At 60.4% G+C, this 57,671-nt stretch carries 51 protein-coding genes and 3 pseudogenes (1 of these 54 running past the window's edge); 32 read left to right on the forward strand and 22 right to left on the reverse strand.

All coding sequences use genetic code 11. From position 1 onward, the window contains the following. Positions 1 to 241, reverse strand: a 241-nt coding sequence (locus NKJ06_RS12680; protein ID WP_352809940.1) for a hypothetical protein, incomplete at its 3' end; no start/stop codon positions are given. A 1,058-nt stretch (positions 242 to 1,299) separates the two neighbouring features. Here NKJ06_RS12680 and NKJ06_RS12685 point away from each other — a divergent pair. Further along, entirely contained in the window at positions 1,300 to 1,929 is a 630-nt protein-coding gene (locus tag NKJ06_RS12685) for a LuxR C-terminal-related transcriptional regulator (protein WP_352630212.1), read from the forward strand. A gap of 145 nt (positions 1,930 to 2,074) precedes the next feature. On the opposite strand, the gene NKJ06_RS12690 is transcribed toward NKJ06_RS12685, so the two are convergent. Beyond that, positions 2,075 to 3,163, reverse strand: a complete 1,089-nt coding sequence (locus NKJ06_RS12690; protein WP_352630214.1) for a hypothetical protein — start codon at positions 3,161 to 3,163, stop codon at positions 2,075 to 2,077. A gap of 543 nt (positions 3,164 to 3,706) precedes the next feature. Here NKJ06_RS12690 and NKJ06_RS12695 point away from each other — a divergent pair. Further along, the gene (locus NKJ06_RS12695) at positions 3,707 to 4,297 is read left to right on the forward strand and encodes a sugar transferase (protein ID WP_352630216.1); all 591 of its coding nucleotides are present in this window, start codon (positions 3,707 to 3,709) and stop codon (positions 4,295 to 4,297) included. A gap of 188 nt (positions 4,298 to 4,485) precedes the next feature. Here the strand turns inward: NKJ06_RS12695 and NKJ06_RS12700 are convergent, their stop codons facing one another. Beyond that, positions 4,486 to 4,734 carry a hypothetical protein gene (locus NKJ06_RS12700; RefSeq protein ID WP_352630218.1) on the reverse strand — a complete coding sequence of 83 codons (249 nt, stop codon included), beginning with the start codon at positions 4,732 to 4,734 and terminating at the stop codon, positions 4,486 to 4,488. Positions 4,735 to 5,658: 924 nt separating this feature from the next. Between NKJ06_RS12700 and NKJ06_RS12705 the strand changes: the two genes are divergently transcribed. The 3 genes from NKJ06_RS12705 to NKJ06_RS12715 all read left to right on the forward strand — a co-directional run bounded on the left by NKJ06_RS12705 (position 5,659) and on the right by NKJ06_RS12715 (position 7,664). Next, positions 5,659 to 6,810 (forward strand): PqqD family peptide modification chaperone, encoded by a 1,152-nt coding sequence (locus NKJ06_RS12705; RefSeq protein ID WP_352630220.1) that lies wholly within the window; start codon positions 5,659 to 5,661, stop codon positions 6,808 to 6,810. A gap of 83 nt (positions 6,811 to 6,893) precedes the next feature. Next, a complete protein-coding gene (locus NKJ06_RS12710; protein WP_352630222.1) occupies positions 6,894 to 7,184 on the forward strand; it encodes a hypothetical protein in 291 nt (96 codons plus the stop codon). A gap of 9 nt (positions 7,185 to 7,193) precedes the next feature. After that, positions 7,194 to 7,664, forward strand: a complete 471-nt coding sequence (locus NKJ06_RS12715; protein WP_352630433.1) for an FkbM family methyltransferase — start codon at positions 7,194 to 7,196, stop codon at positions 7,662 to 7,664. A gap of 103 nt (positions 7,665 to 7,767) precedes the next feature. Here the strand turns inward: NKJ06_RS12715 and NKJ06_RS12720 are convergent, their stop codons facing one another. Continuing rightward, positions 7,768 to 8,559 (reverse strand): IS5 family transposase, encoded by a 792-nt coding sequence (locus NKJ06_RS12720; protein WP_352630224.1) that lies wholly within the window; start codon positions 8,557 to 8,559, stop codon positions 7,768 to 7,770. Positions 8,560 to 9,003: 444 nt separating this feature from the next. Here NKJ06_RS12720 and NKJ06_RS12725 point away from each other — a divergent pair, with 444 nt between their 5' ends. Together NKJ06_RS12725 and NKJ06_RS12730 are read left to right on the forward strand one after the other, a co-directional pair. Beyond that, a complete protein-coding gene (locus tag NKJ06_RS12725; RefSeq protein ID WP_352630450.1) occupies positions 9,004 to 9,246 on the forward strand; it encodes a hypothetical protein in 243 nt (80 codons plus the stop codon). Between the two features lie 659 nt (positions 9,247 to 9,905). After that, complete coding sequence (locus NKJ06_RS12730) at positions 9,906 to 10,373, forward strand: YihY/virulence factor BrkB family protein (protein ID WP_352630226.1); 468 nt, start codon at positions 9,906 to 9,908, stop codon at positions 10,371 to 10,373. A 468-nt stretch (positions 10,374 to 10,841) separates the two neighbouring features. Here the strand turns inward: NKJ06_RS12730 and NKJ06_RS12735 are convergent, their stop codons facing one another. The 14 genes from NKJ06_RS12735 to NKJ06_RS12800 all read right to left on the reverse strand — a co-directional run bounded on the left by NKJ06_RS12735 (position 10,842) and on the right by NKJ06_RS12800 (position 27,822). After that, positions 10,842 to 11,858 carry a nucleotidyltransferase family protein gene (locus tag NKJ06_RS12735; RefSeq protein ID WP_352630228.1) on the reverse strand — a complete coding sequence of 339 codons (1,017 nt, stop codon included), beginning with the start codon at positions 11,856 to 11,858 and terminating at the stop codon, positions 10,842 to 10,844. Positions 11,859 to 11,881: 23 nt separating this feature from the next. Then, the gene (locus tag NKJ06_RS12740; protein ID WP_352630230.1) at positions 11,882 to 13,198 is read right to left on the reverse strand and encodes a polysaccharide biosynthesis/export family protein; all 1,317 of its coding nucleotides are present in this window, start codon (positions 13,196 to 13,198) and stop codon (positions 11,882 to 11,884) included. A gap of 268 nt (positions 13,199 to 13,466) precedes the next feature. Next, a complete protein-coding gene (locus NKJ06_RS12745) occupies positions 13,467 to 13,928 on the reverse strand; it encodes a hypothetical protein (RefSeq protein ID WP_352630232.1) in 462 nt (153 codons plus the stop codon). An 86-nt stretch (positions 13,929 to 14,014) separates the two neighbouring features. After that, positions 14,015 to 14,944: a ParB N-terminal domain-containing protein gene (locus tag NKJ06_RS12750; RefSeq protein ID WP_352630235.1), complete on the reverse strand. Its 930-nt coding sequence runs from the start codon at positions 14,942 to 14,944 to the stop codon at positions 14,015 to 14,017. Positions 14,945 to 14,965: 21 nt separating this feature from the next. After that, positions 14,966 to 16,693 carry a hypothetical protein gene (locus NKJ06_RS12755; protein ID WP_352630237.1) on the reverse strand — a complete coding sequence of 576 codons (1,728 nt, stop codon included), beginning with the start codon at positions 16,691 to 16,693 and terminating at the stop codon, positions 14,966 to 14,968. Next, positions 16,677 to 18,077: an O-antigen ligase family protein gene (locus NKJ06_RS12760; RefSeq protein WP_352630239.1), complete on the reverse strand. Its 1,401-nt coding sequence runs from the start codon at positions 18,075 to 18,077 to the stop codon at positions 16,677 to 16,679. The genes NKJ06_RS12755 and NKJ06_RS12760 overlap by 17 nt, the downstream gene beginning before the upstream one ends. Beyond that, a complete protein-coding gene (locus tag NKJ06_RS12765; protein WP_352630240.1) occupies positions 18,074 to 19,291 on the reverse strand; it encodes a glycosyltransferase in 1,218 nt (405 codons plus the stop codon). The genes NKJ06_RS12760 and NKJ06_RS12765 overlap by 4 nt, the downstream gene beginning before the upstream one ends. A 43-nt stretch (positions 19,292 to 19,334) precedes the next feature. After that, positions 19,335 to 20,639 carry a lipopolysaccharide biosynthesis protein gene (locus tag NKJ06_RS12770; RefSeq protein ID WP_352630241.1) on the reverse strand — a complete coding sequence of 435 codons (1,305 nt, stop codon included), beginning with the start codon at positions 20,637 to 20,639 and terminating at the stop codon, positions 19,335 to 19,337. 160 nt (positions 20,640 to 20,799) lie between these two features. Next, positions 20,800 to 21,282, reverse strand: a complete 483-nt coding sequence (locus NKJ06_RS12775; protein WP_352630244.1) for an FAD synthase family protein — start codon at positions 21,280 to 21,282, stop codon at positions 20,800 to 20,802. Positions 21,283 to 21,382: 100 nt separating this feature from the next. Beyond that, entirely contained in the window at positions 21,383 to 22,534 is a 1,152-nt protein-coding gene (locus tag NKJ06_RS12780) for a CDP-glycerol glycerophosphotransferase family protein (protein ID WP_352630245.1), read from the reverse strand. 50 nt (positions 22,535 to 22,584) lie between these two features. After that, positions 22,585 to 23,559: a sulfotransferase family protein gene (locus tag NKJ06_RS12785; RefSeq protein ID WP_352630247.1), complete on the reverse strand. Its 975-nt coding sequence runs from the start codon at positions 23,557 to 23,559 to the stop codon at positions 22,585 to 22,587. A gap of 10 nt (positions 23,560 to 23,569) precedes the next feature. Then, positions 23,570 to 24,742, reverse strand: coding sequence for a glycosyltransferase (locus NKJ06_RS12790; protein WP_352630249.1), 1,173 nt, complete (start codon positions 24,740 to 24,742; stop codon positions 23,570 to 23,572). A gap of 203 nt (positions 24,743 to 24,945) precedes the next feature. Continuing rightward, the gene (gene nusG / locus NKJ06_RS12795; RefSeq protein WP_352630251.1) at positions 24,946 to 25,503 is read right to left on the reverse strand and encodes a transcription termination/antitermination protein NusG; all 558 of its coding nucleotides are present in this window, start codon (positions 25,501 to 25,503) and stop codon (positions 24,946 to 24,948) included. 51 nt (positions 25,504 to 25,554) lie between these two features. Beyond that, positions 25,555 to 27,822: a polysaccharide biosynthesis tyrosine autokinase gene (locus tag NKJ06_RS12800; RefSeq protein ID WP_352630254.1), complete on the reverse strand. Its 2,268-nt coding sequence runs from the start codon at positions 27,820 to 27,822 to the stop codon at positions 25,555 to 25,557. Between the two features lie 812 nt (positions 27,823 to 28,634). Here NKJ06_RS12800 and NKJ06_RS12805 point away from each other — a divergent pair. Beyond that, entirely contained in the window at positions 28,635 to 29,342 is a 708-nt protein-coding gene (locus NKJ06_RS12805; RefSeq protein ID WP_352630256.1) for a Crp/Fnr family transcriptional regulator, read from the forward strand. 639 nt (positions 29,343 to 29,981) lie between these two features. After that, on the forward strand, positions 29,982 to 30,419 hold the full coding sequence (locus NKJ06_RS12810) for a hypothetical protein (protein WP_352630258.1): 438 nt from the start codon (positions 29,982 to 29,984) through the stop codon (positions 30,417 to 30,419). A 564-nt stretch (positions 30,420 to 30,983) separates the two neighbouring features. Here the strand turns inward: NKJ06_RS12810 and NKJ06_RS12815 are convergent. After that, positions 30,984 to 31,283, reverse strand: a pseudogene (locus NKJ06_RS12815) (calcium-binding protein); the annotation flags it as partial. Between the two features lie 431 nt (positions 31,284 to 31,714). On the opposite strand from NKJ06_RS12815, the gene NKJ06_RS12820 reads away from it, so the two are divergent. Both NKJ06_RS12820 and NKJ06_RS12825 read left to right on the forward strand, forming a co-directional pair. Beyond that, positions 31,715 to 31,867: a hypothetical protein gene (locus NKJ06_RS12820; protein WP_352630260.1), complete on the forward strand. Its 153-nt coding sequence runs from the start codon at positions 31,715 to 31,717 to the stop codon at positions 31,865 to 31,867. 54 nt (positions 31,868 to 31,921) lie between these two features. Further along, positions 31,922 to 32,142, forward strand: a pseudogene (locus NKJ06_RS12825) (LysR family transcriptional regulator); the annotation flags it as partial. A gap of 78 nt (positions 32,143 to 32,220) precedes the next feature. Here NKJ06_RS12825 and NKJ06_RS12830 read toward each other — a convergent pair. From NKJ06_RS12830 to NKJ06_RS12840, 3 genes and pseudogenes are all read right to left on the reverse strand, one after another. Continuing rightward, a pseudogene (locus NKJ06_RS12830) lies at positions 32,221 to 33,210 on the reverse strand (mannonate dehydratase); the annotation flags it as partial. A 4-nt stretch (positions 33,211 to 33,214) separates the two neighbouring features. After that, complete coding sequence (locus NKJ06_RS12835; protein WP_352809941.1) at positions 33,215 to 34,000, reverse strand: SDR family NAD(P)-dependent oxidoreductase; 786 nt, start codon at positions 33,998 to 34,000, stop codon at positions 33,215 to 33,217. After that, a complete protein-coding gene (locus NKJ06_RS12840) occupies positions 33,993 to 34,751 on the reverse strand; it encodes a FadR/GntR family transcriptional regulator (protein ID WP_352809942.1) in 759 nt (252 codons plus the stop codon). The genes NKJ06_RS12835 and NKJ06_RS12840 overlap by 8 nt, the downstream gene beginning before the upstream one ends. Positions 34,752 to 34,930: 179 nt before the next feature. Here NKJ06_RS12840 and uxuA point away from each other — a divergent pair, with 179 nt between their 5' ends. The 21 genes from uxuA to NKJ06_RS12945 all read left to right on the forward strand — a co-directional run. Next, complete coding sequence (gene uxuA, locus NKJ06_RS12845; protein ID WP_352809943.1) at positions 34,931 to 36,115, forward strand: mannonate dehydratase; 1,185 nt, start codon at positions 34,931 to 34,933, stop codon at positions 36,113 to 36,115. A 117-nt stretch (positions 36,116 to 36,232) separates the two neighbouring features. Next, the gene (locus NKJ06_RS12850; RefSeq protein ID WP_352809944.1) at positions 36,233 to 37,375 is read left to right on the forward strand and encodes an ABC transporter substrate-binding protein; all 1,143 of its coding nucleotides are present in this window, start codon (positions 36,233 to 36,235) and stop codon (positions 37,373 to 37,375) included. After that, complete coding sequence (locus NKJ06_RS12855) at positions 37,375 to 38,226, forward strand: IclR family transcriptional regulator (protein ID WP_352809945.1); 852 nt, start codon at positions 37,375 to 37,377, stop codon at positions 38,224 to 38,226. Before NKJ06_RS12850 ends, NKJ06_RS12855 begins: the two co-directional genes overlap by 1 nt. 27 nt (positions 38,227 to 38,253) lie before the next feature. Beyond that, entirely contained in the window at positions 38,254 to 39,282 is a 1,029-nt protein-coding gene (locus NKJ06_RS12860; protein WP_352809946.1) for a sugar ABC transporter substrate-binding protein, read from the forward strand. 70 nt (positions 39,283 to 39,352) lie between these two features. Further along, positions 39,353 to 40,336 (forward strand): ABC transporter permease, encoded by a 984-nt coding sequence (locus tag NKJ06_RS12865; RefSeq protein WP_031259451.1) that lies wholly within the window; start codon positions 39,353 to 39,355, stop codon positions 40,334 to 40,336. Then, positions 40,326 to 41,858, forward strand: a complete 1,533-nt coding sequence (locus tag NKJ06_RS12870) for a sugar ABC transporter ATP-binding protein (protein ID WP_352809947.1) — start codon at positions 40,326 to 40,328, stop codon at positions 41,856 to 41,858. The genes NKJ06_RS12865 and NKJ06_RS12870 overlap by 11 nt, the downstream gene beginning before the upstream one ends. A gap of 56 nt (positions 41,859 to 41,914) precedes the next feature. Next, positions 41,915 to 42,910 (forward strand): ABC transporter permease, encoded by a 996-nt coding sequence (locus NKJ06_RS12875; protein WP_352809948.1) that lies wholly within the window; start codon positions 41,915 to 41,917, stop codon positions 42,908 to 42,910. Position 42,911: 1 nt separating this feature from the next. Next, positions 42,912 to 43,697 carry an SDR family NAD(P)-dependent oxidoreductase gene (locus NKJ06_RS12880; RefSeq protein ID WP_352809949.1) on the forward strand — a complete coding sequence of 262 codons (786 nt, stop codon included), beginning with the start codon at positions 42,912 to 42,914 and terminating at the stop codon, positions 43,695 to 43,697. Between the two features lie 21 nt (positions 43,698 to 43,718). Further along, complete coding sequence (locus NKJ06_RS12885; protein WP_352809950.1) at positions 43,719 to 44,924, forward strand: CaiB/BaiF CoA transferase family protein; 1,206 nt, start codon at positions 43,719 to 43,721, stop codon at positions 44,922 to 44,924. A 2-nt stretch (positions 44,925 to 44,926) separates the two neighbouring features. After that, entirely contained in the window at positions 44,927 to 45,715 is a 789-nt protein-coding gene (locus NKJ06_RS12890) for an enoyl-CoA hydratase/isomerase family protein (protein ID WP_352809951.1), read from the forward strand. Further along, positions 45,712 to 46,728: a hypothetical protein gene (locus NKJ06_RS12895; RefSeq protein WP_352809952.1), complete on the forward strand. Its 1,017-nt coding sequence runs from the start codon at positions 45,712 to 45,714 to the stop codon at positions 46,726 to 46,728. Before NKJ06_RS12890 ends, NKJ06_RS12895 begins: the two co-directional genes overlap by 4 nt. Further along, positions 46,725 to 48,512: a CoA-transferase gene (locus tag NKJ06_RS12900; RefSeq protein ID WP_352809953.1), complete on the forward strand. Its 1,788-nt coding sequence runs from the start codon at positions 46,725 to 46,727 to the stop codon at positions 48,510 to 48,512. The genes NKJ06_RS12895 and NKJ06_RS12900 overlap by 4 nt, the downstream gene beginning before the upstream one ends. Before the next feature lie 6 nt (positions 48,513 to 48,518). Further along, positions 48,519 to 49,355, forward strand: coding sequence for an SMP-30/gluconolactonase/LRE family protein (locus tag NKJ06_RS12905; protein WP_352630287.1), 837 nt, complete (start codon positions 48,519 to 48,521; stop codon positions 49,353 to 49,355). 106 nt (positions 49,356 to 49,461) lie between these two features. Next, entirely contained in the window at positions 49,462 to 49,698 is a 237-nt protein-coding gene (locus NKJ06_RS12910; protein WP_352630289.1) for a hypothetical protein, read from the forward strand. 236 nt (positions 49,699 to 49,934) lie between these two features. Beyond that, complete coding sequence (locus NKJ06_RS12915) at positions 49,935 to 51,470, forward strand: FGGY-family carbohydrate kinase (protein ID WP_352809954.1); 1,536 nt, start codon at positions 49,935 to 49,937, stop codon at positions 51,468 to 51,470. Then, positions 51,467 to 52,243, forward strand: a complete 777-nt coding sequence (locus NKJ06_RS12920; RefSeq protein WP_352630293.1) for a DeoR/GlpR family DNA-binding transcription regulator — start codon at positions 51,467 to 51,469, stop codon at positions 52,241 to 52,243. The genes NKJ06_RS12915 and NKJ06_RS12920 overlap by 4 nt, the downstream gene beginning before the upstream one ends. Continuing rightward, complete coding sequence (locus tag NKJ06_RS12925; RefSeq protein ID WP_502905612.1) at positions 52,240 to 53,952, forward strand: glycerol-3-phosphate dehydrogenase/oxidase; 1,713 nt, start codon at positions 52,240 to 52,242, stop codon at positions 53,950 to 53,952. The genes NKJ06_RS12920 and NKJ06_RS12925 overlap by 4 nt, the downstream gene beginning before the upstream one ends. 425 nt (positions 53,953 to 54,377) lie before the next feature. After that, positions 54,378 to 55,388: a sugar-binding transcriptional regulator gene (locus tag NKJ06_RS12930; RefSeq protein ID WP_352630295.1), complete on the forward strand. Its 1,011-nt coding sequence runs from the start codon at positions 54,378 to 54,380 to the stop codon at positions 55,386 to 55,388. A gap of 33 nt (positions 55,389 to 55,421) precedes the next feature. Continuing rightward, positions 55,422 to 56,078, forward strand: coding sequence for a DUF2291 family protein (locus NKJ06_RS12935; RefSeq protein ID WP_352630297.1), 657 nt, complete (start codon positions 55,422 to 55,424; stop codon positions 56,076 to 56,078). Further along, entirely contained in the window at positions 56,075 to 57,616 is a 1,542-nt protein-coding gene (locus NKJ06_RS12940) for a sugar ABC transporter ATP-binding protein (protein WP_352630299.1), read from the forward strand. Before NKJ06_RS12935 ends, NKJ06_RS12940 begins: the two co-directional genes overlap by 4 nt. Before the next feature lie 26 nt (positions 57,617 to 57,642). Beyond that, positions 57,643 to 57,671, forward strand: partial view of an ABC transporter permease gene (locus NKJ06_RS12945; RefSeq protein ID WP_352809955.1) — the 5' end (the start) only. It continues 1,102 nt past the right edge of the window; 29 of the gene's 1,131 nt are visible here — the first part of the coding sequence; the start codon lies at positions 57,643 to 57,645; its stop codon lies beyond the right edge, outside the window.

Genomic DNA, 57,671 nt, shown 5'->3' on the forward strand with positions numbered 1-57,671 from the left:
TGTCGGAAAGCAGGCGCCCGATCAGCGTCGACTTGCCGTCATCGACGGAACCGCAGGTCAGGAAGCGCAGCAGCGACTTCTTCTCTTGCGCCGCCAGATAGTCGCGAACGCTCCTCGCGGCGGAAAAGGACAGGTCAAGGATTGGCGTCCGGCGATCCTCATCCACGGCAGTCGGACGCGATGCAATCCGAAGGCGGGCCTGCGCTGCGCCGAGCGATCCGATCTGGTTCCTGATGGACATGGCCGTCTCCAACCCTATCACCGGCTGTCTTCTCACGATCTGCGCTTCTGCAAGAGTCAGGTAAGAAGACTGCTGGATCGTTATACGCCTGGGCCCGCGTCTGTGAAATGGTCCAATCAGGTCAGGTTCGCCTGACGCTGCAACAGGATCATCATGAATCAAGGACAAAGTCGTTGCCGCGAGCTCCGACTTGGAGCTCGTCCGCCGCTGGGCAAATGTGACCCGTAACGGGTCAGTACGTCTGGCACCGCAATTGCGTTGACTGATGTGTGGGCTGGGGCGAGGGCTCGTCGCCTCGCAAATGGGGTGGCGGGCCTTTAGTCAACGAGGAGTTCTGATGGAGCGGCCCGGCACCCGTTGTTGGGATGGGGCTAGGACGCCGGGCCTAACCGACGGGCAGTTTGTGAGAAACGGCGCCGGGGCTGGGGACTATATGCGCTCACGCCGAGCACGCGCAAAGCATACGAACGGAGTACGAGAGCCACAATTCGGGGGTCAACCGATAGCCGATAAGCCGGTGAGCTCGTTGGTGGTCGAGGCAGAACTGGTCAACCTGCGATCTCAGTTCGGGCGATCTTGAGTTCGCCTTAATAGTGTCGCGTGACGAGATACAATCACAGATTGCAATACTTTCAGGTATATTAGCTATCTGAGATATAATTGCCAAATTGTTAACCAGGATTAATGCGTCTTTTCCACAGCATCGTAGTATGCCCTCCAGGTTGGGTTACCTCCATAGGGTGGGGAAGCCATACGTCGGTGCGTTGGGACGGCGTATGCCCTACTCCTTGAATCCAATCTTCAGTCAACATCTAGTCAGCCTGACGGACGATGAGCGTATCAGTTCACGCCTTTGACATGCTTTGCGAGGGAGCCAAACCAAAGAGGAGAAAAGCAAGTCAGCGCGATGGAGAGGAGTAGGTAAAGCGATGGCACACCCCCAAATTTCCGATTTTTGGAATGACGCAACAAGACCGTTACACAATGGACATCTGCCGGACGCGAATGGTCTTGGCAGGTCCGATCTCGATGAAGGACGTCCAAGCGAAGGCTTGGTCATGATTGTCGACAAGCGGGCGCTTGAGCGTGAATGCCTTGCGCGCGGCCTTATCGAACACAATCCCACTTTGCGCGTTAGCGCGGTAGGATCGCTTGACGAAATCCAGCACATTGCCGGGGACGAGGAGCCATCCGCGATCCTCGTAATTCTTGGCGCCAGGAAGGTCACGGACCAGAGTGTTCGGGCGGAGCTTGCGCACGTCATTTCCGAGTATGGCACCGTGCCCGTAATCGTCGTGGTGGATTCCGACGAGCCGGGGGAAATTCTCGCGGCTCTCGAATGCGGCGCCCGAGGCTACATTCCCACAAGCGTGAAGGTGAAGGTCGCTGCCGAGGCCATTGGTCTCGCTCGTGCCGGAGGGATCTTTGTACCCGCCAGCTGCGTGCTGGCGCTTCGAGAGGTCATCCACTCGACCGCAAACGGTGCCCGTCCGCTCACCGGCATGTTCACCACACGCGAGGCTGCGGTTGTGGAGGCGCTCAGGACAGGCAAGGCGAACAAGATAATCGCCTACGAACTCAACCTCTGCGAGAGCACCGTCAAGGTCCACATCCGAAATATCATGAAAAAGCTCAAGGCTACGAACCGCACCGAGGTAGCGTACAAGCTTAGACAGATGTTGCTTTGAGGGCCGCCTCGATCGGTCTTTGCCTGGCCGGTTCTGGCCATGCAACTGCCGGATACGTTAAGGGCGGGCCCCACAGGTTCGTCGTTCTGAACTAAGGTTTCGAAGGTCGATGGTCCCGTCCGAGCGTTTTCGCGAAACGGGCTCGCTAGGCGTGTGTCCAGGCACGTTCCTGGCCAACCGTCGCGGACGCTGCCGTTACGAGAAATCCAACGCTGTCCTCTCCAAGCTCCGCGCCCCGATATGCGGCTTCGGCGGCCTTCAGCCCACCTGTCAGTCTGCGGACCATTGGAGCCGGTCCGAGTACGTCAAGTGGAAGGCCCAGCTGACCACTGGTGGGCCGTTTCGGTGGCCAGATCCTGAGGCCGAAATAGCTGGCGGCCGAGCGATCGACCCCGCCGCTGAATTGCACCAGCAGCGCCTGGTGAGAGTTCCGGGCAATACGGCCCAGGCAGTTGATGTCCATCGGTGGTTTGTCAGTTGGCCTCATCGCGACCACGATCACATCCCATGCATCGTCGGTCAGGAGCATGGGGTGCGAAAAAACACTTACTCTCGCCCCACCCTCGCGTAGCGTATGCTCAAGGGACGATGCACAGGGCGTGTCGCAGACGATGGCGAGCCTCGCGGCACGTTGAACGACACCAGCATCGCCGAGCAAGACGCAGCATAACCGCGCGAATTCCGGCAGCAGGTCTATGGCTGGGTGGCTGAGATTGGGGGCCGCAACTTTGATGCCGGCCTCATCACAGGCGTCGAAGTCCACAAAGCCCGGCCGAAGCTCCCATGGTTCAGCCATTAGCGAAACCACCGCATGGGAGGGTAAGAGTTCGATGAGCGATCTCGAAATCGGCCCGACCTCGAGACAGTTCGTGACGAGGTCGACGTCCTGCCATTTGCGGCTGTCGATGCGGTTCGTCACTTCAACGCGTTTGGAGACCTTGGCGTGTTTGGCAAATGCCAACGTCGCCTCTGCAGCTGCCGCCAGGCTCGGATGTCTGGACGATATGCGGGTGAGCGCAACGACACGGTCGGCATTGGCGAGCGCCGCCGCTGTGGCTGTCACCACTTGATATCCTGTCGTGGCGCCAACGACCACGGTGAGGCCGGAGAGATCGAGATCAAGCAAGGCTATTTGCTTGCGCACGATAGCAAGCATTTCGGCAAGGTCGATCTCGGGAACACGAGCAAACGACGTTCCGGCAAAATCATGTGGTAAAGGCATCAAGCTGGGCACTATGTTGCGCGCTCCACTATCAAATAGGCCTGCGATGTCGTTTAAGCGGACCAACCGCCCTGCCGGATCTTGTCTCGGCGCGATGCATGTGCATTTCCCACATTGTTTTGACGGATGCCTTTGCGGCCTCGCGCATTTAGCAAACGTGGTTCCTGTATCGCCACGAGCGTGACTGCCTGGATTGGTTGCCACTCTGATCTCTTGGTGGCTGAGCCAAGTCCAATGCAGGCTCTGGCAATACATCCGAACCTGCCTGAACTGCTACCGCAGCAAACGGATGCTAGGTGATACGCCGTTTGGTCAGAAGGCTTACAGACGCTACGCCAGCGACGCGCGGATCAGGCTAAGGGGTAAAGAGCGCCGAGTACGCCGCTACCTCCTTTGCTTCTCTTGCGAAGAATGACAAGCCGCTGTGAAGTTGGGCACACCAACAGCGTTTCTTGGTGAAATCCCGTGACAATCAGCGCATTTGACATAAAGCGCCGCAGAGCCGGCATCCACATCGGCCAAAACCTCCGTCCGCTTGGAGGCCGGCCCAAAAGAATGATGGACATGATTGTCGCATTGATAGCGCTTGTCCTTGCTGCTCCGGTCATGTTGGTGGTTGCCCTTTTGATATTGGTGACTGACGGGGGACCGGTGGTGTTCTCCCATACCCGGGTCGGGTTCAACGGCAAGCGCTTCGCCTGCTACAAATTCAGGACCATGATCGCGAACTCGGAGCGGATCCTGGCCGACTATCTCGCCAGCAATCCCGAAGCCGCCAAGGAGTGGAAGCAGAATTGGAAATTCAAGAAGGACCCGCGCATCACATTCCTGGGGCATATTCTCAGGAAATCGAGCCTGGATGAGCTGCCTCAACTCATCAACGTGCTGCGCGGCGAGATGAGTTGCGTCGGCCCTCGTCCGGTCATTCCCGACGAACTTCAACGTTACGGCTCCTGTGCGATCGATTATCTAAAAACCCGACCGGGGCTAACCGGCCTGTGGCAGGTGACCGGCAGAGACGCAATGGATTATCCCAGTCGTGTCTCTATCGACAGCCGCTATGTGCGGGAATGGTCCCTATGGGCCGATGTCGCTATTCTCGTCCGGACTGTCGTCGCGGTGATGAAATTCGACCAAGCGTCTTGAGTAAAGCGCGTCGCAGCGAAACGGATTCAGGCGACGCGCTTTAAGTCCTTGTTTTGATGCATGTCGTTCTCCAAAACCGCTGCGCACTTTTGGGCGACATGCATTGGCGAGAGAAAGGCAGCGAACCCTATCGGTGTGGCTGCGTCGAACACGTCCGGCGCCGGCGACAACACGGCAGCCGCGGTCCGTCATGGCTCATGGGTGAGGCCGCGACGCCACACGACGCCAAGGAGAACGCCGAGCAGGTAGGCGCACTGCAGCGTGACAACGAAAAGCAGGATCGAAAGCAGACGGTCCCAGTCAAGCAAGCTGCCGATGCCGCCTGCAACGGCGCTGATCAGGACAATCACCGCGGTCGTGACGATGAGTGCCGGTGCTCGAACACGAAATCCGAGCAAAATGCCGGTCCCGCCGACGGCGATTAAGCCCCAAAGCACGGCGTTCTCCTATGGTGTGGAAGACTCAGTGCCACGCCCAAGTCTCGCACATCTCAGAATCCGTACCAATACCCAATCCGGCAGCACTGCCTGACCTGCTCCTGATCAGGCGGCAGGAATCGCCGCGCCGCCGCCGCTTGCACAAAAGGCGTAGGACATCTTCTCCCAATGGACGCTTTTTCGCTCATTTCCTTGTCTATCCGCGCAGCCTACGCTGCATGAAATAGGTGCGCGGAACATTCACCCGCGGTGCGGCAGCGCGCCTTTAATCCCGCGTTGGTGCGCAGTTGCTGCGTAGCGCTTTCAGCGTGACGCCCATCTGAGCCCTGGTCAGCGTCGTTGCCTGTGCCGAAACTGCAAAACGCCTTCATCGGGCCGAAGCGGCCTTGGCGACTGCCGTTCTGGCGACATCCGGTTGCATCATCGTTCTGTCGCTGCTGTCGATGCTCTACGCACGATGTGCGCGGTTTTCACGCAGGTGTTGGGCTTCGCCATAATTCCAGCGGTCGCAGAGGGATCACAGGATCGGTTTTTGCGCTGGCTTCGGCGAACATCCGTGGGTTCCGTCGCCTTGAAAGAACCTAGCGGCTTGCGATTGAAAGCCAGACAACATGTTGCTGTGGCTACCCGATGAGCCAATCCTGTCCGCATTGTCGCTGCCGCCGTCCGGTTTCAGGGTGCTGACGGGGGCTGACGCGCGCGAACACTGGAACAAGGCGCATCTCCAGTGGGTCGCGGCACATCAGAACGTGGCCCGGTTTCTCCGACGAAGCGCTGCGAGAAGTCGCATCTGTCGGCGAGCTGATTGGACAAAATGGAAGTCCTGCCGAGAGGGCATTGCCGCATCACCCGTTGAACACACCTGCTTTGCAACAACAGCTTGGACCGTCATCGCGTTTCGGCAGGCGGGGAGGGGGCTATCCGATGAATCAGCACGAGCCGGTTAAAAGAACGGCGGCGCTCAGCCTCGCCGCTCACAGTCGTGCGACGTTTGTGACCCAGGGGCGGCTGGTACGCCTCAGAGGGCAAAATATTCTGTTCAGTCCATCTCGGCAGGCCATTTTCGCCGTCAACGATACTGCTGCCGAGATCTGGCGCTCCCTGGAAGGAGGCATGCCGCTGGACGCCATCTCGGGCGAGATGGCGCGCGCTGGCGTTGATAGGCCCGAGGCAAACAGGCACGTCGAGGCTGCGCTAAGGGATTGGCAACGGCTGAGCCTGATACGGCCCCAGGCGCCGTTGTCCGCATCAGCTCATGAGACTGTGAGTCAGGTGGTCGCCATTGCGGGCCTTAACATGCGCATCGTCTACTCCGCAGCCTGCGCTTTTCCCGCGATCGCCGCATTCCGGCATCTCGAGGTCCGAAGCGAGACTGCTGACGTTCTACTCCAGCCGGTCGAGCATGAAGGGCAGGTCCACTTGTTCCGGGATGGCGACTGGGTTCTCTCCTGCTCGCCCGACGAATTGGCCGTCATGCTGAAAGGGCAATTGCTGATCGAGGTTCTCGATCGCGGCGCCTACGAGCTTGCTCTGCACGCGGCTGCGCTTCTCAGAAATGAACGCATCGTGCTTCTTTGCGGCAACCCGGGCGCAGGCAAGACAACGCTGACCGTGGCGTTGATGCATGCTGGATTCGGTTTCGCTTCCGACGATGTCACGCTGCTGGACTCCCGGGCGCACGGCGTGGGTTTGCCGTTTGCCCCCGCTGTCAAGGCGGGAGCATGGCCGCTTCTGGCCGAACACTACCCCGACCTCGATGCTATTCCGGTCTGTCGCCGGCCGGACGGCCGGCGTGTTAGGTTTGCCGTGCCCAAGGAGTTCCTGCCGCGCCCGCCCGTGCCAATCGGCTGCGTGATCCAGCTCCGTCGAAGCCGCGACGCGAAGGCTTGCCTGGAGCCGATCGAGCCAGCCAGCGCATTGCGCGTCCTGCTCAATGGCGCGTCCGCACGCGGCCAAGAGCTGAATGCCACCGCCTTCGACACATTGACCCGAGTCATCGGATCTGCGGGCACCTATTGCCTGACCTATTCGAAGCTCGATGATGCGGTAGAGCTGATCACGAAAGCATGCCGATGATGCGCAGGGGGCAACGCACCGGATGCAAAGATTAACGTGACAACTTGATATACTCCCAACCATCCATAGCGGAGGAGCCATCTATGAAAATTGGCAATCGTTCCCTAGTAGCGATCGGATCGGCCCTGCTGCAGGCGCGACACTATACAGCCGCCGTTAACATGATAAGAACTTACGACCGCCCGGCAGAACTAGCCTTCCGCTACGTTTTAGCATCGGGGAAATATCCGGCTTCCATTGCACTGAAGACGCCCCTTGGACCGTTGACCCTGACTGCATACACACATCACGACATATTGACAGTTAACGAAATTTTTTGCCGGATAGACTATCCGGCAACTGGTAGAGATACCATCATCGTAGATTTCGGGTAAAATATCGGCATATCAGCGGCTTGGTTCTTGACCCGCTCGCCCGATTCTTTCGTCTACGTCTATGAGCCACTTGGTTTCAACATCGAAAGACTGCGCCAGAATTTGGCTCGGTTTGAAGGCCGTTACAAGCTGCACCCTATCGCAGTCGGGACAACAAACGGCACTGTGGAATTCGGCTGGGAGGAAACAGGCCGATACGGCGGGGTCGGCATGAAAACCGGAAATTACATCTCCGTGCCGTGCGTTGACTCCAATACGGTTCTTGGGGAGGCGATTGCAAAACATGGCGGCATCGACATCCTGAAGATTGATATCGAAACCATGGAACGGGAGCTCACCGAGCGTATTCCATTCGAGTTCGCTAAGCACATCCAGCGCATTTACGTGGAAAAAAGTTTCGATCCGAATCCGCTCGGAAGGACCCACGATTACAGGCAGTATGGAAGCGTAGCGCAGTTCACCCTCCGGGGCGGGAATTGATCCTGCCGGAACCTGCTTATGCTGCCGAGCATCTTCCCCTTTCGTCAGCAAAGAACCTAGGTTTACATTCGGCGCTCGGCTGTCTGAGAGTCCGCGCCGAAACTCACCGGTGTCGCGCGATTCGCCGCACAAGGATCATGACGGCCGCTGCATAGAGGAAGGCTGTTGCCGATTCGATGCTGGCCTCGGCGTCCTTCCATAGCCGCCTGTTGCGGCTGATCCAGGCAAAGAAGCGCTCCACAACCCAGCGTCTCGGTTGCACGGTGAAGCCGACCTGATCGGGTTTTCTTTCAACGATCTCGACAGCGATCGAGGTGGCCTCGGCCACACGCGGTCCCTGATATCCGGAATCGGCGAACACCTTTCGGATAAAGGGGAATGGTCGCCGCGAGAGGTCCAGGACCGGCGCCGTCGCGATCTGGATGCTGGTGGGATGCGGATAAAGGACAAGAGCCCGACCGTCGGTGTCGACCAGCGCATGGCGCTTGCGGCCTTTGATCTTCTTGCCGGCATCATAGCCGCGCGGCCCGCGACTCTCGCAGGTCTTTACGGTCTGGCTGTCAATGATGGAGGCCGTGGGTGAGGCCTCTCGGCCGCAACGTTCGCGATCCAGCATCAGGAGCTTGTGGTTGATCTTCTCGAAGAGGCAGGTGTCGCGGAACACGCAAAACCAGCGAAACACCGTGCTTTTCGGTGGAAAATCCGATGGCAGAAGACGCCATCCGATCCCGCCGCGCATGACGTAGAAGATCGCGTTCACGATCTCGCGCAATGGCCATTTGCGCGGTCGCCCCGTCGGGCGCACCGTGGGCATGAGTGGTGCGATGTCCATCATGTCGGTTTCGTAACGCAGGCTTTCGCGGTTATGCTGGCGGCGAGTAGCTGGCGTCCACATCAGGTCTCTCCAATCAGGCTTCGACAACCCGTTGGAATCACGACCGCGCCAGCTGCTCAACCCTTCGGCGAGATCACTATTGAAGGACATGTTTTTGTATGGATGTAGATCCACACGAATCCACTAACCCATTGAACTAGATTTATATAAATCATGGCAAAGACGGCTATCGCTCGCCTTGCTTGGCTTGGGCGGGATACGGAAAAACGTGATACAAATTTCCGAAGCGCCCACCACCATGATCGCTGATGATCGGCGGCCGAATCGTACCTCCCCCGCAAGCATCGCCCGTTTAAAAACCAAGGGCTCTGGGGCTCTGGCGGGCAGAGCCACCGCTCCAAAACTTTCGAGAAGGGCTCTAAGCCTTTTGGTGAACTAGTACGCCCGTACTGGGAAGAATAGGGTAAGTCTGCGAAATCTTGGAACGCTTGTGGGAGGTTTGACATGCCAACCGAAAAGACAAAATGCTCGCAACTGACGCAGGAAACTCTGGTTTCAGAGTCTCAGGCGCGCCGGGACTTTCTCAAGAAGGCGGGGCGTTTTGCTGCGGTGACACCGCCAGCCATAACGCTTCTGCTCGGCACAAGCTTGAGCTCAAAGGCGATCGCCAAATCGGGAGGATCACGCCCGGGCAACGGCTGGGGAGACAAGAACCATATTCACCTTGGCCCTCCCGGCCAAGTGTAAGCTCCTTGATCATCACGGTCGCTGAAAACAGCGTTTTGAGGACGTAGGGCTTTAGAGTCCCCAATAGGGGATCTGTAAACTCCACGCCTTTAGGCGGCTGGGATCGCAGCGCATTGTGTCCGACAGCCGAGCTTTCTAGGATGAAGATGTCGACCGAGCTATGAGATTCATGGCGTAGCACAGAGGTCCAATAAGTCCTTGCGCGATGCAGGGTTCGATATCGCCGGTATTTCGTGCACCGCTACTATGGACCGCGAACGCTCGATCGCGACCACCGCATCTCCGCGCCGACAGTGAAAATAAAACATCGGAGTCATGGAACTTTTATAGCCGACGGAAAATGCGCCTTTTCTCAACAGGATTTGGAGCATTGGACGGATCACGTTGGTGCCAAGCAATTGCATCCATGACCGCTGCAACATGCGGGCCATCGCGGGTGGGGACAGTCGGTCCCGCGTCCCGACCTGCGGCCGGCTATGCTGACGCTCCTGCGGCTATCCCGTTAACCGCCCGCGGCGGGGGCGAATTTCCTCCGTCCAGCGCGCGACAATCGTCCGCTATTGCGGACGCGCGCGGGACTTCGGTTTATAGGCCGGTTCTTTAAGGCGCCGGTCTTGCCGGCGCGCGATCGGAACATCGCGAGTTCTGGGGCATTGGTGATGGACGCCATTGTAAATGCCGACGGATTCAGGCGGATTCAAGAGATGCGACGCTCGATCACGAATGTCTGGGATCTGGTCAAAGAAAGCGTGGTCGGGTTCGTCAACGACAATGCTCTTAGTCACGGCGCGGCAATGGCTTTTTACGCCACCACATCCCTGGCACCAATTTTGCTGATCGTGGTCGCAATTGCAGGTCTCGTTTTTGGTCACGACGCTGCCCAATTGGCGTTACCCGCTCAGATTTCGGGGCTGATGGGGCCAGAGAGCGCAAATCTCCTTCAAGCCGCGCTGGAGAGCGCATCAAGCAGGATATCCGGAAGCTGGGCCGCGATGATCGGAATAGTCACCTTGTTGGTGACTGCGTCGGGCATCTTCGGCGAAATGCAGCAATCGCTGAACATGATATGGAAGGTTGAAGCTCAGGGAAGTTCGTTGTCGCGCCTGGTTCGCGCCCGCGTTATGTGACCCTACCGCATCATTCGAATAGCGCGGCAGCTTATCCACTGTCAAAAGTGTTTTTCAATGAAAGAAGCTAACGCGAATGGCGGGTGGTGGTATGAACGCTGGCCGAGCGGAACAGATGACCGCAAAATCCGTCTGAGGCCAAATCTGCCTACAGTGGGATTGCGAAGGCCGGCGCCAGCTGTAGGCGCAGTTGATGGCAGGAGGTAGTGCGGCCATGGAGGTCCTGGCTAATGTTGGCCCAAAGCGAGCTTGCCAGGCCGGACCTCGCTGAGACTTGGCGCTACCTCTTTTGCTCGCCTATTCGTGCAGCAAGCCTCAGGGTCACCAGAGGCGCATCGATCGAATTCAAGCGAGCTTCTCCAGCGTGATCGAAGGCTTCGAATGGTTTGCCGGTCGCGTGGAAGACTGCACCCAGGCCCGGCTGGCATGCGGCCAAGAACTTGTGGGCCATGATGAGCGGAGGGAATTTCAATAGGGCGGCGCACCCACCAATCGGCTGAATCTCATGATGTATCTCATTGCCCGAACGGGCCGCACCAGCACCGCACGGTCAATCGCGGCGTATTTCTTTTCCTCGAAAAGCATAGTCTGCCGGTGGTAGAGCAGGTGGTAGAACGCGCCTCGACGAGGAGCTGCATAGTCGTCGAACTGACAAAGCCGCGCCAAGTTTTCCAGATAGAGGCCCAAGGCGAGCTTCCTGGCGCGGGACTGGAACCGGGAGCGAACCAGTTCCCAATCGACCAGTTCCCGGCGGCATATCTCGCGCGCGTCGAGGAGATGTCTTAGATGCAGCGTTCCGAACAACAGTCCCCGATCTTGAATCATGTCGTGTCCGATCAGGAAGGAGAGCCGGTCGGCCGGAGCAAGGATTCTTGCATGCAAGGATCCAAGCGTGACATCTTCCGCATCGCGCGACATGTCTTCTACCGGCATCGCCTCCCATGTCCCAGGCGCGGCGCCATGGAGGTGCACCATCGCGATGAAACCGTCCTTGACGAGCTTTGCGATCGTGTGGCGGCTGGGTCCCTCCTCGCAGCGAAGATAGCCCACCTGTGTGAGGGCTTGCAGACCGCGTCCGGATTCATGAGGGCAAAGCAGGATGTCCAGATCGGCGATCATGCGAGCTGCCGAGAACGCATCGTCGGACTTCACCAAGCTGCAGGCACCCGTCAGAAGGATAGGTGATATTCCGGCGGCGTTCAGAGTTTTGAGCAGGTCTTCCAGCTGCTCCGTCAGGTGCTTGTTTCGAGCCTCATTTAATTGATGAATTTCCTGCCAATAGCTCAGGAAATCCATTTGCTGCTGCGTATCCGGCCTATGTCCGACCATTGCAACAAAGAGCTGCGGCGTGACCAGATGCCTGTTCGTGAGATCGGTAATGCCGGCGAGATCAGTTGGAAAAGAGCTCGTGCCCTCCAGACATCCGGCGAGTGTCTCCAAATGACAGATGGCAACTGGTTTCCGCACCTTGCTCAAGAGGGTCATTGTCTCGGTCCAGATATGGCTGGCTAGTCAGTCGGTTGAGTTGTGAGAGCGGCAGAGGAGCCGGATGCGTCGAAATTGTTGTCGAGCAGAATAGCCACATCGAGGATATCGCCGGCTTCGACCGGTGAATCTTCGTCTGCCATCAGGCGAATGCTTTTGTTATCCGATGGACGATGAATGGTAATCCGCACGACGTTGCGCAGGTCATCAAGGCTGTTTTGTTCGCCATAGGTGGAAACAAAGGTGAGCTGTTGGGCAAGGAAGTTTGCCTTGTTCTGTGCCTTGGCCATGGCCATCTGTGCTTCCTGGATTTGCGATATGATCGCGACCTTCCGCGCAGCTGTCAGTTTTTCTACCTCGCTCTCCAGTCCCAAAAGATCCTGTTGCTTTTTGCTCGCCTGCACCTCGAGCTGAGCCAATTCGGCCAGGTAGTTGTTGTAACCACGCTCGGCCGCGAGCAAATCGGAGTTCCTAATGAGCGCCTTGGATTTGAGTTGCCTGGCGGTCTCAACTTCCTTGAGCTGGTCGGCAGTTACCATTTCCTTCTTGCTTCGAGCCCGCGAGATGGATTCCACCTCGCGGGCTGCTTCGGCGATCACCGCCCGCAATTCCCGGACCTGCCGATCGAAATCGGCTCGGCGAACCTGAAGTTGCGCTTCCTCCGAGGAAATGATGTCCGCCACCACTTCAGGCGCCAGTTCGACAGGGATTTTGGCCGGTGGCGAAAACGAACTGCTATCCCGAAGCTCCGCTCTCAGGCGCTCCAACTGGACCTCGTACCTGAATATGTCGATGATCCGCTCGACCTGGTCGCTTCTTATATCCGCGATTGTAAGCGAGGGCGCCTTATCACCGATCCGAACTGCCTTGAAGCCGCCGGCAATCACCAGCGCGTGTCGGACCGACATTCCCGGTTTGTAAGGGTAGGCTCCGGGCTGGGCGACCGCCCCGCTGATGAAGAACGGCCGATACTCCGCAATGTCTACCTGAACGAACGGATCAAGGAGCAGTTCGCGTTCCCGGAATGCTTCCTCAATGCTTTTCACGAGGTTGCGAACCGACTGACCTTCCGCCTTGACTTCTCCCAATAGCGGCAAGGTTATGATGCCGCCCGGGTCCACAGTCACCTGCAGCGGATACACCGGTTCGCCATATACTGAGACGCGAAGCACGTCCCCGGTATCCAGGCGGTAGTCGTCAGCGGCCGCCTCGTCGGGATGCAACGTGCCAACAAACAGCAAGCCAAGGAACAGGAGGCCCAAGGTTCGCCAACGCGCAATTCCTGCGCGACGGAAGGTAGCGGCGTGATGCACATTGGGGTGCCACATGGTCAGATGCATTGGAATGCCTTTCGACTGTCGAAGAACGATCCGATACGCGTGGCGCTCGGATCCAGTCGGCCGGCTCGCGGCGGGCCACCGACTCTTTTGTGTTCAACCGGAACCAACTCTGCTTGACGTCGTCGCCCCGTTTTGCTTCGATTCCGCCTTGCGAGAGGATAGCGCCTTCTGCGCCGTCATGGTGGTCTGGTACCGTACATCGCTCTTCGGAACGCCTGCGCCACCGCACGGTCTGTGGTTAGGTCGCGGCAGAGTCGGACGACTGCAGTTAGAGAGCCGAACCAACTCTACTACCAGCTCTTGACTCTCTCCCGGCCGCGGCGGCCAGTTTGAGCGCTCGCTGCCTTCCTGGTTGAGGTCGAGGGAGGAGCGAGGAAGGGGCGCCCATCATGTCCACTCTCGCGCTTGCCGCGCGTCGGCGTTCTTCGGCCAGAAGCAGGTCCTGAATAGTGGATTCAGCCGAGGCGAGATCATTTTGCAAATGCGACGCTTTACCCGTCGTCGCCGCCAAGCAGAACGTTCCCAACACCATGTTGGCGCTCAACAGGAACAGAACCGTCATGACGAGCTCCAGTGCCGAACTTAGGAATAGCAGTGCGATGGCGCCGTTCGCCAGGAGACCGAACAAGGCGTAAGATTGGCGCCGGGCCAAGATAAGAGGCGGCGCCAACGACAGGCTGATCAGAGCCACGTCGCTGTATGATTGGGGCCAAGCGAACTGCAGTTCCATGGTCCTCGACCTCTTGTTTGACGACTGCGCCGCGCGGGCATTCCAGCCGGCCGCTCTTCAGGATATCGTTTGCGAGACGACCGAGTTCAGTGAAGCGCGGCGGTTGGGAAAGGGGTCCCGTTTACGTGCTGCGCCGTTTTCCTTTGGAGCCAGCCGTTGCAGACGCGGGCCGGCACGCCCTCGAACAACCGATCGAAAACGGCGCGCGCACCCGAAACCGTGTAGATTCCGGAAACAACCTGAGGCCAGTAACTGCAATCCTCATAGCGCACGATGTCCACGACCATTGCCGGGACGGCTGCGATGGAGAAAGCCGCACAAGCTGCAAACCGATGATGCCCCGCAAGGACGATCCACCTGTAGTTGTCGCCCCTGCGCAGTCCGATCACCTTCAAGGGATTCCTTCTGTTGAACAAATCAAAGCCGTTCGTGGCAATCGAGGCTATTAAGCGCTGAATGCGTTCCACCTCGAGGTTCAGCTTCTTCGCACCTACTGGGCCGAACGCAGTCAGCCCTTCGGAGAAAGATAACATCTTGCCGTATTGAAGGGCATCAAGCCCCATTGCGGTTTGTCTGCCGCGCAACGTTTCCTCGACCGACTTGTCCGCCCAAGGATACACCCATCCCGCGGCGGGAACGCCTTGCAATCCAGGTGCATCGCCCAGAGTGACATCCACCGCCTCGCGGGCGGTGGCCGGCTGGACGGATCCATAGAACTCTTCCAGGATGCTGCGAACCTTGGACGTCGCTTCCAAGCCTGTTTTCGCTGCCAGCGCGGTACGCACAAAGGGGTGGCATGCGGGACGGAATGGTAGCCCCAGGCAGTTCAGCCCCCTGGTATCCTGCAGCCGTATCTCGATTACAGCCGAGCCTCTGACGCGGGGCATGTATTGAAATGTGACCGGATCGATACCGGACCTCACGGTCGAAGACACCTCGGCCGCGCGAGGCACGCGGCGCACTTCGTAGCCAAGCGAGTTGATGATGTCCTTCGAGATGAACCGTAGCAGTTTCATGCTTCGCCTCTGGAATTTCGGTTATGCGCCGATCTGGACCCAACCAGACCGATGTTCGGCACCTGTCCAATATTCGGTGCACTGCAGCAGAACGCGTTCGTTGCCGTCGCGTGTAAGAATCTGGTCGGCTCTGCCGAGCAAGCGGCAGTTGGCATCGTGGGCGAGGGTGACCGCGGCGTTTCGGGCAGAGACGGTTATCTGCCGCCCGAGATCCGATTGCGCGGGTGCTGCAAGCATCAGCCGGTGCGGCTCACGAGCATCGATGCGGAAATCGGTGTAAACCACGGGAAAGCCATTCTCCCGGGTATCCGCGCAATCAACGAATAGTGTCTGAGCGTCGGAGGATGTCGTAGAAATCGCAATCGTGCCGTAAGAGGCTTCAAAGCTCGGAAGAGGAAGGTTTCTGTCCGCGTCCACCAACTGCTGATAGGGGCTGCCGCCAGCGCAACGCTGGTATTTCAGAAGCGTGCCCTTATGGCGCCGGTAGCGGACAATCCCGCCTGGCGCGTGGCATATCAGCGAGTCGCGAGTTTGCCCCACGACAGCCGATTGATCGTCGTATGCAAATGCCGCCTTCCGGTGCTCAGGGTAGGGTTGATGGACGACAAACGTTCTGGCGTCTTCGGCCCGTCTGGCGCCAAGCTTTATCAAGGCTTGCATATGCGGGTTGTCCTGGCAGCGCTCATGCGCCGTGACGACTCCGCCGGCGGTCGCCGCGTCCGTATAGACCATCGCCTGCCTGGCGAAATTGCTCTTGGACCCGGCGCCATGACGCAGCACCCCCTCGATCCAGGCTCCTTCGCGTAGGATGATGGGCACATCCAGCGAATTCTCTGCATACAACGTGTTGGCGGTAAGCGTCGCCTCCTGGACGTCGAAGGCAACAGCGGTCTGGGCGGTCCCGTTGCAGCGCATGAACACGGTACCCGCATTGACCGCAGTACCATTAACGAAACTCCGCGCGCCGTCACGCAGGGCAAGCTGGAGAACGTTGATGAAGCTGTCGTCGAAAGTATTCTGTCCTGCGAGCAGCGGGATGGGGCAGCTGTGGATCCATACTCTCGCGAAGGCGGTGCCGGTGAACGGGTCAGGATAAAATTCGTTCGTCGGGGCATCGAAGCGGGGTGTGCCGAACATGCCATAGGTGCCGAACGATAGGGTCAGATTGCAGTCCCAAACCGATCCACCGCCGCCTGCCTTTGCACCCGAGATGAGCAGGTGGTTGGATGACGCAAGCAGCGCAAGTCCATCGAAGGAGGACTCGCCCCTGAGTTCGAGTTGCCCACTATAGTGCGAATAGCGAGTTCCGGTCAGGTCGAACAGCACACGGACAGCGGTGCCAATCGCTGGAAGATTGCCCTGGCGATTGCGGCCGAGTAGCGGCTTGCCGTCCCATCCTAGGCATTCCGTGAAAGCCGCGTATGCCGCGCCTTTGATAACCCGAATAGTCGTGCCGTCGAAATGAGCCCGTGCATGTTCCCGCCCTGGAGAAACCGACCGTCCGACATAATAGGTGCCTTGGCCGAAGCGAACGGTTTTGCCTAAGGCAAAGGCTGCCGCGATTGCATCCGCGCTGTCGAACGATCGATCGTCCGGGCGCGCTCCAAACATCTCAGGTGTTATGGACATCTCCTGGTCCGCGCCACCGGATGCAGCGGGCGAAGCAACCGAAAGCGCGCCGATCCCGGCGCTCGTCATAGCCAGGAAGGCACGCCGGCTTGCAAGCAATGTCCTACCCGTGCGCATCATGTTCCAAGCGCCCGATTGCCGGGGACGTGGACGGCATCAGCTGACCAGCTCTTAGGGATGCCCGAAACGACACGGGTACACGATTGGCGTGGCCGCGCATGCCCGCTATTTCACGCATCGCCAGATCATTTCGCAGGATGCAGCCGAAGAATGTTGCCAGCGCTACCCACTCGCCAAGGAACAGATGTCCCGCATCGCCGGAGAGCCAAACCCGGAACAGGGGCAGGATGGGCAACATGGCCACCCATTCGAAGGGCAGCGGGAGCACCCAGCGCTGCGGGTTGCACGTGACCTTGAAGATGAAAGCCACCCAGATACCCGCCACGGCCAGGTAAAAGCTCGCCACGAGGAAGAAAGCAACTAAACCAGCCTGCACCCAGGCACTGAGAAACAGGTTGTGAATGAGACGCCCGTCATGTTCGGTGTAACCGTTTCCCAGCAGCAGGTTGTGTTCGATCATCTGAAGCGCCCAACCGTATTGGGCGACGCGGTTTTCCGTTGATGCGTCTTCGAATGCGAACCGGTCGGATATCATGCCGACCACCGGATTGTCCGTCAGGAAGATCAACACAGTTCCAAGCACAAGAATAATGGCAAGAGCCATCTTCATGACGAGGGCAGCCGTGCTCTCGTCGTAACGAGTGGCGCTTCGCAACAGGCTCGCCAGCAGCATCGACACGCCAGCAACGATGAGCACCGATCGCGTATTCAGCATGAGGATCAGGAACAAGGCGAGTAATGTCAGGCCGACTCCTCTCCAGTCGGTGCCGCGCCGGCCATAGCCAATCCGAAAGATCAGGCTCATCACGAAAATGCTCACTGCCACCCCGTTCTTTAAGGCGGCCGCCACAGCCAGTTCTTCGCCGTCGCTATATGCGTTGAAGACGGCGCGGAAGAAACCATAGACAATGAAATCGAAATCGCCCGTCGTGAGAAAATGTTGCAAAGCGACAAACCAGCTCAAGCCCACATCCCTCGCGATGATTTCGATCACTAGAATGAAGAGAGAAATGCCGATACCGGCGCCGGTGCGAAGGGTGCGGCCAGGATCACGCGCCTGGACGATAAATGCCGACAGACATAGAGCGCCCGTTAGGTAGAAGATTTGGCGTGGAGCCATGTTCTGGCCAGGTGAACCGTACAGCGCCAGCGTCAGCAGGAGCAGATAAACGCCATAGGGAACCAGCCAAGACGCATTCCTGCGCAGCACCGCCACGAAGCCACGACGCATTCCGGCACTGGCCAAGGTTAACATGATCAGCAAGATGATGCCGAGGTAGGCAACCTGGACTGAAAATCCTGCGGTTTTCAATATTGGCGCCCACTGAACCGACATCAGCGCGATCAGCAGCCCCGCCGGATGAAAGGCTTTCAGAACGCTCACCTGAAACTCTTTCTGTCGGCGCTTATGCGGTCATAGATGGCCAAAAGCTCATCGGTGTAGTCATTATAGCCGGGTATTTTCGCTCCGGCCGCGTAAGCGACATGACTGAGCATTCTCGCCGTTGCGTCATGCCGAAGCTGGCCCATGAAGGCGGCCCATTGCTCCACATTGCCCGCCTCCACATGAAATCCGCTCTCACCGTGGCGTACGAGTTCCGCCGCGACGCTGCTGCGCGAGACAAGGACGGGAAGACCAAGCCGCAACGCCTCGGCGACGACCAGTCCGTAGGTTTCGTACCAGCGGCTTGGAAAGACAACGCAGCGTGCCTTGCGCATCCACGAGACCAACTGGTCTGAGTTCAGCCAGCCCAACATAACCGCATCCGGATTGGCGCGCGTAACCGCGTCCCGTGCTTCGCCGTCGCCCGCGAAAGCAATCTTCACGCCGGCGATGCGTGCGGCGGCGGCGGCAATGTCTGCGCCCTTTTCTGGCGAGAGACGACCAATGAAGAGGAAAGTCTCATTATCTTCCGCAGTCACCCGCTCGTCGCTCCGGATTTCGACCGGGTTGGGAAGATAGTGCCATCGTGCATCAGCCGGGAAATATGGGCGCATCAGGGAAAGCTGCCTGGCGGTGAGATAGATGACGTCCCTCAATCCTCTCGGCATGAGGCCGAGCGTCTGCACTACTACTTGCCGCGCAACGCGCCAGGCCTTATGGCCCGCGTGGCGCGGATCGCACTGCGTCGTCAGGCATTTGGCGCCGAGCGCCCGTTTTTGGCAGATCGTGCCGGTTTGATAGTTGTAGAAGCCGCCGTTAGGGCAAGCCAGGAAGTATTCATGGAGCGTGAAGACGTGCGGCGTCTTGGCTTTGACCACCACCGGACCGATGCTCGGCGACAGGGCCTTTGACCAACCATGCACGTGGACGATCGTGGTGACAGGATCACGTGCATCTATCGCCCTTGCCAATGCGCGCGCCGCAGCCGGATTCCACAGCCCGCAGGTAGCGGCATGGAGACGGTCAGGATCTGAGAGAATATCGTGTGAGCCGGTGATCGTGCATTCGATACCCGCTTCATCAAGCCGAGGGTCGGCCGGACCTTGGCCCGCGACAAAGGATACGTCGAGCCCCTGGCGCTTGAGGTTCAGCGCGGATTCCAGCGCGATCTTGGCCTGCCCGCCGTTAACAAAGGCGTGGTCGTTTGCGATCACCACGCTTTTCACAGTCGAGTGTGTCATGGCTGTCGACTTTCGCTCAAGCCGCTCTCGGCGCGGCGGGGCTGGCGACCTTGGATGTGCTGTTCCGTGGCCAAATCGCGACGGCGACGGTCAGGACGCACATCCGGAAGACAGCCGTGGCCAGTATTGCACTGCCGGCTCCAAGCAATCCCCAAAGGGGAACGAGGATCGCGAGCAGGACAATGCATAGCGCAAGCGAGGCGGCCTGATACCTGAAGTAGGCCTTGAACCGGCGGTCCGAATGCATCAGGCTCTGCGGCAGCATCGCGAAGACCTTCACGCTGATCGCAAGGGCAATCAGCATCAGGAGATCGTTTGCCCGTGTGAATTCCACCCCGAAGAGAATCGCAAGGATCTGCTCGCCCGCGAAGTAGGTCACGGCAATGCTGCCTGCCGATACCAGGACCGCCGCGCCGAAAAGGGCAAGCAACGTGGTTCTGATCGCCTTGGTTTCACCGTCCCGCTTGAGCCTGGCGAAGTAGTTCACCAGCGGCTGCGAGGCAGCGTTGACGACGAGAGTTCCGGCTTGCTGGAAGTACGTCACCACAGTGAGCAGCCCCAAGGCTTCCAGCCCAAGCCACCGCTCCACAGCCATCCGTGGCATGCTGACCAGCAGGGAGTTCATGAAATGGCCAACACCGATTGGACCAATTTCCCGTGCGAGCCGGAGTAGCCGCTCCCATTGCCAGGAGGGCCAGCACCACAGGCCGGTGGCTATCCGGCATGCGCGAGGATAGTCGTAGGCCAACGATAACGCCGCCCATACCGTCAACTGGGCAAGGAATGCCACGCCGGTCTCCCCACCCAGCGAGAGCAGAGCGACAAAAGCACTGACCGTGAGCAGGCCCCGGATGGCGAGAGAACGCGCGACCTTGTCCATTCGGCCGGCCTGCTGGAACGCACCGTATGAAAGGTTGCTTATGGCCTCGAATGCTTTGGTGATCGAGAAGATCAGCACAATCAGGAAGGTAATATGAGACGCCGAAAGTGCGTAGCCTATACCGATCGATGTCAATGCCGCGATGGCCGCGGTGAGTAGCACTAGGCCAGCATATTCCGAAAAGGAAAAGAAGCCATGGACATCGGTTGCCTGGCCGGTTCGGATGCCCATGTTCGCCAGCATGAACACCGGTGTAGTGATAGCCATGGCAAGCCCGAATTCACCAACCGCTTCCGGTCCCTTGAAGCGGGCGAGGGCCGAAAGAACGCACATCTGCGTCAGGACATACCAGAGCTGGCCTGCGACCGAATAAGACAGGTTGTAGGCAAGGCCCAGCTCGTCCCTGTTCCGTCCGATGGCGATATGTTTTTCTTTATGCATGTGGATGCCCGAAGGCTGTTTCCGTCTCTCTCATTAAGGAGCGACGCGACGCTGGCTAGCAGGAACTGGGTTCCGGGACCGGCAACCTGTATGGCCGCTTTTTTCGGTGGCATAACGTTTTCCACCAAAGCTGCTCCGCGAGGCAGGATGGCTTCCTAGATCAGATGGCAAAGTCCGCGGCAGAAGCACCGTTCAACGGCACTTCAGGCAGCGCGCCGTTGACGCTACGCGAACCGTTAAGTTGCTCGACGATGGACGTCGTACTTGTGCCTCGCCAGTAGGGCAAGAAGACCAGTTCGACGCCGTAGAGTTCCAGGTCCTGTTCCGTCATCCTGATCTGATTGAGGTACGATTCTCGAGGCCAATCGTCACCGTGGACCATGACCGATGGCCTGAACCTTTCGACCATTGGCTTCAGGTCGAACTCGCCATAGATGACGGCATCCGTCACCCAGCGCATCGATCTGACGATGGCCAGCCTGTCCGCCTCACCAAACACCGGCCGCCGTTTGTACCTCTCGACCATCTCGTCGCTGTTCACGCCTACTACGAGCCGGTCCCCGAATTTGGCCGCCCGGTTGAGCAGTTCGACATGTCCACGATGAAACAGATCGAACACGCCCGAAACGAACACGGTTCTCACTTCGCCCTCCTGCCGTTCTGTTCATTGCAACCGGGGCCGTTCCATGCAGCCTGGCGGTCGCCGTTCAGTTGGATGCGCCACATGGCGGCGCAGCTGTGTTTCAGTGATGTGCCGGCTGTTGCGGCAATACGGCGTCAAGAAGCCGTGTCGTTGCCCGATCGTCCCGGTGCTTGTGAAAGCAGGCCACCACCGAGGACCGGGGCAACGCGTAGCGATCCGCTTCGAAAGTCTCGGCGATGGCGGATTTCAGCTGCTGGTAGTCGGACACGACAGGTCCTGCGAAGAAATCCTCCACCGGTTCGAGGGCGAAGCCGCGCGACCGCCGATACTCTTCAAGATCGGGAAAGGCGAGGATCACCGGCTTGTCGAGAATGAGGTAATCGACATAGACGGACGAGGCGTCCGTGATCAGAAGATCTGCCGCCCCCAACATCTCATAGAGACTGACGCCTCGCTCGCGCAAATCCGGCTCTCGCCAGATTCTTAGGCGATCCGATCGGATTTGGTCCGGAAAGTCGGGCGCCATGGGGTGCACCTTGAGGATGCAAATGCAGTTCTGCTCCTCTAGGAAGGCACAGAATTCAGCAGTATCCATGTCGCTCATCCCGAAGATGCTCGAATGCGCCACGCCATCAGTCCTTACGATCCCCCTGACGGCTTGACGGAAGGTGGGAAGCCACATGATCAGGCGGGGCTTGGTGTCCTTGCCGCCAATTCCGAGCTGTGTCTTGATCGCATTCGCCCGGCGTGCTGCTCTAACCATCACGTCATTCCGGGGAATGCCAGTCGTCAGGATTTCGGCAGCCGGCACTCCGAAACACTTGGCGACCAGTTCCCTGAACATGTCAGAGGTAGCGATCCCGAAGGTCGAGGGCGGGGGCGTTCTGCCAATGAGGTAGCCGATGCGCTTGATCGGCATGCCGTGCCAGACGTTGATGCAAATTTGTGAGCGCGGGGGTTTTGGGCTCAGATAAAGGCCATGCGTGAAGAAGATATACCGAGCCGTCAGATAGTGGAAGAAGCCTCTCACGCTCTTCCTGCTGCACCAATCGATGTTCGGCTCCTGCCTGCGGATTGATGGCGGCACTTCGCCTTCCGTGAGGACCACCACCGAGACGCTCTGCCGGAGAGCGAGCTGACGCGCAATCTCGATGGTGCTGTCTTCCAGGTCGGGAAACCCGGTAATGACTGCCTTTGCTTGCTTCGGAAGGTGCCGGTTGAGAAGCGAAATTGCGCTGCGGGCCAGTACCACGGCCAACTGTCCTATGCTTTGTCTGCTGAGTTGGCTCACCGATAGGACCGTCATTGGAATGTACCTAGGTCGGCCTGGGTCGCGGAAACAGCGCGGGCAGTGAAGTCATGGCCAACATTCAATCTCGCCGCGATCGCATGTCGCCACGCACTCGCGTTGAGCCCGAACTCGCGCTCGAGTTCGTGGATCATGTCCACGTATCGCCGCGACAGTATCTGCTCGGTTTCGGAGTCCCACATCTGCGAATTTCGCACTGGCCTGGTGTTCATGGCACGATAGAACCGTCGCAGAGTCTCGTAGCCGGCGCCCCTCGGAATAAGCGATCGCACCCGGATATTGACCTGCTGGACCCAGCGGCTTCTTACGACGTAAGAGCCGTTTTCGGTCGGAAAGCCGTATTCTCGGTAAAATTCCGTCGATATGCCTAACACCTGCGCGAGTGATTCCATGAATGCGCGCTTATCGCGAACCATGTTCTCAAACAGGTAGACATGCATCCGCTCGCGACCGCAGCCGGCGCGCCAACGTCGCAGATGCTCCAGATAACTTGCATTCGTTAGCGCCTGCCTTGCAAGCTCATTGCCCTTGAAAGTGCATGTACCAAGATCAGCGGCTGCCACGAAGTCCCGGAATGACATGGCACCCGGAATCCAGTCCCAGTTCTCCCGGAAATATCCATAAAGCGACTTCAGTTGCGCCACCGGCTCGCGCAGAATGAAGATGAATTGCGGCTGGGAGGGCAAGCGCGGCAGCTCGCGAAGGGCAGTCTGCGAGTACATGTAGCTAGGTGTGGACTCGACGATCACGCGCGCGGATGGGTCGCAATGTTCGAAGAGCATTTCGTAGCCAGCAAGACCGCTTTCCGCCCAGTTTCGCTGCTTGAGGTACATGTGCGTGCCCGGATCGACGAAATAGTAGGTCTCCTTCTCCGTCGAACCCGCGACCTCGGGGTGATCAGTCAGCCAGCGGAACAGGGAACTCGTGCCCGCCTTTGGAGCGCCGACAATGATACAGTTGGGAAGCATGGGACGGTTCCTACGCCCGTTCCCTCGGAAACGTGCCCCGGCGACGGAGGGCAGACCGTCGGGCGGGAATGGCCGCGGCCGCAACGGGCTGGCGGCTGGTGGCAAGTACCCACCGATACAGCGTTTCGATAAGATGATTCATCCGATCGGAGGTGAATTCGGCACGGAATCGCGCTCGCGCGACTTTGCCGAACTTCTTCAATTCGGCTCGGTCTAGACCGGCTAGGACGCGACCCAGCTCGCCTGGCCGGTTGATATCGACGATCAGGCCATCGAGCCCGTGGCGCACGACTTCCGGCAATGCACCGCGGTTGCTGGCGATGACAGGAATGCCGCTGCGCATCGCTTCGATGGCTGTAAGGCCGAAGGCCTCCCAGCGGGACGGCATCACGAGCGCGTCCATGCGCGGCAGCATCTCAAAAATGTCGGCGCGGGAGAGCCAACCATAGAACTTGACGTTCTTCGGTATTTGAGGGACGGGCAGGGAACCCCCGAGAACCGGTTTGCCCACGACGTGCAACCGTATGTTTTCGCAGCCCGCGTGCCCGATTTCCCTGAGCAGGATATCCAGTCCTTTCTGCCTGTCGTGGCGGCCGATAAAGATTAGGTCGAGACAGCCCTCATCCCGGGGCCAGACCTTGGGCTTTGCCCCGTAACCCGGGGCAATTCCATTCTTTATCGTTCGCATCTTGGATGCCGGTATGTGATACCGTTGGCCGAGCGTATGCTCGGCGTCGGAATTGACGATGATTACGTCAGTCAATGCGGCCAGAATTCGTTCGCACAGACAATAGAACTGCTTCTTGACGGCGCCGACCTCCATTCCGAAGGCCCAGCCGTGGGGACAATAAACGATTCGTGGTCTGGCTGGCCGCAACGCGAGCATCGGTCTGACCACCGCTCCAGCGAAACTGGAATGGAGATGCACGATCGCCGGATCGAGGGTTTTGATTGCCTTCAGCGCGACTGCGCCGAAAACCAGGAGACCCAGAGGTGTGCGTCCAAGGCTCGGAAAGGTGATCGTCTGCTTCGGGCTGACAAATGGCAGATACTCGGCACTGCCTTCTGGCACTACGAAGAAGATGTCCTCTGTGCCCTCCGATTTTAGCTGGCAAGCTGCAATCTCGTCGAGATAGGTGCCCACGCCTCCCGCAATTGACTGAGCAATGTGGATCACGCGCATTTCGCACCATCCTTTTTGGTGGCTAAACGGCATTGAAGATCGATGAGTTGATTCGGAGCAGTTGGGGCCCGGTTGCGTTGTTAGTATTCAGATGCCTTCGGCAATAACCGAACCAACAAGCGAAATATCTCAAGCTGCCGCAGTTGCGGTGAAATTTAAATCTGCCACAACGAACTAAAGTTTAGTTTACGATCCAACGGTTGTCAAGAAATTACTCTGATAATTTCTCTCGACAACTGAACAGAGACTTTCCGTTCCATCATGGTAAGAAGTATTTGGATTGCTCCTGAGCTCTTTACGCTATCCAGCATTCCAATCTGCTCGGCGAAGGCTCCATCTGAAACGCGCACCGTCTGGCCCGGCCTCAAAATCTCCCTTGGCCGCAGGATGCCGTCGGGACCGGTAGCTGCCATCACTGCTTCCACAAGCCCTATTCGGAATGGCAAAGGTCGGTCGCATGCCGACAACAGCTGTTCCACGCCGACCGTCGAGTTGATGCAGCGCCAGCGATCGCGCTCAAGCCGGAGAGCGATGAAGAGGTAACTCGGAAAATAGGCTTCTTTGGCCACCGTCACGCGCCGTGCATGCCGAATGGTGCGGATCCGGCGCGGCAAGAAAGCCCTGAAGCCCTGCCGTTCCAGATGACGCAACGCGTTTTCTTCCGCATGCGGCTGCGTGTGGACGGCGTACCAGCGAGCAGCTTGCCCTTCCGTATTCCCGACTTCTATCGACTCATATGAAAGCTGATGACTGGTAAGCATGACACACCCATATTCATTGGAGGCAGGACGTAGACGCCGCTACACCGGCGGTCACATCGCGACATACGGACCATAGGAGTCGCCATAGCTCGCAGCCTGTTTTTCATTGATCATCGTCATTGCGATTCCGGCCACCTTCGTGCCATTCAATCGGCGCAGCGCGTCTGCCACGGCTTCTCTGGGGGTGCTGTTCCACTTCACGACAAGAGCGACGAGGTCCGCATGCTTTGCCAGCACAGGCGCATCGGCCATCAGGCAGATTGGCGGCGAGTCCACGATCACCATATCGAATGATCTACGGGCGGCGCCGAGAAAGCGCGCCATGCGGCTCGATCCTAGGAGATCGGACGGATTGAGCGTTCCTTTGCCTGCAGGCAGCACATAAGTGGCCGTGTGATCGTCAAAACGGACCATGCTCGGCAGACGCCGCAGGTCAGTGACCAGGTCGACGAGACCGGGCAAATCGGACATGCCAAAATGTTTCGTCAAGCCGCTGCGCCGCAGATCCGCATCGACAATGAGCACTCGATATCCTGCGGAAGCTGCCGAGATCGCGAGGTTGATGGCGGTGGTTGTCTTGCCTTCACCGGCAACGGCGGAGGTGATCTGAATGACCGGGGCGCGACCTTGGTCGACATCGTCGAGCAATGCGTGACGCAAGCTTCGGATAGCTTCGCTGTACCCGGATCTCGGTTCCAGCCTGAACAGCGCCGGCTGTGCGGATTGTTGGCCGCGGATCGCTGGCAGCTTCGGCTCGCTGAGCTTCGGGACAGAAGCCAGGATCGGCAGCCCCAAATCTTTTTCCGCTTGGCCCGTCGTGGCGAATCCGGCATTAAGGAGCTCGCGCGCAAGCGCGCCACCGGTGCCCAGGCCGAGACCGACGATTAAGCCAAAGAGAATAATGATCTTTTTCGGAGGATAACTCGGCGTTTCGGAAACCGAGGCCACGGATATAATCCGGACGCCGCTGTCGCTAAAGGTCTTTTCTTCGTCGGCCATCTTGGCACGCGACAGGAACGCTTCGTAAAGGGCCTTGTTGGCATTAGCGATCCGCTCCAGTTCGCGCACCTGGATGGCAATTTGATTGTCTGCCGCGGTCTGGCCGGTCGCCTGTCCGAGCGAGTAGGCCAGTGCAGCTTCGCGCGTCTCCGCCACCTCTAACTCGTTCGCCAAGTTACCGACGATGCGTTTGACCTCGCTAGAGATTTGGAATTCCACATCACGTCGCTCTGCCTGGACCTTGCTGACCTCGGGATGGCGTGCGCCATAGTGCGACACTAGGTCCGCTTCCCGGCGTGTCACTTCGGCGTGTTGCGTGCGCAAGGCTTTGATGACCTCTGAGCCTAGCACCTGCGGGATTGATTCGAGATCGCCACCGGAGGCGAGGAGCTTTTGAGCCTGCTCGAACTGAGCACGCCTCTCTGCGAGTTCAGTGCGCGAGCCAATGAGTTGCAGGTTCAATTCCGATAGCTGTTGTTCCGTCAACGTGCCGGCTCTGGTCGAAACAAGGTTGTTTTTGGTCTTGAATTCCTCGACCGCATCTTCAGCGTTCTTGAGCTGCGTCTGCAGAGCAGCGATCCGCTCAGTGAGCCATTTCGACGCTCGTCCGGCATGGTGATAGCGAACCTGAAGCTGATCTTCGGCATAGCCCTCGGCTACGGCATTGGCAATCAAGGCTGCCTTTTCGGGATCGCCTGAGGTTACCGCGATGTCGATCACATAAGAACGGCCCTCTCGCCATACCTCGAGCATGTCCTGCAATCGGCTCACGGCTCGCGATGACAAGTCGGGAAGGGCCGTGACTGGATGGTGCTCGATAGGCTCGGTCGTCCCAAACACTTTCAACCAATCAGCGATCCTCGCCGGGATATTGTCCGTGAGCGACGGCTCCTCATCACTAATGAATTCGGGATCGTCCAACAGATTGGCGTCGCGGACGACACGTTCCAGTAGCGTGCTGGAGGTGAGAACAGACACCTGGCTGTCTATAAACGAAGAATCGGACGCCGACGCGCTCGCCGGCGAATCCGTTGAAATCGGACTCGCGCTTGGCTGTTCGAGCAGGAGTTTCGCCGTGCTGGTGAAGGCTGATGAAATATTCGTTGCGACGGCAACCGCGGCTATGGTCAAAGCGGCTGCTACCACCGCAATCAGTTTCCAGCGGCGTCCGTAAAATCTGAGAACTTCTCGCAAATTGAGATTAGCCTCGAGGCTGGTCTCCCGCCGCTGGGTAAGCCCTCTGATCGCGGAAGTGGAACTCTCGAAATATGCCACTTTCCCACCCTTCGCCCAGCCAATCCCAGCAAACCTGTCGGTCAATTCGACTTTGTGTTTCCACGGGCTGTCAGTCTTTCCAACGCGGAGCCGGCGCCGCCTTGCAAGCAGCGACAAGCTTTCAGGGTAACAGACGGGCCTGAACCGGGACACTTCACAAAAAGGCGGGAATATACGCATGAATACTTGGAGGCCTACCCCAAAACGGTTTACCAAGTTGGCCTTATTGAGTATCTCCTACCACCCCAAGCAAATCGCCTATTCGTGGCGCAGGAATTCCGTCCCATGATGGTGGGCGCAGATGTGGCCTGAGCGCTCGAAAACGAAACGAAGGCGACTTGACGTGGAGCGGACGCTGCCCGCTCCAATCACCGGACTGCCTTGGGTGACCGTGGCCGGCTCATACTTCGCCACCGAGGACGGCGACTCGTGGACACCGATCGAGTAGAATGATGCCATCGGCTGCGCGGCAGACCCACGGCAACTTGCCGAAACTGATCCGATAGGTGGATTGTAAGAGCTTCGTGCGGTTGACCGGCAGGCTGATCCGACTTTCATCACGATCCGGTATGCCGCGCACGCAATACAAACGAGATCCTGCCGGCCTCTCCAAAAATCCTTGCCGATGGCCAGACAGTCACTGCCGACCTCACAAGGATCGTCGCATTCCGTCGATGGCGCGCAGTGCGCCGCGCCGTCTTTGCCGAATATCACCCGCAAGGTGGTAAGGCTATACCCAAAGGTGGTATACTGCAATGACATTCGGATGAAATGATAGATGGAACTTTTTATGTAGTTGTTGGTTTCCAGCTCGATGTGATCGGCGGGACGATCATGGCTGGGGTTATTCAGAACAAATGAACTTATCAAAGCAGGCGCTTGGATTGGCGAGGGGACCTACGCTTGCTGATGCGAGTTGGGAAAGGGGGGTCTCTGTACTGCCGGGGGCTGTGCGCCGCCGCTATCCGGCGAACACGACGATTGCAGGTGCGCATCAGGCCAGATCCTTGATCCTGGTTATGACTGGCGGGTGGGCGGCATTCGCCAAGACGTTGCGCAACGGATCGCGTCTCATTGTCGATCTAGCGCTTCCTCGCGAAATTGCCTTGATCAAGTTTGCTGGAGAAGCGGGCGAGACGGTAACAGCCCTCTCGGATGTGACCGCAATCGAGTTGCCCGGTCCTGTCCATACTTGTTTTTCGCGCTATCCGCAGTCCATTTGCGAGGCTATCGTGCTGGCTGAGGCAAGTCGATATTCGAGGGTTGCGGAACATCTGGCAGGAGTCAGCAGAAGGGGACCTGTAGAGCGCACGGCTCATTTTCTTCTCGAACTGGGCTGCCGAGCACATCGATCGGCAACGAGTTATCCGGACCGCTTTGAATGCCCGCTGACCCAGGCCGAGCTGGCCGACGCGTTAGGACTTTCGGCTGTGCATGTAAGTCGCGTGTTGAAGGATTTGCGGGAAAACGGACTGGCTTCATTCCGCAATGGTGTGGTCGAGTTGCATGACCATGCGGGACTTATCAAAACGGCCGGATTTGATCGGTCTTACATTTCGAGCTGACATCAGGCGCAATTCTGATCTCAACCGCGCGACCGGGTAGTGCCTCGGTGATCCCGCAGGCTCTCTTGCCAAGCGGCTGACTATGCCGTTGGCCACATCAGGTGGGCTTCGTTGCGCATCAGTCTTTAGATCGATCCCCGATCGCTCGCCGCCATCCAGAGCGTAAGGGAAATGGCCGATGCGGGGGGCAGCCCTCCGGGGACGTGAGGACCGCACCGGCCACTGCGGCGGGCTTACGCTACGCACCCGCACCGGTCAATTTTACTAGGCATATTAGAAAATGCGCAATTAATCCTATCGGTGGTGCCCAGTGTAGCGCTGATATCAGGATTGTTCGGTCGTTGGCCCGTAAGGGAGAAACGCGCTCTTTCAGCAACGGCTGTTACTTGAAGTTGTTTTCGCCTTCCGCTTCGCCGGTACCTTCTTGATTTAATCGGCCTTGCTGGCGAGACCGCTTTGCCTTTGCAAACGCTGGTTCGTGGCGGCTTTTGGCGAGCCGGAGCTTTTCGGAACCAGATCGTCGTGATGCTACTCGCCGTCTAGTTCTTTTGCCTTCTGAGCTCATCCAAGTAGTTGAATGGACTGAACGTCACATAAGGTCGTAGCGTTTTTTTGGACACGAGGGCGTGGGGAGGTCGTATGACGATATTATTAGAAATCAAAGAGTTGTTGGAAATTAAGGCGTACCGGCGAACCATCAGGAACCTCGATCACGCCTATGACATCGACCTCGCAAATGCTCGTACGCCTGCGCAGCGGGAAAAGGCTGAATACCGGCATTATTGGGAAACGTTGATATACTATGAGCAGATTGCAGAGATAAAAACTCGGCGACTGATCCGGAAAGCGGATCGTCTCAATATGCCGATTGGCTACGCGGACGACAACAGCTCAATGTGGAGAAGATCATCTCAGCTTAACAGCTGGATACTGACGCCACTTGGTTGCTCTGAAGTCCAAAATATGATCCGTCAAGAATGCAAAGATCGCCGAGAGCGCGCCGCTACCTGGGCTGGCGTGATCATGGGTCCACTCACCCGGTTAGTATCTGTTTGGATGGTTGCGCGCGGGCAGTAGCATACAGGCGGTTCGCGCACACTTCCTAGCCGACGTCCAGCGTGAAGGCGCATGTCGCTGCCCAGCCCCAACTCATACCGCTCCTGGATACGCCCCAGCAGGTGGTCGCGATTGCCCGTCAATTCAATTCGATCAAGATCATCGTCAGTGAGGTCGCCTCATTGCTCCCTGGCTTTGATCACCTCTTTGGTTCGACCGGCGATGAATTGACCCGTGAGGCCAAGCCCGCTGCCGGCCGATGCGATCCAAACTTCAACGCGTCAGAACGAGGGCCTTCTCGTCGTCACGCTGCTTGCCACCGAACGCTGCTGCAACACTCGCTATGAAGGCGCCGATCCGTCGCTATTTTTGATCGCTGTTAGTCGCAACTGGAACACCAGCGGTGACGCGCCCGCGCTTCGTAGTGCCATGTGCGATCGCATCGGCGATCAAATGACGTACACGTCGTGGAAGGTCAGGACCGCCCCGGCCTGTAGGTGGGCGATTTCCACCTGAGCGGCCGATTTCGAGCCATCGGGGTCATAGTACAGAATGCCCGTGGTCTGGTTGTAGAGCAGGTAATCGTTATGGCTGGTGGCGGCGCAACTCGAAATAGGACGAGTTCACCTGCGTCGGGCTGGACAAGGAACCGGGGCCGAGGCTGGTGAAGACGGCGTTGTCGAGATAGAGCGCGTCGTCCGCTGCGTGGAAGTCGGGGAGCGTAGCGACATTGCCCGGGCCAAAGGCCGTGTCAAACACGAAGGTGTCCTTGCCGGCGCCACCGTTGAGCACGTCGTTGCCACCCCGGCCCCACAGTATGTCGTTGCCAGCCAAAGCATCATAGGTATCGGCCGCGCCAGTGCCGAAAAAAGTGTCGTTCCCGGTAGTTCCCGTGGCCGGGTCGGTAGGCGGGGTCGGCGGTGGCTGGTCAGTCCCGTCATGGGCTGCATGCCAGACCGCCTTGGCGTTGGCCCAGTAATCGCGCGCCGCCTAGCCTTGAAGGACCGTCCAACCGGCGGGCGGAAGTGGATAACTGGACGGCAGCGGCGTGTCAGAATCCTTGATCGTGCCGCCGATGACGTCATCGTCCTCGACCGCGTCGTCTCGGGAGTAGCCGACATAGCTATCCTCGATGACGAAGGAGCCAGTGCCGCCGACACGGATGCCATCCCAGGGCTGGGTAGCCGTCCAATCGTCGATGACAAAGTTGTGGGCTGAATTTATACGGACTGCGGCGGAGTTGACGTAAATGTTTTCCCAGTCGCCGGTTTGGGAGACCGTGCCGCGGCGCGGGCTTCTACACGGTTCGCGTCAGCTTGCCGCGCACGGAGCTGGAAAAGCTGAAAGGCCTCACCTTGGCGTCGCGCATGCCCGGCGAAGCGTTCTTCTCGACCGGCAGCCGCACAATGCTGTCCTATCTCGTGAAGCCTCTGGCCGATCAGATACAGCGGGCGTTCCGGGAGCAGTGATGACAAGGCACAGAGGTGGCCAAGAGCGGTGGTCTCGGAGAAGTGGCATCGACGGAGTTGTTCGGCTGCGTCTACATGTCCTGCGATCGACTAGCCGCGTGGCGTGCGGGCGCGCCGGATCCCATCCGGTGGATCGTCATAAGCATTCATGGAATCCCGGACTGGGCCAGCGAGGGTGAGGTTCGCGCCAGGGGGTTCCATTCAGGACCTCGGACGCCGAGGTGCAGATCGTTGCCGTACGGCATGTTGGTGGCCTGGGCGGTGCGAGAAGGCCCCAGCGCCGCAGCGTTCTGGACCAGCGCACGCATGTAGCCCAAGGCAAAGGCCTTTCCGGCGTGCCAAGGCGCGTCACAGGACATCTCCGGCGTATGGTCGGGGATCATCACGCCGTCATAGTTTTCATCGCGCAGGATGCGGACGATCTCGGCCATGTCGATGTCGCCGTCATCGACGAAAGTTTCATGATAGTTAGGCACCTTGCCGCGCACGTTGCGGAAGTGGACATAGCCGATGCGTTTGCTTCGGGCGAAGCGCCTGACGTGTCCGTAGATGTCATCAGTGCCGGGCATCTCCTGCAGCGAGCCGAGGCAGAGCTCAAGCCCATTGGATGGCGAGTCTACGATGTCCATCAGCCGATCGTATTTCTCCGGCCGGTTGACGAGCCGCGCGGCGCCACGCAGCGCCTCGGCCGGCGGATCGTCGGGGTGCGCCGCCATCACAACGCGGGCTTCTTCGGCCACCGGTATGATCTCGCGAAGGAAGACGTCGAGCCGCTGCCAAAGCTCATCACTGCTGACCTTCACCGTTTCGGCATTGGGCCGCTCGGCACGGTAGCGCATGTTCCAGACCACGCCATCGGGGAGGGGCATATCGGGATCGATGGCAGCGAGATCGAGCCCCACCGACATCGCCTCGCCCCGAGCGAATGGGCCGCGCGACCAGCCCCAGACCCCGGCGATCGAGAAGTTGTAGCCGATACAGGGAATACCGGCACGTCCGGCATCGCGAACAAGGCGCTTCAACCCTTCGATCTGTTTTGCCCTGTCAGGACCGCCGAGCAGCACGTCCGACCAGAAACGCGGCGAGAAATTCTCGATCGCGGCGATTTCCAGACCGTTGTCGCGCACGGTCTTCACCAGACCGACGAAATCCTCATAATCCCAAAGCTCATCGGTGGAGCAATCGCCCCAACCCTCGGCTTCGCTGCCAGCGGACAGCGAAGGATCGCGGCCGCGAAAATAGTTGGTGAGGTGGGCAACGATGTGGGTGGCGCCTGCCTGACGGGCGAAGCGAAAATTGTCGGGGGTCAGCGACTCCCGGTAAAGGCCAAGACCGATCTTCATGGCTTTACTTCACGCCGATGCCGGCGGTCAGGCCGCCATCTATTCTGTAGTCCGCGCCAGTGCAGAATCCGGCCTTCGACGAGCACAGGAAGGCGATCAGCTCCGCCACCTCTTCCGGTTCCCCGATGCGGCCAAGCGGATGGGCCGCGCCGAAGCGCCGGTAAGCCTCTTCGACATCGGCATCGCTGCCATTGTCGCCGCGTGCGGCCTTCTCGAGGATCGGCGTGCGGATCGAGCCTGGGCTGACCGAATTGACCCGGATGCCAGCCGGCGCATAGTCGAGCGCCAGCGATCGCGTCAGCGTGTGGATGGCGCCCTTGGTCGTGGCATAGGCGGCGACGTTCTGCTGGCAGGCGAAGCCCTGCACCGAAGCGACGTTGACGATCGCGCCACCGCCACGCTTGATCATTTCCGGGATGCCGAAATGGGCGGTCAGATAGATCGAGCCGACATTGACCGCCATCGCCCGGTTCCAGGTTTCCCAGTCGGTCGTCGTCGCCGTCCCGTAGGGATGAACCGCCGCGGAATTGACGATGACATCAATGCCGCCAAACCGCTTGACGCCCTCTACGACCGCGTCGCGAACCTGGTCGGAAACGGAAACATCAACCGTCTGCACCAGCGTATTCGCTCCGGTACTGGCGAGGCTCTCCTGCATGGCCGCGTTGGCTGCGCGGTCGATGCCGCAGGCGATGATCGCAGCACCTCCCTGCGCCAGACGCTTCGCGGTGGCGAGCGCGATGCCGGTCGTGCCGGTGATCAGCGCAACCTTGTTCTCAAAGTCAGACATGATGCAAATCCTTGGAAGGGTCCGTCAGCGCCGGCGAGGTGCGGGCGTTTTCGAGGTCGTCGGGGACAAAGCGCAGGCCGAAATCGAGATGCCGGCTCATCAGGTAGCTGTAGGCGATGCGGTCTCGCGCCCGCAAAGCCGCGATGATCTCGCCATGGGCGTGGCGTGTTTCGCTCAGCACCGGCCGGATGGATTTGCCGACGGTCATGATGTGCAGGATGACCGGCGACAGGAACTGATAGGTCTGCACCAGCATGCGGTTGCCGGCGAGCTTCATCAGCGCCAGGTGGAAATCGAAATCGCGCTGTGCTGCCTCCTGCACATCCTTGCTGGTTTCGATCAGGCCGTTGACCTCGTCCAGGGCGTCGAGTTCGGCGGCACTGGCATTGAGAACGATGTGGTCGCCGATGCTCACTTCAATGATGCGGCGAAACCCCTGGATGTCGTGGAAAGAGGTCTTCGATATATCCATCTGCGCGGCGAAGAAGTTCTGGATCGCGATATTCTGGCGGTCGGCCAGCACCGCGCCGACACGCGGCTTGGGATCGATCAGGCCATAGGTGCGGATGGTGCGCAGTGCCTCGCGTATCGTGTTGCGGCTGGCGCCGAACAGTTCGCCAAGCTCCCGTTCGGTGGGCAGCACGTCGCCGACGGACATGGCGCGGTTTCGAATGAGGTCGAGGATCTGCCGCACAGTCTGATCGACGGCCGAACTGCTGACCCCGGCATCGTCCGTCGCTACTTGATCCAAGGCGTTGTTCCTTCATATTTGTTGGACCAAGGCTAGGCTGAAACGGCTAGGAAATCAATCGGCGCCCGGGAGAAAGGTCGGAAAAGGGCCCCGCCATCGGTTGATTCAAGAAGAATTCAGCGTGTTGACAGGTCTGTGGTCCAACAATAAGGTCGCCCACCTGACATTGAGGAGGCTACATGGAACAGTGCTGGCGTTGGTATGGACCGAACGACCCGGTAACACTCGATCATGTCAAGCAGGCGGGCGCGACCGGCATCGTATCAGCCTTGCACGACATCTATGATGGCCGCGCCTGGCCGCTTGAGAGCATTCTGGAGCGCAAGCGGATCATCGAGGCCGCTGACCTGACATGGTCGGTCGTCGAGAGCATCCCGGTCCATAATTCCTTCAAGATCGGCGCACCGGAACGCGAGCGCTACGCCGGCTATTATCGTGACACGATCCGCGCGCTTGCCAAGGCCGGCATCGCCACGATCTGCTACAATTTCATGCCCGTGGTCGACTGGACCCGCACCGACCTGGCCTATCGGCTGCCGACCACCGGTTATGCCCTGCGTTTCGATGCGGTCGATTTCGCGGCCTACGACCTGTTCGTGCTGAAGCGCAGCAATGCCGAGGCCGGGTACAGTGCCGCCCGCATCGCCGAGGCGGAAGCGCGGCTGAAGGAACTGAGCAGCGAGGCGATCGACAGGATCGAGCGCAACCTGATCGCCGGCCTGCCGGCGACCGAGCGCAGCTACAACAGGGACAGTTTTCGCGAGGCCCTGGCGGAATACGATGCGATCGGGCCGAAGGAATTGCGCGCCAACCTTGCCTGGTTCCTGCGCGAGATCATTCCGGTGGCCGAAGAGGAGGGGGTTCGCATGTGCATCCATCCCGACGACCCGCCCTTCTCGCTCTATGGCCTGCCGCGCATCGTTTCGACCGCCGAGGATGCGCGTTTTATCCTCAACGCAGTCGACAGCCCGGCCAACGGCCTGACGTTCTGCACCGGCTCCTACGGCACGCGCGCCGACAACGACATCGTCGCCATGGTCAAGGAATTCGCCGATCGCATCCATTTCGTCCATCTGCGCAACATCACCATCGAGGATGACGGCTCGTTCTATGAGGCCGAGCATCTCGAGGGTGGCACCGACATGGCGCATGTCATCCTCGCACTGATGCAGGAAGAGGCGCGGCGCCGCAACGAGGGCCGCGCTGACTGGCGCATTCCGATGCGGCCGGACCACGGCCACCTGCTCGCCGACGATATCGGCAAGACCAGGATCAATCCCGGCTATTCGCTGATCGGCCGGCTGAAAGGCCTCGCCGAGCTGCGTGGCATCATGCGCGCCGTCGAGCGGTTCGGGCTGGCTTGAAGCTGTCAGGAGGCGAACTGCCCTTTGCATATGTAAAAGTTACTTGTCTATGTGAAAATACCTGCTACGACTGCGGGCCGGGCGGACATGCTCGGTTCCAGGGAGGAATTGCCTGAAATGACAAGACTGCGCGGTCTTGCGTGGGATCATCGACGTTGCTGGGGTCCGCTCGACGCCAGCGTGGCGCCGTATTGCGCTGGCAATCCAGGCCTTGAAATCGAATGGGACCGCCGCAGCCTCTATGAATTCGGCGAGGGTACCCTCGGTCCGGTGCTCGGCACTTACGATCTGGTCGTGTTCGACCATCCCTTCATCGGCGACATCGTGAAGGATGAGCTGATGGTGCCGTTCGACGCCTATCTGTCGGCCGAACAAATCCGTTTCTTCGAACGCGATTCGGTCGGTGCGTCCTGGCGCTCCTACGCAAAGAACGGACGCCAATGGGCGTTGCCGATCGATGCCGCTTGTCAGGTCGCGTCCTATCGCCCGGATCTCCTGGAGCGTTACGGGCCGGTGCCGCGCACACATGACGAGGTGGTCGAGCTTGGTCAGCGTGCCCGCAAGAACGGCAAGTGGCTTGGCCTGCCCTCGGTCCCGACGGATGCCATGTGCATGCTTCTGACGCTTGGCCGCCCACAGGAGAACGGTGAGCAATTCATTGCCAGGGAGATGATCGAGCAGGCCATCACTCAATTGCGTGAGCTTGCGGCGCTGTCGCATCCGAACTCATCAAAATGGAACCCGATCCGCTGCTATGACCATATGATCGCGTATGACGACGTGGTCTATGTGCCTTTCGCGTTCGGTTATGTGAACTATGCCTCCAAGAGTGACAGGCCGTGTCTGCGCTTTGCCGACGTGCCGACGCCGCACTTCGCCGGAGCCTTGCTCGGCGGTGCCGGCATCGGCGTCAGCGCCCAGTCGAAACACCGGCAGGCCGCGATCGACTACGCGGTGTTCCTGTGCTCGCCCGAATACCAGCGCGGCGACTATGCAAAGTCGGGCGGACAGCCGGGATCGCTGGCGGCTTGGAAAGATGTCGAGGTCAACCAACTCTGCGGCAATTTCTTCAACTCGACGCTTGCGACGATCAGCTCGTCCTATCTGCGTCCGACGCACCCTGGCTTCATCGCCTTCTTCCGCGAATGCGCGCCGCATGCGGCGGCCGCCATCGCCGGCGACATTTCGGCGGCCGAACTCGCCGACCATGTGAATCGCCTCTACCGCGAAACCAGGCAAACGGAATGGAGCATTGCGTGATGGCCGCTAATGTTGCCGAGACGCTCGACGACAGCGAAAGCGGTCGCAACGGCTATCGTGTGCCAGCGGTAGACAAGGCGCTCGACGTCCTGGAGTTCATGGCCGCCAGCGCTGAAACACTGACCCAGACCGAGATCGCGGCCGGCCTCGGACGCTCCATTCACGAAATCTACCGCATCCTGCTCCTGCTGGAAAAGCGCGGCTACATCTTTCGCACGCAGTCGGACCGCTTCCGCCTGTCGCTGAAGCTGTTCGAACTGGCGCACATGCACCCGCCGGTAAACCGGGTGGTCGAATGCGCGCTGCCGGTGATGCGCGAACTGACCGCCAATGCCGATCAGAGTTGCCACCTCGTGGTGCGCGAAGGCCAGAACGCGCTGGTGGTGCTGCAGATCGATTCACCGCTGCCGATGCGCTACTCGGTTGCATTGGGGTCGCATTTCCCGATCCTCGAAACCAGTTCAGGCGCGGTCTTGCTCGCCCATTCGAACCGGGCCGAGCGCGACCGCATTGTCGATCGCATCGTGACCGCCGGCGAAGGACAGGGCACGCGGGCCGAAATCGAGGCACGGCTGAACGAGGTGGCCAGGCTCGGCTACGAGATGCGTGCCTCGTTGGCCGTCGAAGCCTGCACCAACATCTCCATGCCGGTGCGCGATCACACCGGCGCCGTCATCGCCGCACTCACGGTCCCGCTGCTGCCGCAGAAGGCCGCACGGTTCGACCGGCAGACCGTCTTCGAACGCACTCGCGCAGCCGCCGAGAAGATATCGGCGGAGCTCGGTTGGGGGGAATCCAGCTCTTCGTTACGTGCCGACTCGGAACGGCGGGACTACCCGTTCAGCGATTAACAAAAGCGATAAACCTGGGAGAAGAAAATGCACTGGTCCAAGTCAATCCTGTTTGCATCCGCGGCCGCGTTGGCCATGGGCGCGGCTGCACATGCCGAGAACATGCCCAAGCGCATCGGCTACGTCACCAATTACGCCACCCATGAATGGTACCAGAACGTCATCAAGGGCATGAAGGCTCACGGGAAGGAACTCGGCATCGAGGTCGAGGTACAGGACGCCAATCTCGACATATCCAAGCAGGTCGCTGCAGCCGAAGACTTCATCGCCAAGGGCGTCGATGTGCTGATCATCACGCCGGTGAATGAAGAAGGTGTGGTGCCGCTGCTGCGTCAGGCCAAAGCCGCCAACATTCCGGTGGTGCTTGAGGGCAATCCGGTCAAGGGCATGACGACGATGGTCGCTATCTGCGACTATGACACCGGCTATTTCTCCGGCGTCGAGGCCGGCAAATTTGCCAAGGAAAAGCTCGGCGGCGTTGCCAAGGTGATGAATGTCGGCCTGCCGCTGCTTTCCGCCACGGTGCTGCGCTCGCACGGCTTCATGGATGGGCTGAAAACCGTCATCCCTGACGCGGTCATGGTCCACGACCTTGACGGCGGCGGTAACCCGGACCGCGCGCTCGAAGTGTCTTCGGCGGCACTCGCCAAGAACGCCGACATCAACATCATCTACGGCATCAACGACTCGTCGTCGCTGGGCGGCCTACAGGCCTGGAAAGCGGCCGGCAAGTCGCAGGATGGCCTGTTGACCGTCGGCACCGGCGGGGAGGGGCTTGCCTTCATCAACGCGATGCAGAACGAGCCCTCTTACCGCATCGAAGCCGCGATGTTCCCGGAAAAGGAAGGCTTTACCGCAATCGATGCCGCAGTGAAACTGTTCAACAGCGAGGAAGTGCCGGAGCACATCGTCAGCCCGACCGCACCCATGAACGGCGAGGACTGGAAGAAGTTCTACGACTATGACGGCACCACCCGCACCATCAAATGGGATGCCGTCAACGCACTGCAGCCGCCGGCAAAGTGCATGAAGACCTCCGCCGACCTGAAGAAATAAAGCCGGCTGACTTTGCCCTTCCCGCAATGCGGGAAGGGCGCCTGAACCTAGCGGCCCGGAATGGATTGAGATGAGCGAGCTTACACACGCCTCCGCGCCGAAGCGCTTTGTCGGCGGACAGCTGCTGGGCAGCAGCCAGCTTGTGCTGGGTGTCATCCTGGCGGTGCTGTGCATCGCCATCTCGATCGCGGCGCCGCAATTCTATTCGGAGGCCAACATCATCGCCATTCTGCGCCAATGCGCGCTGGTGCTGATCGTTGCCTCGGGCATGACCATGCTCATCATCACCGCCGAGGTCGATCTGTCGGTCGGCGCGTCACTCGCCTTCGTCGGCTGCATCGGCATGGCGGTGCTCAATTCTACCCATAGCCTCACGCTCGGCTTGCTGGCGGCCCTTGCCTTTGCCGGCGGGGTCGGCCTGTTCAATGGGCTGGTCGTCACCAGGCTGCGGGTCAACTCGCTGATCGCCACCATCGGCACGATGATGATGCTGCAAGGCGGCGTGTATCTGTTCACGCGCGAGGCGGTGCAGAACCACAATCAGCTCGCGAGCTTCACCGATCTCGGCGCCGGCTACGTCGGCGCGGTGCCGGTCCCCGTCATTCTGGCGGCGCTGATCTTCGTGGTTGCCTATGTGACGCTGCGTTTCACCACGCTCGGCCGCTATCTCTATGCCGTTGGCGCCAATGAAAAGGCGGTGCGCCTGTCCGGCCTTCGGTCCGAGCGCCTCAAGCTGTTTGCCTTCGTTCTCACCGGGCTCTGCGTCGGCGTTGCCGGCATGATCCTGTCGTCGCTGATGAATGCCGGCCAGCCGACCGCCGGCCGCGGCTTCGAACTGACGGTCATTGCTGCCGTCATCCTCGGCGGCACCAGCCTGCTCGGAGGCCGTGGATCGCTGTTCGGCACCTTGCTCGGCGTACTGGTGCTGAAGGTGATCGACAACGGCATCATCATTCTCGGCTGGAACCAGGACCTGCAGATGGTGGTGCCGGGCGTCGTCATCATCCTCGCAACCTATCTCGACATCATCCGGAACAAAGCCAATGTCCGTTGATTTCCTCCACCCTGACGAAGGCGCGGCCATCGACACCAGCGTGCCGGCGCTCGAACTGCGCGGCATCGACAAGCGCTTCCCCGGCGTCGTGGCGCTCGACAATGTCGACTTCAGCCTGGAGCCCGGCAAGATCCATGCCTTGATGGGCGAGAACGGCGCCGGCAAGTCGACGCTGATCAAGATCATGGCTGGTGTCTACGGCAAGGATGCCGGCACCATCCGCCTGCGCGGGCACGAGGTCGACATCAAGTCGCCGCGCGACAGCTTGAAGGAAGGCATCAAGGTCGTGTTTCAGGAGATCGCGCTGATCTCCGAATTCACCGTTGCCGAGAACATCTTCCTGGAAGGCTATCCGACCGGCAGAGCCGGCTCGATCGACTGGAAGAAGATTCGTGCCGATTCAGCTGCGCTATTCCACCGCATCGGCTTCAACGTCGATCCGGCGGCACGCACTGGATCGCTGCCGGTCAGCCAGCAGCAGATGGTCGAGATCGCCCGTGCGCTCGCCCATGAAGCCCGCGTCGTGGTGATGGACGAACCGACATCTTCGCTGACGCCGAACGAGGTTTCGCTGCTGTTCACAGTCATCCGCCGGCTGGCCAGCCTTGGCATCGCGGTGGTCTATGTCAGCCACAAGCTCGACGAGGTTTTCGAGATCGCCGACACGGTGACCGTGCTGCGTGATGGGCGCCACATCTCGACCAGGCCGATCGGCGAGCACACCAACGACACGCTGATCCAGGACATGATCGGCCGGCGCATCGACAATCTGTTTCCCCGCCAGCGTGGGGCGGCGGGCAGCAAGGTCGCGCTGTCGGTGGAGAACCTCAGCACGGCGAAGAAGCTGACCGACGTCTCCTTCGAGGCACGAGCCGGCGAGGTGCTCGGCTTCTTTGGATTGATGGGCGCTGGCCGCACCGAACTCGCCAAGGCGATCGTAGGCTATGACCCGATCACTGCGGGCACGATCACCGTCGACGGCAGCCGGCTCGTGCCGCATGACACGCGCACCGGCGTCAAGCTCGGCATCGGCCTGCTCACTGAGGACCGCAAGAGCGAAGGGCTGATGGGCGAACTGCCTGTCTACCAGAATGCCAGCCTGGCCTCGCTCGGTGCTTTCGCCCGCCTGGGGTTCGTCGACAAGGCGAAGGAACACAAAGCGGTGCAGGACTATGTCGACCGTTTCCGCATCAAGACGCCCAGCCTGTTCCAGCAGGTGAAGAACCTGTCGGGCGGCAATCAGCAGAAAGTGCTGATCGCGCGTTGGCTGATGCGGGGCCTGAAAGTGATCGTCGTCGACGAGCCGACGCGCGGCATCGATGTCGGCGCCAAGTCGGAAATCTTCGCGCTGATCGACCGGCTCGCCGGCGAGGGCCTGGCGGTGGTCATGATGACGTCCGAGATGCCGGAGCTGCTCGGTCTTGCGGACCGGATCGCGGTGATGTGCGAAGGCCGCCTGACCGCGATCATGTCGCGAGAGGAAGCCACACAGGAGAAGATCCTCAATGCGGCGATCGGGTAAAATGGTAATAAAATGATGACATCCAGCGATCAGCCCCGCCTCGAAGGAAGCGTGCGATGAGCTCTGCAGCCACGGCTTCCGCAAAGGCCCAGCCATCCATGCTGGTGCGGCTCGTTGCCCGGCAGGAACTGACGCTGCTTGTCTGCCTTATCCTGGTGCTGGCGTTCTTTTCCTTCACGGTCGAGAATTTCTTCTCCGTGCGCAACCTGACCAATGTGCTTGGCCAGGCGTCGCTGCCGCTGATCGCCGGCATTGGCTGCGCCATCGTCTTCATTTCCGGCGAGGTCGACATCTCGATCGGCTCGCTGCTCGCGACCATTGCCCTGCCGCTGATCATCATCATGAACGACACCAACTCGCTGTGGCTCGGCATCAGTGGCGCGCTGCTGTTCGGGCTGATCATCGGCGTGGTGAACGGCTATCTCACCGCTTATGCCGGCATCAACTCGCTGATCGTGACTTTGGGCACGATGTTTATCATGCGCGGCGGTGTCTATCTCTATACCGGCCAGCGCGCCATCCCGGACGATGCCAGCCTCGACAGCTTTATCGCTCTGTCGGATGGCCGCCTGTTCAACACCATCCCCTATTCGGCTGTCATCGCCATCATCCTGCTCGCCGCCTTCGCCTACATGATGCAGCATCGGCCGTTCGGGCGGCAGATCTATGCCGTCGGCGGCAATCAGGAAGTGGCGCGGCTGGCTGGCTATGATGTGCGGCGCGTCAAGTTCATCTGCTTCATCATTAGCTCACTGCTGGCGACGATTGCGGGCATTATTCTCGCCGCGCGCGTCGGCTCGGCGCAGCATACGGCGGGGCTCAATTTCGAATTCCAGGTCGTCGCCGCCACGGTGCTCGGTGGGGTCAGCCTTGCCGGCGGCATCGGCAGCCTGACCGGCATGGCTCTGGGCGTGCTGATCCTGCAGTTCCTGTCCAACGGCCTGCGCGGGCTCGGCCTGCCGACCGAATGGCAGTTGGTCATCACCGGCATGATCATCATCGCCGCAGTCGCCTTCGACGAGGCGAAACGCCGGCGCGCGAATGGAGGCTGACATGGCTCGTCTCGAAGGGAAAACCGCCGTCATCACCGGAGCTGCCGATGGCATCGGGCACGCGATCGCTGAAGCGATGGCGCGCGAAGGCGCGCATGTTTTCCTAGGCGACATAGCCGACGGCGCGGGCGAGGAATTGGCGAGCGCACTTCGCGCCGCCGGCCGTCAGGCCGATTACGTGCATTGCGACGTCTCTCAAGGGCCCGACATCGCCGGCCTCATCGACAGCGCCGTCAAGAAGACCGGGCATCTCGACATCCTGGTCAACAACGCCGCCATCGCCATTGGCGGCATGCCGGTGCACGAGATGACCGACGAGCAATGGAACCGACTGATCGCGGTCAACCTGACCAGCGTGTTTCGCGGCTGCAAATACGCGCTGCCGCACATGATCGCGCAGAAGTCGGGCTCGATCATCAATATGGCTTCGGCGCAGGGCCATATCGGCCTCGACGGCTGGACCGCCTATGCCGGCGCCAAGGGCGCGGTGATGGCGATGACGCGCCAGATGGCGGTCGAGTTCGGCCCGGTGAACATCCGCGTCAATTCGATCTCGCCGGGCACCATCAACACGCCGATGAACGACAGACTGATCAAGGAGATCGGCGGCAATCTCGCCAAAGCCTGGGTCAAGATGCATCCGCTTGGCCGCATCGGCGAACCTTCCGAAGTGGCCGAGGCCGCCGTCTATCTCGCCTCCGATGCCGCGGGCTTCACCACCGGCACCGATTTGCGTGTGGATGGCGGCCTGACCGCCGCACCGCGCTATGTTCCCGAACTGCTTTGAAAACACGAAACGAGATTTGAAATGAACAAGGCCCTCGAAGGCGTCCGCATCCTCGATTTCAGCCATTTGCTGCAGGGGCCGTTCGCCACGCAGCTGCTCGGCGACATGGGCGCCGACGTCATCAAGGTCGAGCGTACTGGCGCTGGCGACATGTTCCGTGGCATGACCTTCTTCGCCAAATGGGTGGGCGGCTCCGAGAGCCCGAATTTCCTCGCCTGGAACCGCAACAAGCGCTCGATCGCGCTCAACCTGAAGAGCCGCAAGGTGCACGCCATCCTCATGGAGATGGCCAAGACCGCCGACGTGGTGGTGCAGAATTTCCGCCCCGGCGTGCTGGCCAAGCTCGGCTATGGCTATGAGGACTTCAAGGCTGTCAATCCGCGCATCATCTACTGCTCGGGTTCGGGCTATGGCGAGGAGGGCCCCTATGTCGAGCGCCCCGGCCAGGACATGCTGATCCAGGGGCTTGCCGGGCTCATTGCCAACACTGGCCGCGGCGACCAGGCGCCGGTTCCGGCCGGCGCCGGGCTCGCCGACCAGATCGGCGCCATGAACATGGTCTACGGCATCCTGTCGGCGCTTTATTATCGCGAGAAGACCGGCAAAGGCCAGAAGATCGAGGTCAATCTGCTGGCCGGTCTGCTGGCGCATCTCAATCAGGAATATGTAGCCGTGCTCAACCTCGGCGAGGATTTCGTGCGGCCCAATTCCGGCATCGGCCATCCCGGCATGCAGGCGCCGTTCGGCATCTACGAGGCGAAGGACGGCGGCTACATTTCGATCGCCATGAGCCCGTTCAAGACGCTCTACGAGGTGCTGGAGGCGCCGCAGCTTGCCGTCTATGACGACCTCAAGACCTTGTTCGACAAGCGCGACGAGGTGTTCGAGAAGGTCAATGCGGAGACGAAGAAATTCGCCACGCAGGATCTGCTGGCGCGGCTGCTGGCAGCCGACATCTGGTGCGCCGAGGTGAAGGATATCCGCCGTGCGGCCGAAGACCCGCAGGTCAAGCACATGGGCATGATCACCAGCTACGATCATCCGCGCGGCGGCAAGGTGCGGGTGGTGGCGCCTGCGGTCAAGATGAGCGAGACGCCCGCGACCATCGAACGGCCGGCGCCACTGGTCGGCCAGCATGGCCGCGAGATCCTGGCCGAGTTCGGCCTTTCGAAGGAGGAGATTGCAGCATTGGAGGCGTGCGGTGACATGACCGTGGACGCGGCCTGACAATGCGCGTCTACCAGACACTCACGGTCGAAACTTTGGGCCGCGTCGCGGTCGTCACCTTCCGCCGCGCCGACCAGCTCAACGCCATGAACCGGATGATGCAGGGCGAGATCACCGACGCCTTTGAGGCGCTGTCCGGCGATGCAGGGGTAGGGGCGATCGTGGTGACCGGCGAAGGTCGTGGCTTCATGGCCGGCGCCGACATCAAGGAATACGCCGCGCAGACCGCCGCCGAATTCGACACCTTCCAGGCTGCCGGCATGCGCATGTACGCGGCGATCGAGAACAACCGCAAGCCGGTGATCGCGGCGGTCAACGGCTTTGCCTTGGGCGGCGGCATGGAGCTGGTGCTGTGCTGCGACATCGTGATCGCCAACCAGTTCGCAAAACTCGGTCTGCCGGAGATCAAGCTGGGGCTGGTTCCCGGCGGCGGCGGCACGCAACGCAGCGTCGCCAAGCTCGGCCGCAACCGCGCCAATTTCCTGCTGATGACCGGTGCGATCGTGCCGGCCTCCGAATTCATCGCTGCCGGCCTGGTCAATGAGATCGTCGATGTCGACCGGCTGATGCCGCGCGCGCTGGAATTGGCTGAGATGATTGCCGCGGAGCCCGCCGCCGCGATCGAGGGCCTGAAGGCACTGACGGCGCATGCCGTGTCGGGCGATCTTGTCGACGGCCTCGCCATGGAGCGCGACATATTGGGCGACCTCTATCGCAGCGAGATCGGCCAGCAGCGGGTCAAGGAATTCGCCGACAGGAGCACTGCGCGGCTGAAGAAGGCCGGGTCGTGAACACCGACGACGACCATCGCGGGCTGGGCTGGGCGCATGGCGCGCTGACCGTCCAGCGGCTTGGCGCGATGCTCGCCCCCGTTACATTTCTGCTGGCGGACGGTCGGCAGGTCTCGCCGATACACATCGCGCCGTGGTCGAGCGAGCCGGAGGCGGCTGCGCTGCCGGGCATCCTGCGCAAGCTGCGCGGCGAATGGCCCTGCGTGCCCTTCGGCTATTCGGTGCCCGCCGAAGGGTGGCCCGAGACTTGGGCGCGGGTTATGGGGCCGCCGGGGCTGGACGAAGAAGTCCACGGCCACAGCTCCAACCATGACTGGACCTGGCGCGACAGCGAGAGCGGATCGCTATCGCTGGTCCTAGACTATCCCGAGGGGAGTCCTGTCGAGCGTGTCGAACGGACGACTACGCCCGATCAATCGGCACCGGCAATCGACATTGAATTCAAGATCACCGTCCGCCGAGCCTGCCGCTTGCCGATCGGCCTGCATCCAGTATTCCAGCTGCCTTTCAAGACAGGCGCCGCTACGCTGGAACTCGGAGGCTTCGATGAAGGCCGTACCTATCCTCACGATGTTGAACCGGGTGCTGCACTGTTTGCCAGGAATAAAACGTTTTTCGAACTGATCAGTGTGCCGGCGCGCACAGGCGGTGTTGTCGACGCCTCGCGATTGCCTCTGGCCGCCGACACCGAGGAATTGCTGCAGATCGAGGGGCTCGATGGCGAGGCTGCGCTCGCCAACCACGCGGACGGCTATCGGGTAAAACTCTCTTGGCAGACGGAGCATTTTCCGAGCCTTCTGCTCTGGTACTCCAACCGCGGCCGCAAGGCGGCTCCCTGGAATGGGCGTCATGTCGCCATCGGCATCGAGCCGATCTGCTCACCCTTCGGGCTCGGCCCGGCGACCGCGCTGGCTGACAACCCCATCGCCCAATCCGGCATCGCGACGGCACTGGAATTCTCAACCGAAAAGCCGTTCGTGACCCGCTACCGCATCGAGGCGTCCGCGCTGTGAATGATCGTGCCGCAATGTCCCTGGTCAAGTCGAACCGGCCGCGCTTCACTGATGTCGAAGGGCTGGCCGCGATGGTCGGCCAAGGCGACTCGCTTGGCGTCGGCGGTCACCATTTCGCTCGGCTGCCGATCGCATTGCTGCGCGCGGTAGCCCAGTCGGGCGTCAAGAATTTGCACTACGTTTGCTGGGCGGGCGGGTTGCCGCTCGAGCTGCTGCTCGAAGCGGATGCGGTGGCGGAAATCGACCTCTGCTTCTCCAGTCTCGATATTTTCGGCCTGCCGCCGAGGTTCCGTGCCGCCGCCGAAAGCGGCGCGATACCGGTTCGCGATTGGACGGCACTGGCCATGATCCAGGCGCTGCGGGCGGCACAGCAGAATCTGCCGTCCATGCCGTTCCAGCTTCCCCAGGGGTCGGACATGCTGTCGCGTTTGCCGGGTGCGAGCGCCATGCCCGATCCGATTGCCGGAACAGATATGGGATTTATCCCGCCGCTGCGTCTTGACACGTTCGTTGTCCACGCACAGCGCGCGGACGAAAGCGGCAATGTGCAGATCCTTGGGCCGCGTGCATTGGACTTCGCGATGGCGGGTGCAGCGCGCAAGATGCTGGTCACGGTCGAGGAGGTCGTCCCGGTCGGGGCGCTGCGGCAGGACGGGCGCCAGAGCGTGCTGACCCGCAATCAGGTTTCGGCCATAGCGCTTATGCCGGGCGGTGCCTACCCGGCCTCGTGCCTGCCATTCTATGTCACCGATTATCAGGCGTTGTCGCAGGCATTGGCGGCCAGGGAAACGCCGTTGGCGGACAGTCTGCGGCTGCCCTCCGATGGCGTGCCGAAGCCGCTGCAAAAGGCCGCGAAGGTTCGCGCCAAAACGGCACTCGCAATGCCGGCGCTCGCACATGGTGAGGAGAAAGCATCCGTCGACGAGATCATCGCCGCCCGGATCGCCGCCGAACTCGACAATGAGAGCTTTGCCAGCGCCGGCGCTGTCTCGCCGCTGGCCAACGTTGCTTACCGGCTGGCCAAGGCAACGCATGCGCCCGACATGATCATCGCAACGATGAGCTGCGGCCATCTCGACATCGCGCCGAGCCCGATGATCCTGTCGCTGATCGAAAGCCTGGATTGCGAGACGGCGGTGACGCATGCCGGCGGCGACGACACCTATTCGACCTACTATCAGGCAGGTGCCGTGACGCATGAGATCGTTGGCGCAGCGCAGGTCGACCGACGCGGCCGCGTCAACACCATCGCGCTGCGCAAGCCGAGCGGCGGCCTGATCCGGTTGCCAGGGCAAGGCGGCATGGCCGATGTCGCCAACATGCACCGTGACTATTTGCTCTACATTCCTCGTCATTCGGCTCAGTCGCTGGTGGATGAGGTGGAGATCGCCAGTTCGGCCCGCGGGCTACTGACGCCGGCAGAGCGAGAGCCGATGGGCTATCGCACCGGGCAGGCGCTGGTGTTCACCGATCTCTGCGTCTTCCGGCTCGACCGGATATCCCGGGAATTGATCGTCATCGAGACCATGCCAGGCGTCATGCAGCAGCAGATCCGCGACGCCACCGGGTTTGCGGTGACCTTCGACGCCGATTGCCGGGAGGTCCCCTTGCCTTCCAGCGATACGCTCGCTGTTCTGCGCAATCGCATCGACCCGCTCGGCCTGCGTCGCCTCGAATTTGTCAGCGCCAAGGAACGCGGTGCGCTGATCGCCGAGATTCTCGCCGCCGACCGCGCGATGGTCGAGCGCTGCATCGTCGCAGAGAGATCGTACACCGCAAGCTGAGGCCCCATGGTAAAGCCGTTGCTCGACATGTCCGCCGCGCGCGTTTTCTTCGACGGCATCTTCACCAGCCCGCGCGTCGCGCACCCGGAGGGCGTGACCGTCCACCGCGATGGCTCGATCTGGTGCGGCACCGAAACCGGCGACCTGCTGCGGTTGGCCGCCGATGGCGGCTCGGTCGAGCGCATGGGCGGCACGGACGGTTTCCTTCTCGGCATTGCTTTCGACAGCGCCGGGAACTGCTTTGCCTGCGACCTCAGGCACGCCGCGATTTTTCGCTGGGATGCCGCGACCGCGCGCATGGAACGCTTCGCGTCGTCCGGCATCCGCGTGCCGAATTATCCCATCGTCGACGAGGCGAGAGGTTGGCTTTACGTGTCGGATAGCGTTGGCGAAGACAATCGTTCCGGCATCTTCCGCTACGATCTCACAACGGGCGAGGGCCGCCTGTGGTGCCAGGAGGCGATGTCCTTCGCCAATGGCATGGCCATGTCGCCAGAGGGAAGCGGGCTTTATGTGGTGGAAAGCAATGCGTCGTGTGTCAGCTACGTGCCGATCCTTGCCGACGGTGCGGCTGGGCCGCGACAGGTCGTTATCGAAGGCGTGCATAACGTCCCGGATGGTCTAGCCTTCGCTCCGGACGGCTCGCTGTTCATTTCATGCTATGAGCCCAGCCGGATCTACCGCTGGCGCAAGGACCGGGGACTCGAGACATTGATCGAGGATTCGGCTGCGACGACACTCGCGCACCCCACCAATATCGCATTCAAGGGTAACAAACTCTACACCGCCAATCTCGGCCGCTGGCACATTACCGAGATCGATTTGACCTTGGCCGGTCGATAAAAGGACGCTCGGCGTCCATAGCAGGCGATAGATGAGTTGCCAGTGTTGGAAAAATTCCACAATGAAATCAAAAGCCTAGACGGGTCCGACACGGTGGCGCGTTGCTTTGCCGATTGCCCTTTCCGCATTGATCGTCTTCCAAAAGAACACGGCTACCGGCGTCGATCTGCGCAATGTCCGCATGCGCTTCCTATTCTTCGAGACATTCAAGTATCCGACGGCCGAGCTGACGGCGAAGTTGGATCCCGCCGCATTGGCCGATCTCGCCTTTCGGTTCTATGGTGTTCGCAGGCTGAATGAACGATCAAATTGGGATGTTTTCACAGCAAAAAAATACAGATAAATCAGGGATTTTTCGGACCCCTGCATCACTCGTGGTGCTCGATTTTACAGATGTACGCTGAATTATCTCAGATGTTGACGTTAAATTAACATCGAGATATGGTTCATTTGATCCGTTGGGTCCCATCGCTTTGTATCACAGTTGCTCGTCGATCGTCGCTATATCTGTCACCCTTGCCCCAGCCTGCAGGATTGCCTTGCAGTGCGCATCGCCAGTCGCTGAAAGAGGCGGTGACCATGCCCTGTCTGCTCGGAATCGATAACGGTCTCACGGTTACCAAGGCGGTGATCTTCGATGCCGATGGCACACAGTTGTCGGTGGCGCGCCGGCGGGTTGCGCAATCGATGCCCCATCCGCGCTGGGTGGAGCGCGACATGGCCGGCCTCTGGCAAGCGACCGCCGACGCAATCCGCGAGGCGATCGCATTGTGCGGCCGGCCTGCCGACGACATTAAGGCGGTTGCGGCGACCGCGCATGGCGACGGTCTTTACCTGCTCGACAAGGATCGCCGCCCACTGAGGCCCGGGATCCTGTCGCTCGACAGCCGCGCCGGCGAGATTGTCGAACAATGGTCGGCGGACGGGGTCTTCGAAGATGCGTTGGCGCGCACCGGCCAGGCGCCGCACGTCTCGGTGCCATCGGCGCTGCTGGCCTGGATTAGGAAGAACGAACCCGACCGCTATGGGCGCATCGGGCATATACTGGCCTGCAAGGACTGGCTGCGCTTTTGCTTGTCGGGCACGATCGGTACCGACCGCACGGAGGCCAGCACCTCATTCACGGATTTCCGAACGCAAGCCTTCGCGCCTGAAGCAATGCGCATCTTCGCATTGGACGATCTTTTCGACGCGCTGCCGCCGGTGGCGCATTCGGCTGAAATCGTCGGCCACGTCACCGCCGAGGCCGCCGAAATGACCGGCCTTGCCAAGGGAACACCGGTTGCGTGCGGCCTGCATGACGTGACCGCCTCCGCGCTTGGCATGGGCGGCCATGAGGAGGGCGTGCTCGCCATCGTCGCCGGGACCTATTCCATCAACGAAGTGGTCTCTTTGGAACCGCGCATCGACCCGCGTTGGTTCTGTCGCAACGCCATCGACGCGGGCCGCTGGAACAACATGGCGATCTCGCCAGCCTCGACCGCTAACTACGACTGGTTTCTCGACACATTCTGCCGCTCGGAGCAGGAAAAGGCATCGGTCGATGGCGGCTCGATCCACGAGTTTCTGGCAGCAGAGATTGACGTGGCCCTGAAAAAGCGGTCGACCATCCTGTTTCATCCCTATCTGTTCGGCTCCCCGTTTGGCGATGTCGCCAGCGGCAGCTTTGTCGGCCTTCACGGCTGGCACGATCGCGGCGATATGCTCAAGGCGGTTCTGGAGGGCATTGCTTTCAATCATCGCTCCCATGTCGAAGCCTTGCGCGAGGGCTTTGCTATCAGCGAGATCCGCCTGACCGGGGGCGGTTCACGCAATCCGGCTTTCGTCCAGATGTTCGCCGATGTGCTGAATGCCCCGGTCACCGTCACCTCGACCGACGAGGCCGCGGCCTTTGGCGCTGCCCTTTGCGCAGGTGCCGCGGTCGGCATGTTCGCGACGCCGCAACAAGGTGCCAGGCAGGCAGGCATGACGGCGCGCCAATACGAGCCGGTGCCGGCCTCAAGTGCTGTGTTCAACGAGCGCTTTTCCCTCTATGGCCGCATAGCAGGTGCGCTCGAACCGCTTTGGCCGGAGATCGAGAGGCTGGCGCGGCCAGACACTGGGGGAACCGCATGATCAAGGCCGACGAACGACGCGAAGAGATCGCTGACTATGTGATCAAGCTCGGCCAGGTGCGCATCGACGATCTGGTCGAACATTTCGGCGTATCGCGCATGACCATCCACCGGCACATCGACCGGCTGGCGCAGCAGGGCGTGCTGCGCAAGCTGCACGGTGCGGTGACGGTTCAGCCTTCAGGCCTCTACGAAAGCGCCTTCCGCTACCGGGTGACGGTCAATCGCGCCGAAAAGGATGCGCTGGCGCGGGCAGCACTGGATTATGTCGAAGCCGGCCAGGTGGTAATGCTGGACGATTCCTCCACAGCAAATGCCGCCGCCACTCTGCTGCTCGACGTCAAGCCGCTGACCGTCATCACCAACTCGGTGGCGACGGCGTCACTGCTGACCAATGTTGACGACATCGACTTCATCTGCCTCGGCGGCCAGTACCACGGCACCTACAACGCCTATATCGGTATCGTCTGCGAGAACGCAGTGGCACAGCTGCGCGCCAATGTCTTGATCTGTTCAGCCTCAGCCATCACTGGAACCACCGCCTTCATCCAGGATCCCAATGTCGTGCGGGTCAAGCAGGCGATGATGGCAGCATCGGTCAAGCGCATCCTTTTGGTCGACCATGCCAAGTTCGACAGGATCGCGCTGCACGTCTTCGACGATCTGACCAGCTTCGACGTCGTGCTGGCGACCGAAGGCCTGGGCGATGCACGGGCGCAAGCCCTCGAACGGGCCGGCGTGAAGCTGCGCATCGTCAAGACGAAAGCGCCATGAACCCTGCTGAAAGAACGCGTACGGAAAAGCCGACCGGGCGTCTGGCCGCCATGGCCGGGACCGGCGAGGTCGACGTCGTCATTCTCGGCGCCGGCATCAACGGGGCGGGCCTGTTTCGCGACCTGTGCGCACAGGGTGTCAGCTGCCTGATCGTCGACAAGGCCGATTTCGGTTCGGGCACCAGTGCCGCGCCATCCCGGCTCATTCATGGTGGCCTGAAATATCTCGAAACCGGCGAGTTCGGTCTGGTGGCGCAGTCGACGCTCGAACGCAATCTGCTTTTGAAAAACGCGCCGCATTATGTCAGTCCACTGCCGACCGTCATCCCGATCTTTTCCTGGAGCAAGGGCATGCTGGCGGCGCTGCGAACGGTGTTCGGCTCGACCAGCGCACCGCGCAGCCGCGGTGCCATCCTGATCAAGATCGGCCTGATGATCTATGATTTCTATGGCTCGCGAAACCAGGTCATGCCGCGCCACCGCATGGTCGGGCGGCGCCAGGCGCTCAGTGAGATGCCGGCGCTCAACCCTTCGATCGTCGCCACCGGCACCTACTATGACGCCAAGATAAGCCACCCCGAAAGGCTGGTGCTCGAACTGATCCTCGATGGGCTGCAGGCAAATGCGGCCTCGGCCAGCGCGAACTACACGGCGCCGGTGGCTTCGGCCGATGGCGTGCTGACCTTCCAGCCGGAAAACGGCGCGGCCTTTTCAGTGCGGCCGAAGCTGGTGGTCAATGCCGCCGGTCCCTGGATCGACGACGTCAACGATTTGCTTGGTGCGCCGTCGAAGATGATCGGCGGCACCAAGGGCTCGCACATCCTGTTGAAGCACGACGAACTGGTCAAAAGCCTGGCCGGGCGCATGCTCTATTTCGAGGCCGACGACGGCCGCATCTGCCTTGTCTACGACTATCTCGGCCTGGCGCTGGTCGGCTCCACCGACATCAAGGCCGACAATCCCGACGAGGTGCGCTGCGAGCCCGAGGAAGTCGAGTACCTGCTCGACAGCGTACGGACGCTGCTGCCGGGAATGGCGTTCGAGCGCGAGCAGATCGTCTATGCCTATAGCGGCATCAGGCCGCTGCCGGCCTCCGATGCATCGATACCTGGGCTGATCAGCCGCGATCACTCGGCGCCGGTCGCCGAGCCGGACCGGAACAGGCCTTTCGCGGTTATCTCGCTAATCGGCGGCAAATGGACGACCTTCCGTGGCTTCGCCGAGGAAGTCGCCGATACGGTGCTTGGGCGCCTGAAGCGCAGCCGTAAGGTGACGACGCAAGCCATGCCGATTGGCGGCGGCAGGGATTTCCCGCCCGATGCTTCGGCACGCGCAGACTGGCTGGCCCGGGCGCGATCGGAAACAGGCATCGAGGAACGGCGTCTCGATCAGCTGCTGTCACGATACGGCACCAGAGCTACGCAGATCGCCAGGCATGGGCCGGATGATGAGAGTCGACTGCCGGATTCAGAAAGCTACAGCCGGTCGGAAATCGACTACATCGTCCGCAACGAATTCGTCGAACATCTGGCTGATATCGTCATGCGCCGCAGCACCCTGGCGATTGCCGGTTCCCTGACAGGCCGGGACTTGCAGGAGATCGCGTCGATCGCCGCGCGGGCTCTTGACTGGAGTGCTGAGCGCATTGCGCAGGAAATCGAGGCCGCAGTTGTGGAACTCGAGGGCCGGAACCTGATGCGGTTGGACTGATCGCTCCGTCGCCGATGCCCTTTCCCGTGGCAATCCGGTCGGTTTTGCCGATGCCGCTGCGCGCGCGAAAGTAACCCACCTCACAGTCTGATTGGGATGTTTGCGCTACTGGATATAACTCAATAAAAACAGTTAATTGACGCGAAATGCGGCGGCAACGGTCGGCGCATGTCTGCTGGTCTCGGCATGATGTAACATAGATTGACGTTAAAATAACACCGCAGTATGATTGCCTAACATGCCTACTTCCTAAATAGACTGGAATTGCCTGCCGATGCGCCGGCGGACCGGCGTTTCAGGAGGGGCGAGGCCTGTGAAATCCCGGCAGACGCACTCGCCAAGTCCGGGGAAGGATTGACAGCAATGCAAGGATGTGAAAATTTTTGCACACAAAGATAATAATATCATCTCAGGGAGGAGATGGCTTGAAATCCGGCGGAACCGCTAACCGCGACCATGAATCCAGCCTCGCCACGCGCGCGGCCTGGCTTCACTATGCCGGGGGTCTCACGCAGGCTCAGGTGGCCAAGCGGCTTGGCCTGACCAGCCTCAAGGCGCACCGGCTTATCACCCGGGCCACCCAGGATGGCCTTGTCAGGGTGATCATCGACGGCGACGTCGGCGAATGCATCGATCTTGAGCAGCAGCTGATCAGTACCTACGGACTCGATTACTGCGAGGTCGTTCCCGATCTCGATCAGGACGAATTGCCGTTGAAGGCGCTTGGCATCGCCGGCGCGCAGTTTCTGAAGCGCGAGATCGATCGCGGCGAGGACATGCTGATCGGCGTCGGCCATGGGCGCACCCTTGCTGCAAGCGTCGAATATCTGACGCGCACCGCCGCCGCCCATATCCGTTTCGTGTCGCTGCTTGGCGGCGTGACGCGCAAATTCGCCGCCAACCCGCACGACGTCATGCATCGGCTGGCCGAGCGGACCGGCGCGCAGGCCTATGTGATGCCGGTGCCTTTCGTCGCCAACACCGCCGAGGACCGTGAGGTGCTGCTTGGCCAGCGCGGTATCAGCGATGTCTTCGAACTGGCAAGCCGGTCCGACCTGATGTTCGTCGGCATAGGAACCGCCGAGCGGGAAGCCTCGCTGGTCGCTACCGGCATGATCGAACATTCCGAAATCGATGAGGTCAAACGCGATGGCGGCGTCGGCGAGCTGCTCGCCCACTTCTTCGACGACAACGGGCGCCCGGTGGAAACGGCGCTGTCGGAAAGAATTCTGGCGCTCCCGCGGGACCAGTTGAAAGGTCGCAGGATCGTCGCCGTCGCTGGCGGCAAGGTGAAAGTGCGCGCGATCAGGGCGGTGCTCGAAAGCCGTTATCTGAGCGGCCTGATCACCGATGAAAGCACTGCGCGCGCTCTTGTCGAAAAGAACCAATCCAATGGTGCAAAGCGCCATGTGAACGGAGGATCGTCAAATGCGTGACAAGCGCGGATCTGCATTGCTGGCGGTTGCGTCATGAGCGCGAAGGCTGCCACCACATCGACCCGGTCGGCCTCGCCCGGCCTGCGCCGGGCACTTGCCGGCGCGGCAATTGTCGTTCTGCTCGGCGCCATGGCGCTCGACACCAAGGTGGTCAGGATCGGATCCGCCGGAGACGTCCGCAGCGCCGTCTTCTCTGCCGCCGACTACGGCAAGTCGGAATTTCCCAAGGTGCAGGCCGATGTCGAGGGCCGTGCCGCCGACGCCATGACAGTGGCGACGGCGATCGCCAAGGACAGGGCGACGGCCGAAAAGGAATACGGCGTGCCCGCGGGTGTCGGGCCGGTCATCTCGGTCAAGTTCAGCGGCGTTGTCGGTGAAGGAAAATCGGGCATTTACAAGGTTGCTGTCGATGGGTTGCCCGACACGCTAATGATCCGCGTCCAGACGGGACCGGCTATCAACGGCACGGAGCTGCGCGACGCCACCGGCAAGATCACATTCGGCCAGTTCACCAACCAGATCGAATACCAGGACGCCGGCTCGGCGCTGAACAACGAGATGAAGAAGGAAGTCCTGGCCAAGATCGACACCAGCGCCTTGACCGGCAAGACCATATCGGTGGTCGGCGCCTTCAAGCTGGTCAATCCGAAGAGCTGGCTGGTCACTCCGGTGAGGCTGGACGTCAAATGAGACCGGCTGCCGGCAACGGACCCGCGAATGGCGACGCCGTGCTTTCGGCGCGCAACATCGTCATGTCGTATGGCGGCGTCCACGCCCTCAAGGGCGTCAATTTCGACATCCATCGCGGCAAGGTCACCACGCTGTTCGGAGAGAATGGCGCCGGCAAGTCGACGCTGATGAAGATCCTGTCTGGCGTCGTCACACCGACGTCCGGCGACATCGTGCTCGACGGCAATCTCGTCAGTTTTTCCTCGTCCTCCGACGCGCGCGATCGCGGCATCTCGATCATCCACCAGGAACTCAGCCTGGCGCCGAATCTGAGCGTTCGCGACAACATCTTCATGGGCCGAGAACTGCGCACCAGGACCGGCCTCGACTTCGCCGAGGAATCGCGCCAGGCGCGCGCGCTGATGGCCGATCTCGAAGAGGACATCGACCCAATGACCCTGGTCGAGGATCTGCGCCTCGGGCAGCAGCAGATCGTCGAGATCGCGCGGGCACTGTCGGTCGATTCCCGCATCCTGATCATGGACGAACCGACCTCGGCGCTCAGCGCCACAGAGGTGGAGGTGCTGTTCAAGGTGATCCGCGATTTGACCAGCCGCGGCGTCTCCATCGTCTACATTTCACATCACCTCGAAGAAGCCCTGCAGATCACCGACTACGCCGTCGTCCTGCGCGACGGCGCGATCACGGCGACGGCCGACGCCAGGGATATCGACCTCGAGTGGATCGTGCGCAACATGGTCGGCGAGAACTTCGATCTCGGCTCGCCGCCGACCGGTCATGCGTTCGGCGAGGTCGCTCTGTCGATCGAGGATGTCAGCGTCGTCGACACTTCTGGCTCCGGTTATTCCGTCGTCGATCATCTGTCGCTGGACGTCAGAGCGGGCGAGATCGTCTGCATCTATGGGCTGATGGGCGCCGGGCGCACGGAATTGCTGGAAGCCGTCGCCGGACGGGTACCGATGGCGGGCGGCCGCGCGCTTCTGGAGGGCGAGGACGTCTCGGGGCTGAGCATCGCCCAGCGCATCGCCAAGGGTCTTGTGTTGGTCCCCGAGGACCGCCAGCGCGACGGGTTGGTGCAGACCATGACCGTCGGCCGCAATCTCTCGCTTGCCAGCATCGAAGCGTTCGCCAAGGGGCTGTTTCTGTCCCGCACCAAGGAGCGTGGGCTGATCGAGGATTCGATCCGCAAGGTGACCATCAAGACCGCGGGCGGCAACGCCATGATCGGATCGCTGTCGGGCGGCAATCAGCAGAAGGTGGTCATCGGCAAGATGCTGACGACCAACCCAAAAGTTATCCTCCTCGACGAGCCGAGCCGCGGCATCGATGTCGGCGCCAAGGCCGAGGTCTTCCGCTTGCTGAGCGAGCGTGCCGCGCAGGGCCTTGCGGTGATCTTCTCCACTTCGGAGGTCAACGAATGCCTCAGCATCGCCCACCGCATCGTCGTCATGCGCCGCGGCAGGATTTCAGCTGAATTCGGCGCCAACGCCACCAAAGAGCAGATCATGGCCGCCTCCGGCGAAGCCGTGGTCGCCTGATCACCAGGAATTTCGGAGCCCAGACCATGACCGATGTCAGCCAGGCCAGAAAACA

Source organism: Mesorhizobium sp. M0293 (genome assembly GCF_040321735.1).
In the GTDB taxonomy this organism is placed as follows: domain Bacteria; phylum Pseudomonadota; class Alphaproteobacteria; order Rhizobiales; family Rhizobiaceae; genus Mesorhizobium.

Bases quoted from the DNA above. Each gene is read 5' to 3' on its own strand.
- NKJ06_RS12905 (WP_352630287.1), top strand. From the start codon at position 48,519: ATGGTAAAGCCGTTGCTCGACATGTCCGCCGCGCGCGTTTTCTTCGAC.
- NKJ06_RS12920 (WP_352630293.1), top strand. From the start codon at position 51,467: ATGATCAAGGCCGACGAACGACGCGAAGAGATCGCTGACTATGTGATC.
- NKJ06_RS12850 (WP_352809944.1), top strand. From the start codon at position 36,233: ATGACAAGACTGCGCGGTCTTGCGTGGGATCATCGACGTTGCTGGGGT.
- NKJ06_RS12705 (WP_352630220.1), top strand. From the start codon at position 5,659: ATGAATCAGCACGAGCCGGTTAAAAGAACGGCGGCGCTCAGCCTCGCC.
- NKJ06_RS12730 (WP_352630226.1), top strand. From the start codon at position 9,906: ATGGACGCCATTGTAAATGCCGACGGATTCAGGCGGATTCAAGAGATG.
- NKJ06_RS12925 (WP_502905612.1), top strand. From the start codon at position 52,240: ATGAACCCTGCTGAAAGAACGCGTACGGAAAAGCCGACCGGGCGTCTG.
- NKJ06_RS12890 (WP_352809951.1), top strand. From the start codon at position 44,927: ATGCGCGTCTACCAGACACTCACGGTCGAAACTTTGGGCCGCGTCGCG.
- NKJ06_RS12695 (WP_352630216.1), top strand. From the start codon at position 3,707: ATGATGGACATGATTGTCGCATTGATAGCGCTTGTCCTTGCTGCTCCG.
- NKJ06_RS12750 (WP_352630235.1), bottom strand. From the start codon at position 14,944: ATGAAACTGCTACGGTTCATCTCGAAGGACATCATCAACTCGCTTGGC.
- NKJ06_RS12860 (WP_352809946.1), top strand. From the start codon at position 38,254: ATGCACTGGTCCAAGTCAATCCTGTTTGCATCCGCGGCCGCGTTGGCC.
- NKJ06_RS12735 (WP_352630228.1), bottom strand. From the start codon at position 11,858: ATGACCCTCTTGAGCAAGGTGCGGAAACCAGTTGCCATCTGTCATTTG.
- NKJ06_RS12885 (WP_352809950.1), top strand. From the start codon at position 43,719: ATGAACAAGGCCCTCGAAGGCGTCCGCATCCTCGATTTCAGCCATTTG.
- NKJ06_RS12875 (WP_352809948.1), top strand. From the start codon at position 41,915: ATGAGCTCTGCAGCCACGGCTTCCGCAAAGGCCCAGCCATCCATGCTG.
- NKJ06_RS12915 (WP_352809954.1), top strand. From the start codon at position 49,935: ATGCCCTGTCTGCTCGGAATCGATAACGGTCTCACGGTTACCAAGGCG.
- NKJ06_RS12805 (WP_352630256.1), top strand. From the start codon at position 28,635: ATGAACTTATCAAAGCAGGCGCTTGGATTGGCGAGGGGACCTACGCTT.
- NKJ06_RS12725 (WP_352630450.1), top strand. From the start codon at position 9,004: ATGCCAACCGAAAAGACAAAATGCTCGCAACTGACGCAGGAAACTCTG.
- NKJ06_RS12810 (WP_352630258.1), top strand. From the start codon at position 29,982: ATGACGATATTATTAGAAATCAAAGAGTTGTTGGAAATTAAGGCGTAC.
- NKJ06_RS12710 (WP_352630222.1), top strand. From the start codon at position 6,894: ATGAAAATTGGCAATCGTTCCCTAGTAGCGATCGGATCGGCCCTGCTG.
- NKJ06_RS12880 (WP_352809949.1), top strand. From the start codon at position 42,912: ATGGCTCGTCTCGAAGGGAAAACCGCCGTCATCACCGGAGCTGCCGAT.
- NKJ06_RS12855 (WP_352809945.1), top strand. From the start codon at position 37,375: ATGGCCGCTAATGTTGCCGAGACGCTCGACGACAGCGAAAGCGGTCGC.
- NKJ06_RS12755 (WP_352630237.1), bottom strand. From the start codon at position 16,693: ATGATGCGCACGGGTAGGACATTGCTTGCAAGCCGGCGTGCCTTCCTG.
- NKJ06_RS12835 (WP_352809941.1), bottom strand. From the start codon at position 34,000: ATGTCTGACTTTGAGAACAAGGTTGCGCTGATCACCGGCACGACCGGC.
- uxuA (WP_352809943.1), top strand. From the start codon at position 34,931: ATGGAACAGTGCTGGCGTTGGTATGGACCGAACGACCCGGTAACACTC.
- NKJ06_RS12685 (WP_352630212.1), top strand. From the start codon at position 1,300: ATGATTGTCGACAAGCGGGCGCTTGAGCGTGAATGCCTTGCGCGCGGC.
- NKJ06_RS12940 (WP_352630299.1), top strand. From the start codon at position 56,075: ATGAGACCGGCTGCCGGCAACGGACCCGCGAATGGCGACGCCGTGCTT.
- nusG (WP_352630251.1), bottom strand. From the start codon at position 25,503: ATGCTTACCAGTCATCAGCTTTCATATGAGTCGATAGAAGTCGGGAAT.
- NKJ06_RS12865 (WP_031259451.1), top strand. From the start codon at position 39,353: ATGAGCGAGCTTACACACGCCTCCGCGCCGAAGCGCTTTGTCGGCGGA.
- NKJ06_RS12870 (WP_352809947.1), top strand. From the start codon at position 40,326: ATGTCCGTTGATTTCCTCCACCCTGACGAAGGCGCGGCCATCGACACC.
- NKJ06_RS12745 (WP_352630232.1), bottom strand. From the start codon at position 13,928: ATGGAACTGCAGTTCGCTTGGCCCCAATCATACAGCGACGTGGCTCTG.
- NKJ06_RS12720 (WP_352630224.1), bottom strand. From the start codon at position 8,559: ATGTGGACGCCAGCTACTCGCCGCCAGCATAACCGCGAAAGCCTGCGT.
- NKJ06_RS12785 (WP_352630247.1), bottom strand. From the start codon at position 23,559: ATGCTTCCCAACTGTATCATTGTCGGCGCTCCAAAGGCGGGCACGAGT.
- NKJ06_RS12770 (WP_352630241.1), bottom strand. From the start codon at position 20,639: ATGCATAAAGAAAAACATATCGCCATCGGACGGAACAGGGACGAGCTG.
- NKJ06_RS12740 (WP_352630230.1), bottom strand. From the start codon at position 13,198: ATGCATCTGACCATGTGGCACCCCAATGTGCATCACGCCGCTACCTTC.
- NKJ06_RS12790 (WP_352630249.1), bottom strand. From the start codon at position 24,742: ATGCGCGTGATCCACATTGCTCAGTCAATTGCGGGAGGCGTGGGCACC.
- NKJ06_RS12935 (WP_352630297.1), top strand. From the start codon at position 55,422: ATGAGCGCGAAGGCTGCCACCACATCGACCCGGTCGGCCTCGCCCGGC.